The 56396-nt window shown below is 63.2% G+C and carries 53 protein-coding genes (1 of these 53 running past the window's edge); 31 read left to right on the forward strand and 22 right to left on the reverse strand.

Annotated features, from left to right (window positions below; translation table 11 throughout):
• Positions 1-241 precede the first annotated feature (241 nt).
• Entirely contained in the window at positions 242-1462 is a 1221-nt protein-coding gene (locus ACNFG0_RS10825) for a CaiB/BaiF CoA transferase family protein (protein ID WP_196146922.1), read from the reverse strand.
• A gap of 15 nt (positions 1463-1477) precedes the next feature.
• The gene (locus ACNFG0_RS10830) at positions 1478-2659 is read right to left on the reverse strand and encodes an acyl-CoA dehydrogenase (protein WP_196146921.1); all 1182 of its coding nucleotides are present in this window, start codon (positions 2657-2659) and stop codon (positions 1478-1480) included.
• Positions 2660-2823: 164 nt separating this feature from the next.
• Here ACNFG0_RS10830 and ACNFG0_RS10835 point away from each other — a divergent pair, with 164 nt between their 5' ends.
• From ACNFG0_RS10835 to ACNFG0_RS10880, 10 genes are all read left to right on the forward strand, one after another.
• Positions 2824-3741, forward strand: a complete 918-nt coding sequence (locus tag ACNFG0_RS10835; protein ID WP_416764781.1) for a LysR family transcriptional regulator — start codon at positions 2824-2826, stop codon at positions 3739-3741.
• Between the two features lie 422 nt (positions 3742-4163).
• A complete protein-coding gene (locus tag ACNFG0_RS10840; protein ID WP_196146919.1) occupies positions 4164-5285 on the forward strand; it encodes a Re/Si-specific NAD(P)(+) transhydrogenase subunit alpha in 1122 nt (373 codons plus the stop codon).
• 11 nt (positions 5286-5296) lie between these two features.
• Entirely contained in the window at positions 5297-5611 is a 315-nt protein-coding gene (locus ACNFG0_RS10845) for an NAD(P) transhydrogenase subunit alpha (RefSeq protein ID WP_008097413.1), read from the forward strand.
• A gap of 2 nt (positions 5612-5613) precedes the next feature.
• A complete protein-coding gene (locus ACNFG0_RS10850; protein ID WP_416764782.1) occupies positions 5614-7050 on the forward strand; it encodes an NAD(P)(+) transhydrogenase (Re/Si-specific) subunit beta in 1437 nt (478 codons plus the stop codon).
• Positions 7051-7302: 252 nt separating this feature from the next.
• Positions 7303-8796 (forward strand): acetyl-CoA hydrolase/transferase family protein, encoded by a 1494-nt coding sequence (locus tag ACNFG0_RS10855; RefSeq protein WP_416764785.1) that lies wholly within the window; start codon positions 7303-7305, stop codon positions 8794-8796.
• A gap of 545 nt (positions 8797-9341) precedes the next feature.
• Entirely contained in the window at positions 9342-9557 is a 216-nt protein-coding gene (locus ACNFG0_RS10860; RefSeq protein ID WP_084855152.1) for a DUF1127 domain-containing protein, read from the forward strand.
• 293 nt (positions 9558-9850) lie between these two features.
• Complete coding sequence (locus ACNFG0_RS10865; protein ID WP_196146918.1) at positions 9851-10168, forward strand: DUF2388 domain-containing protein; 318 nt, start codon at positions 9851-9853, stop codon at positions 10166-10168.
• Positions 10169-10257: 89 nt separating this feature from the next.
• Positions 10258-10551, forward strand: a complete 294-nt coding sequence (locus ACNFG0_RS10870; protein ID WP_196146917.1) for a DUF2388 domain-containing protein — start codon at positions 10258-10260, stop codon at positions 10549-10551.
• Between the two features lie 26 nt (positions 10552-10577).
• The gene (locus ACNFG0_RS10875; protein ID WP_416764788.1) at positions 10578-10898 is read left to right on the forward strand and encodes a DUF2388 domain-containing protein; all 321 of its coding nucleotides are present in this window, start codon (positions 10578-10580) and stop codon (positions 10896-10898) included.
• The gene (locus tag ACNFG0_RS10880; protein WP_416764790.1) at positions 10895-12853 is read left to right on the forward strand and encodes a DUF4105 domain-containing protein; all 1959 of its coding nucleotides are present in this window, start codon (positions 10895-10897) and stop codon (positions 12851-12853) included. Before ACNFG0_RS10875 ends, ACNFG0_RS10880 begins: the two co-directional genes overlap by 4 nt.
• A gap of 239 nt (positions 12854-13092) precedes the next feature.
• Here ACNFG0_RS10880 and ACNFG0_RS10885 read toward each other — a convergent pair whose 3' ends face one another.
• Positions 13093-13494, reverse strand: a complete 402-nt coding sequence (locus ACNFG0_RS10885; RefSeq protein WP_416764791.1) for a GFA family protein — start codon at positions 13492-13494, stop codon at positions 13093-13095.
• Between the two features lie 269 nt (positions 13495-13763).
• Between ACNFG0_RS10885 and ACNFG0_RS10890 the strand changes: the two genes are divergently transcribed.
• From ACNFG0_RS10890 to ACNFG0_RS10930, 9 genes are all read left to right on the forward strand, one after another.
• Complete coding sequence (locus tag ACNFG0_RS10890; protein ID WP_196146913.1) at positions 13764-15071, forward strand: CitMHS family transporter; 1308 nt, start codon at positions 13764-13766, stop codon at positions 15069-15071.
• A gap of 64 nt (positions 15072-15135) precedes the next feature.
• Complete coding sequence (locus tag ACNFG0_RS10895) at positions 15136-15906, forward strand: TerC family protein (RefSeq protein ID WP_196146912.1); 771 nt, start codon at positions 15136-15138, stop codon at positions 15904-15906.
• 236 nt (positions 15907-16142) lie between these two features.
• Positions 16143-17801 carry a Na/Pi cotransporter family protein gene (locus tag ACNFG0_RS10900; RefSeq protein ID WP_416764794.1) on the forward strand — a complete coding sequence of 553 codons (1659 nt, stop codon included), beginning with the start codon at positions 16143-16145 and terminating at the stop codon, positions 17799-17801.
• Positions 17802-17831: 30 nt separating this feature from the next.
• Positions 17832-19238, forward strand: coding sequence for a M16 family metallopeptidase (locus ACNFG0_RS10905; RefSeq protein ID WP_416764796.1), 1407 nt, complete (start codon positions 17832-17834; stop codon positions 19236-19238).
• 120 nt (positions 19239-19358) lie between these two features.
• Entirely contained in the window at positions 19359-20381 is a 1023-nt protein-coding gene (locus tag ACNFG0_RS10910) for a DUF5924 family protein (RefSeq protein WP_196166712.1), read from the forward strand.
• Between the two features lie 153 nt (positions 20382-20534).
• Positions 20535-21668 (forward strand): ABC transporter permease, encoded by a 1134-nt coding sequence (locus ACNFG0_RS10915; RefSeq protein WP_196154779.1) that lies wholly within the window; start codon positions 20535-20537, stop codon positions 21666-21668.
• The gene (locus ACNFG0_RS10920; protein ID WP_196145118.1) at positions 21665-22459 is read left to right on the forward strand and encodes an ABC transporter ATP-binding protein; all 795 of its coding nucleotides are present in this window, start codon (positions 21665-21667) and stop codon (positions 22457-22459) included. The genes ACNFG0_RS10915 and ACNFG0_RS10920 overlap by 4 nt, the downstream gene beginning before the upstream one ends.
• A gap of 3 nt (positions 22460-22462) precedes the next feature.
• Positions 22463-23401, forward strand: coding sequence for an MlaD family protein (locus tag ACNFG0_RS10925; protein WP_196145119.1), 939 nt, complete (start codon positions 22463-22465; stop codon positions 23399-23401).
• Positions 23398-24021 (forward strand): ABC-type transport auxiliary lipoprotein family protein, encoded by a 624-nt coding sequence (locus ACNFG0_RS10930; protein WP_196154778.1) that lies wholly within the window; start codon positions 23398-23400, stop codon positions 24019-24021. The genes ACNFG0_RS10925 and ACNFG0_RS10930 overlap by 4 nt, the downstream gene beginning before the upstream one ends.
• On the opposite strand, the gene ACNFG0_RS10935 is transcribed toward ACNFG0_RS10930, so the two are convergent.
• From ACNFG0_RS10935 to ACNFG0_RS10960, 6 genes are all read right to left on the reverse strand, one after another.
• Complete coding sequence (locus tag ACNFG0_RS10935; RefSeq protein ID WP_196145121.1) at positions 24003-25232, reverse strand: nucleoside recognition domain-containing protein; 1230 nt, start codon at positions 25230-25232, stop codon at positions 24003-24005. The two genes, ACNFG0_RS10930 and ACNFG0_RS10935, sit on opposite strands and share 19 nt — an antisense overlap.
• Positions 25233-25428: 196 nt before the next feature.
• The gene (gene gltP, locus ACNFG0_RS10940) at positions 25429-26781 is read right to left on the reverse strand and encodes a glutamate/aspartate:proton symporter GltP (RefSeq protein ID WP_196145122.1); all 1353 of its coding nucleotides are present in this window, start codon (positions 26779-26781) and stop codon (positions 25429-25431) included.
• A 724-nt stretch (positions 26782-27505) separates the two neighbouring features.
• The gene (locus ACNFG0_RS10945; RefSeq protein ID WP_196145123.1) at positions 27506-27976 is read right to left on the reverse strand and encodes an inhibitor of vertebrate lysozyme family protein; all 471 of its coding nucleotides are present in this window, start codon (positions 27974-27976) and stop codon (positions 27506-27508) included.
• 2 nt (positions 27977-27978) lie between these two features.
• Complete coding sequence (locus ACNFG0_RS10950; protein ID WP_003252966.1) at positions 27979-28140, reverse strand: DUF1328 domain-containing protein; 162 nt, start codon at positions 28138-28140, stop codon at positions 27979-27981.
• 35 nt (positions 28141-28175) lie between these two features.
• A complete protein-coding gene (locus ACNFG0_RS10955) occupies positions 28176-28460 on the reverse strand; it encodes a hypothetical protein (protein ID WP_196145124.1) in 285 nt (94 codons plus the stop codon).
• 173 nt (positions 28461-28633) lie between these two features.
• On the reverse strand, positions 28634-29455 hold the full coding sequence (locus ACNFG0_RS10960; protein WP_196154776.1) for a BON domain-containing protein: 822 nt from the start codon (positions 29453-29455) through the stop codon (positions 28634-28636).
• 211 nt (positions 29456-29666) lie between these two features.
• On the opposite strand from ACNFG0_RS10960, the gene algB reads away from it, so the two are divergent.
• Positions 29667-31013 carry a sigma-54-dependent response regulator transcription factor AlgB gene (algB, locus tag ACNFG0_RS10965; RefSeq protein ID WP_416764802.1) on the forward strand — a complete coding sequence of 449 codons (1347 nt, stop codon included), beginning with the start codon at positions 29667-29669 and terminating at the stop codon, positions 31011-31013.
• Positions 31010-32788, forward strand: coding sequence for a KinB sensor domain-containing domain (locus ACNFG0_RS10970; RefSeq protein ID WP_416764804.1), 1779 nt, complete (start codon positions 31010-31012; stop codon positions 32786-32788). The genes algB and ACNFG0_RS10970 overlap by 4 nt, the downstream gene beginning before the upstream one ends.
• A gap of 3 nt (positions 32789-32791) precedes the next feature.
• Here ACNFG0_RS10970 and ACNFG0_RS10975 read toward each other — a convergent pair whose 3' ends face one another.
• From ACNFG0_RS10975 to ACNFG0_RS11005, 7 genes are all read right to left on the reverse strand, one after another.
• Positions 32792-34390, reverse strand: a complete 1599-nt coding sequence (locus ACNFG0_RS10975; protein WP_196154773.1) for an EAL domain-containing protein — start codon at positions 34388-34390, stop codon at positions 32792-32794.
• Positions 34391-34487: 97 nt separating this feature from the next.
• Complete coding sequence (locus ACNFG0_RS10980; protein ID WP_196145129.1) at positions 34488-35264, reverse strand: N-acetylmuramoyl-L-alanine amidase; 777 nt, start codon at positions 35262-35264, stop codon at positions 34488-34490.
• A 56-nt stretch (positions 35265-35320) separates the two neighbouring features.
• On the reverse strand, positions 35321-37216 hold the full coding sequence (locus ACNFG0_RS10985) for a diguanylate cyclase (protein ID WP_416764807.1): 1896 nt from the start codon (positions 37214-37216) through the stop codon (positions 35321-35323).
• Positions 37217-37244: 28 nt separating this feature from the next.
• The gene (locus ACNFG0_RS10990; protein WP_196145131.1) at positions 37245-38099 is read right to left on the reverse strand and encodes an endonuclease/exonuclease/phosphatase family protein; all 855 of its coding nucleotides are present in this window, start codon (positions 38097-38099) and stop codon (positions 37245-37247) included.
• 13 nt (positions 38100-38112) lie between these two features.
• Positions 38113-38745, reverse strand: coding sequence for a thiol:disulfide interchange protein DsbA (gene dsbA, locus ACNFG0_RS10995; RefSeq protein ID WP_196154771.1), 633 nt, complete (start codon positions 38743-38745; stop codon positions 38113-38115).
• A gap of 352 nt (positions 38746-39097) precedes the next feature.
• Positions 39098-39715 (reverse strand): c-type cytochrome, encoded by a 618-nt coding sequence (locus ACNFG0_RS11000; protein ID WP_196145133.1) that lies wholly within the window; start codon positions 39713-39715, stop codon positions 39098-39100.
• 31 nt (positions 39716-39746) lie between these two features.
• On the reverse strand, positions 39747-40049 hold the full coding sequence (locus ACNFG0_RS11005) for a c-type cytochrome (protein ID WP_196145134.1): 303 nt from the start codon (positions 40047-40049) through the stop codon (positions 39747-39749).
• 208 nt (positions 40050-40257) lie between these two features.
• Here ACNFG0_RS11005 and yihA point away from each other — a divergent pair, with 208 nt between their 5' ends.
• A complete protein-coding gene (gene yihA, locus ACNFG0_RS11010) occupies positions 40258-40890 on the forward strand; it encodes a ribosome biogenesis GTP-binding protein YihA/YsxC (protein WP_196145135.1) in 633 nt (210 codons plus the stop codon).
• A gap of 413 nt (positions 40891-41303) precedes the next feature.
• Here the strand turns inward: yihA and polA are convergent, their stop codons facing one another.
• The gene (polA, locus tag ACNFG0_RS11015; RefSeq protein ID WP_416764812.1) at positions 41304-44069 is read right to left on the reverse strand and encodes a DNA polymerase I; all 2766 of its coding nucleotides are present in this window, start codon (positions 44067-44069) and stop codon (positions 41304-41306) included.
• A gap of 75 nt (positions 44070-44144) precedes the next feature.
• Between polA and ACNFG0_RS11020 the strand changes: the two genes are divergently transcribed.
• Together ACNFG0_RS11020 and ACNFG0_RS11025 are read left to right on the forward strand one after the other, a co-directional pair.
• Complete coding sequence (locus tag ACNFG0_RS11020; RefSeq protein WP_043207720.1) at positions 44145-44432, forward strand: DUF2782 domain-containing protein; 288 nt, start codon at positions 44145-44147, stop codon at positions 44430-44432.
• 69 nt (positions 44433-44501) lie between these two features.
• The gene (locus ACNFG0_RS11025) at positions 44502-45452 is read left to right on the forward strand and encodes a homoserine kinase (protein ID WP_196145137.1); all 951 of its coding nucleotides are present in this window, start codon (positions 44502-44504) and stop codon (positions 45450-45452) included.
• Between the two features lie 210 nt (positions 45453-45662).
• Here ACNFG0_RS11025 and ACNFG0_RS11030 read toward each other — a convergent pair whose 3' ends face one another.
• Positions 45663-46616, reverse strand: a complete 954-nt coding sequence (locus tag ACNFG0_RS11030; RefSeq protein WP_416764814.1) for a zinc ABC transporter substrate-binding protein — start codon at positions 46614-46616, stop codon at positions 45663-45665.
• Positions 46617-46634: 18 nt separating this feature from the next.
• Between ACNFG0_RS11030 and zur the strand changes: the two genes are divergently transcribed.
• From zur to ACNFG0_RS11050, 4 genes are all read left to right on the forward strand, one after another.
• Positions 46635-47120 carry a zinc uptake transcriptional repressor Zur gene (gene zur / locus ACNFG0_RS11035; RefSeq protein WP_196154766.1) on the forward strand — a complete coding sequence of 162 codons (486 nt, stop codon included), beginning with the start codon at positions 46635-46637 and terminating at the stop codon, positions 47118-47120.
• The gene (gene znuC, locus ACNFG0_RS11040; protein ID WP_196145211.1) at positions 47117-47890 is read left to right on the forward strand and encodes a zinc ABC transporter ATP-binding protein ZnuC; all 774 of its coding nucleotides are present in this window, start codon (positions 47117-47119) and stop codon (positions 47888-47890) included. Before zur ends, znuC begins: the two co-directional genes overlap by 4 nt.
• On the forward strand, positions 47883-48665 hold the full coding sequence (znuB, locus tag ACNFG0_RS11045; protein WP_084855186.1) for a zinc ABC transporter permease subunit ZnuB: 783 nt from the start codon (positions 47883-47885) through the stop codon (positions 48663-48665). Before znuC ends, znuB begins: the two co-directional genes overlap by 8 nt.
• A gap of 129 nt (positions 48666-48794) precedes the next feature.
• Positions 48795-49499 carry a PA5502 family lipoprotein gene (locus ACNFG0_RS11050; RefSeq protein ID WP_196166720.1) on the forward strand — a complete coding sequence of 235 codons (705 nt, stop codon included), beginning with the start codon at positions 48795-48797 and terminating at the stop codon, positions 49497-49499.
• Between the two features lie 259 nt (positions 49500-49758).
• Here ACNFG0_RS11050 and katE read toward each other — a convergent pair whose 3' ends face one another.
• Complete coding sequence (gene katE / locus ACNFG0_RS11055; RefSeq protein WP_416764816.1) at positions 49759-51903, reverse strand: catalase HPII; 2145 nt, start codon at positions 51901-51903, stop codon at positions 49759-49761.
• A gap of 221 nt (positions 51904-52124) precedes the next feature.
• Between katE and ACNFG0_RS11060 the strand changes: the two genes are divergently transcribed.
• The 3 genes from ACNFG0_RS11060 (at position 52125) to ACNFG0_RS11070 (ending at position 54638) form a co-directional block, all read left to right on the forward strand.
• On the forward strand, positions 52125-53132 hold the full coding sequence (locus ACNFG0_RS11060) for a methionine ABC transporter ATP-binding protein (RefSeq protein WP_196145143.1): 1008 nt from the start codon (positions 52125-52127) through the stop codon (positions 53130-53132).
• Positions 53132-53803: a methionine ABC transporter permease gene (locus ACNFG0_RS11065; RefSeq protein WP_084855190.1), complete on the forward strand. Its 672-nt coding sequence runs from the start codon at positions 53132-53134 to the stop codon at positions 53801-53803. Before ACNFG0_RS11060 ends, ACNFG0_RS11065 begins: the two co-directional genes overlap by 1 nt.
• 64 nt (positions 53804-53867) lie before the next feature.
• Positions 53868-54638 (forward strand): MetQ/NlpA family ABC transporter substrate-binding protein, encoded by a 771-nt coding sequence (locus ACNFG0_RS11070; protein WP_196145145.1) that lies wholly within the window; start codon positions 53868-53870, stop codon positions 54636-54638.
• A gap of 123 nt (positions 54639-54761) precedes the next feature.
• Here ACNFG0_RS11070 and ACNFG0_RS11075 read toward each other — a convergent pair whose 3' ends face one another.
• The 3 genes from ACNFG0_RS11075 to ACNFG0_RS11085 form a co-directional block, all read right to left on the reverse strand.
• Positions 54762-55199: a hypothetical protein gene (locus tag ACNFG0_RS11075; protein ID WP_416764819.1), complete on the reverse strand. Its 438-nt coding sequence runs from the start codon at positions 55197-55199 to the stop codon at positions 54762-54764.
• A complete protein-coding gene (locus ACNFG0_RS11080) occupies positions 55196-55945 on the reverse strand; it encodes a hypothetical protein (protein ID WP_416764820.1) in 750 nt (249 codons plus the stop codon). Before ACNFG0_RS11080 ends, ACNFG0_RS11075 begins: the two co-directional genes overlap by 4 nt.
• Positions 55946-56187: 242 nt before the next feature.
• Positions 56188-56396 carry the end of an SCO family protein gene (locus ACNFG0_RS11085; RefSeq protein ID WP_196154762.1) on the reverse strand. Its footprint extends 424 nt past the window's final position, so 209 of the gene's 633 nt are visible here — the last part of the coding sequence; its start codon lies beyond the right edge, outside the window; the stop codon is at positions 56188-56190.

The raw sequence follows: 56396 nt of genomic DNA on the forward strand, positions 1-56396 counted from the left end.
TGCTGTCAACTGCCTTTTTCACCGCTGCCGATCTGTGAGACCGAAGCCTTCCGATACTACCTGAAGCGTTCAACTCATTGAATCCCAAGGAGTTTTGCGTTTCGACTGCGTTGGAAGTGGGGCGCATTATAGGCCCCTGAAACGGCACGTCAACCGTTATTTTCAAAAAACTTCGATATTGCCGAAAAACAAAGCGGGGAGGCCTGCCGGCCTCCCCGCTGCTTATATAGCTACCAGCCACTCACAACACCCCAGCCCCTCGCAAGCGCTGTACCGCCTCGGCATTCATCCCCAACACCTGCTCCAGTACCGCATTGGTATGCTCGCCCAGCAAAGGCGGCGCCTGGCGGTACTCCACCGGGGTTTCGGACAACCGAATCGGGCTCGCCACCTGCGGCACACTTCCCGCCAGCGGGTGCGCGATATTCAGCGCCAAGCCACGGGCCAGCACCTGCGGGTCCTGGAACATTTGCGCCAGGTCGTTGATAGGCCCACAGGGCACGCCGGCCTTTTCCAGCTCGCTGACCCACTGGGCCGTGGTCTTGAACACCGTGGCCTGGCGAATCAGCGGAATCAATTCGGCACGATTGGCAACACGCTGTTTGTTGGTGGCAAAGCGCGGGTCATCCGCCCACTGCGGCTGCCCGGCCACTTCGGCGAACTTACGGAACTGCCCATCGTTACCCACGGTGAGGATGAAGTTGCCATCCGCCGTCGGGAAGTCCTGGTAAGGCACGATGTTCGGGTGGGCATTGCCCAGGCGCCGAGGCGGCGTGCCGGTGGTGAGGTAGTTCATCGCCTGGTTGGCCAGACAGGCCACCTGCACATCCAGCAGCGCCATATCGACATGCTGGCCAACGCCGGTCTGGTCGCGATAGGCGAGGGCAGCCAGGATCGCCACTGTCGAGTAGAGCCCGGTCAGAATATCGGTCAGGGCAACGCCAACTTTTATAGGGCCAGCGCCTTCTTCGCCTTCAGGTCGCCCGGTCAGGCTCATGAGCCCGCCCAACCCCTGGATCATGAAGTCGTAGCCCGCACGCTTGGCATAAGGCCCGGTCTGCCCGAACCCGGTGATAGAGCAATAGATGAGCTTGGGGTTGACCGCCTTCAGGCTCTCGTAGTCCAGCCCATAGGCGGCCAAACCACCCACCTTGAAGTTTTCGATGACGATATCCGACTTCGCCGCCAACTCGCGCACCAGGCGCTGGCCGTCCGGCTGGGTGAAGTCGATGGTCACCGAACGCTTGTTACGGTTGGCGGACAGATAATAAGCCGCCTCGCTGGTGTTCTCGCCCTGGGCATCCTTGAGGAAGGGTGGCCCCCAGGAGCGGGTGTCGTCACCCGTGCCAGGGCGCTCGACCTTGATCACGTCGGCCCCGAGGTCGGCGAGGATCTGGCCGGACCAAGGCCCCGCCAGCACGCGCGAAAGGTCCAGCACCCGCAAATGTGATAGCGCGCCCATGGCGGACTCCTCCGATCAATAGAACGCCTGGATACCGGTCTGGGCGCGACCCAGGATCAGCGCATGGACGTCATGGGTGCCTTCGTAGGTATTGACCACCTCGAGGTTGACCAGGTGACGGGCCACGCCGAACTCGTCGGAGATGCCATTGCCGCCGAGCATGTCGCGAGCCATGCGTGCGATATCCAGCGCCTTGCCGCAGGAATTGCGCTTCATGATCGAGGTGATTTCCACCGCCGCGGTGCCTTCATCCTTCATCCGGCCCAGGCGCAGGCAGCCCTGCAGGGCCAGAGTGATCTCGGTCTGCATGTCGGCCAGCTTCTTTTGGATCAGCTGGTTGGCAGCCAACGGGCGGCCGAACTGCTTGCGGTCCAGGGTGTACTGGCGGGCGGTATGCCAGCAGGCCTCGGCCGCACCCAGCGCGCCCCAGGAGATGCCATAGCGAGCCGAGTTCAGGCAGGTGAACGGGCCCTTGAGGCCACGCACCTCGGGGAAGATGTTCTCTTGTGGCACGAAGACGTTGTCCATGACGATCTCACCGGTGATCGACGCACGCAGGCCAACCTTGCCATGGATGGCTGGGGCGCTCAGGCCTTCCCAGCCTTTTTCGAGGATGAAGCCGCGGATATCGCCGGCATCGTCCTTGGCCCAGACCACGAATACATCGGCGATCGGGCTGTTGGTGATCCACATCTTGCTGCCGGTCAGGCGATAGCCGCCGTCGACCGTGCGCGCCCGGGTGATCATCGAGCCCGGGTCGGAACCATGGTTGGGTTCGGTCAGGCCGAAGCAGCCGATCCATTCACCGGTGGCCAGCTTGGGCAGGTATTTCTGTTTCTGTGCTTCGCTGCCGAATTCGTTGATCGGCACCATCACCAACGATGACTGCACGCTCATCATGGAGCGGTAACCGGAGTCGATGCGCTCCACCTCGCGGGCAATCAGGCCGTAGCACACATAGTTCAGGCCGCTGCCACCGTACTCGGCCGGAATAGTCGCGCCCAGCAGGCCGACTTCGCCCATTTCGCGGAAGATCGCAGGGTCGGTTTGCTCGTGGCGGAAGGCCTCCAGTACACGGGGCGCCAGCTTGTCCTGGGCGAACTGATAGGCGCTGTCACGGACCATGCGCTCTTCTTCAGTGAGCTGCTGGTCGAGCAGTAGCGGGTCGATCCAGTTGAAGCTTGCTTTACCGGCCATGAGCGAATTCCTCGAAATGTGGGAACGAAAATTTCTTGTGCCTTGATCCTAGGCCTGATCGGTCGCAGGGACAAACGAGGATTGCGCACGCTTTAGTGATATTTTGTCACTCCGAAATAGTGACAAAGCCTATATTCAACGCCTTAGAAGTGAGGTTCACGTACATGCGACGCAAGATCCCCAGCACCACGGCTCTGGTCTGCTTCGAAGCGGCCGCACGCCACGAGAGCTTCACCAAGGCGGCCCACGAACTGGCCCTGACGCAAGGGGCCGTCTGTCGGCAGATCGGCGGCCTTGAAGCCTTTCTCAATGTCGAGCTGTTCAGGCGCTCACGCCGCGGGGTGAAACTGACCGAGGCCGGGCTTTCCTACAGCCGCCAGGTGGCTGCGCAACTGGACGCGGTGGAGCGCGACACCTTGTCGGTGATGCGCCAGCAGGGCGCCAACGTGATCGAACTGGCCGTGGTGCCGACGTTCGGCACCCAATGGCTGCTGCCACGACTTAAGGACTTCCAGCAGCGTCATCCGGACGTCACGGTGAACCTCACCAACCGCACACGCCCATTCCTGTTCGCCGATACAACCTTCGATGCCGCCATCTATTTCGGCGACGCGGACTGGTCCGGCACCCACTCCCATCGGCTGATGGGAGAAAACCCAGTGCCCGTATGCAACCCGACATTACTGGATGGGCAGGCCAGCCTGGAGGCACAGCGCATCGCCGAGTTGCCGCTGCTGCAGCAAACCACCAGGCCCTATGCCTGGCGACAATGGTTCGGCAACCTGGGCATGACCGTGGAGCGCGACATGACAGGCCCGCGCTATGAGCTATTCTCCATGCTGGCCCAGGCGGCTATGCATGAAATGGGCGTTGCGCTGATTCCGCCGTTTCTCATCCAGCGCGAATTGGAGGAGGGCAGGCTGGTCATCGCCAACCGCCACGCCCTGACCAGCGCCAAGGCCTACTACCTGATGATTCCTGAGCGCAAGGTAGAGTCCGCCTCGCTTCGGGCTTTCCGCGACTGGCTGGTGGAACAGGCCGAACGCTATACCGCGACCCACCGGGATGACCTCAATTCCTGACCCTGTAGTCAATTATTTTAAACACCTACAGATATAAGGAATTGTCGCCAATAAACAAACTGTTCCTGCTTATCCGAAAAATGCACTCAAGCCTCCCAACCACGCGGCTTTCAGGGCTTATTTGCGACATCCACGAACGTATCCGCGCAACGCCTACAAAAAATTGCAAATTTTGCCGTAATCTCTGGATCGCCCGCATTTGACGGGCTGCTTTCGAATCGTTGCGACATACGGTCACAGGGTGACTTGTAGTTTTGGCTTCGTATCGCTCCAGAACCGGTTGAAGCCCCTTCGGTTCGTCTGCAAAATGCTCGGCCCGCCCGGGATTCAGGCGGGTTCGTTGCTGAACGGCCGCTCCAGATGCACCACCCGAAGTGCGCTGGTTTCAACAAAGACAAAAGGTCACCGCAGGAGACAAAGTCGTGCACATTGGTGTTCCTCTCGAGACGCAGACGGGCGAAACGCGGGTCGCCGCTACCCCGGAAACCATCAAGAAGCTGGTTGGCCAGGGGCATCAGGTCACCGTCCAACGGGGGGCAGGGCTCAATGCCAGCATTCCGGACAGTGCCTATGAAGCCGTTGGCGCCTCCCTGGGCAACGCCGCCGATGCATTCGGCGCGCAGTTGGTGCTCAAGGTAGTCGCACCCAACGACCAGGAGCTTGCCCAGATCAACAGCGGCAGCCTGCTTGTAGGCATGCTCAACCCGTTCAACAGCGAACTGATCGCCAAGATGGCCGAGCGCGGCATCACCGCCTTCGCCCTCGAAGCCGCGCCGCGTACATCGCGGGCCCAGAGCCTGGACGTACTGTCGTCCCAGGCCAACATCGCCGGTTACAAGGCCGTGTTGCTGGCCGCCCATCATTACCCGCGCTTCATGCCCATGCTGATGACCGCCGCAGGTACCGTGAAAGCCGCTCGCGTGCTGATTCTCGGCGCTGGCGTCGCCGGCCTGCAGGCCATCGCCACGGCCAAGCGCCTGGGGGCGGTGATCGAGGCCTCGGACGTACGCCCAGCGGTGAAGGAGCAGATCGAGTCGCTCGGCGCCAAGTTCATCGACGTGCCCTACGAAACCGATGAAGAACGCGAGTGCGCCGAAGGCGTCGGCGGTTACGCCCGCCCCATGCCGGCCAGCTGGATGCAGCGCCAGGCCCAGGCGGTCCACGAGCGCGCCAAGCAGTCCGACATCGTCATCACCACCGCACTGATCCCGGGGCGCAAGGCGCCAACGCTGCTCAGCGCGGAAACCGTTGCGCAGATGAAGCCCGGCGCAGTGGTCATCGACCTGGCCGCCGCCCAAGGTGGCAACTGCCCGCTGACCGTACCGGACCAGGTAGTGATGGAGCACGGCGTGACCATCGTCGGCCCGACCAACCTGCCGGCCCAGGTGGCTGCCGACGCCTCGGCGCTGTATGCACGCAACCTGCTGGACTTCATGAAGCTGCTGTTCGACAAGGACGGCGCGCTGGTCATCAACCTCGAAGACGACATCGTCGCCGCGTGCCTGATGTGCCGCGACGGCCAGGTCGTGCGCAAGAACGGCTAAGGAGCACGACAATGGAAGACATGCTGATTTCCCATGGCATCTACAACCTGATCATCTTCGTGCTGGCCATCTATGTGGGCTACCACGTGGTGTGGAACGTCACGCCAGCCCTGCACACGCCGTTGATGGCCGTCACCAACGCCATTTCCGCAATCGTCATCGTCGGCGCCATGCTGGCTGCCGCCCTGACTGTAACCCCCGCCGGCAAGGTGATGGGGACCCTGGCCGTGGCCCTGGCGGCGGTCAATGTCTTCGGTGGCTTCCTGGTCACCCGCCGCATGTTGGAAATGTTCAAGAAGAAAACCAAGAACGAGGCGCAGAAGTAAGCATGAGCATGAATCTGGTAACGCTTCTCTACCTGGTCGCCTCGGTCTGCTTCATCCAGGCGCTCAAGGGCCTGTCGCATCCGACGACGTCGCGCCGGGGTAACCTGTTCGGCATGATCGGCATGGGGATCGCGATCCTCACCACCGTCGGCCTCATCTATAAGCTCGGTGCCGAGCTGGCCACCGCCGGCATCGGCTACGTGATCGTCGGCCTGCTGATCGGTGGTACCGCCGGCTCGATCATGGCCAAGCGCGTGGAAATGACCAAGATGCCTGAACTGGTCGCCTTCATGCACAGCATGATCGGCCTGGCAGCGGTGTTCATTGCCATTGCCGCGGTGCTCGAGCCGCAATCGCTGGGCATCGTCGCCAGCATCAGCGACCCGATCCCCACCGGCAACCGCCTGGAGCTGTTCTTGGGTGCGGCGATCGGTGCCATCACCTTCTCCGGCTCGGTGATCGCCTTCGGCAAGCTGTCGGGCAAGTACAAGTTCCGCCTGTTCCAGGGCGCACCGGTACAGTTCGCCGGCCAGCACAAGCTGAACCTGATCCTGGGCCTGACCACCATCGCCCTGGGCCTGCTGTTCACCTTCACCGGCCATTACAGCGCCTTCACCCTGATGCTGGCCCTGGCCTTCATCATGGGCGTGCTGATCATCATCCCGATCGGCGGCGCCGACATGCCGGTGGTGGTGTCGATGCTCAATAGCTACTCGGGCTGGGCCGCGGCCGGTATCGGCTTCTCGCTGAACAACTCGATGCTGATCATCGCCGGCTCCCTGGTAGGCTCCAGCGGTGCGATCCTCTCCTACATCATGTGCAAGGCGATGAACCGCTCGTTCTTCAACGTCATCCTCGGTGGCTTCGGTGCCGATGTAGACGCGGGCGCATCTGCCGGTTCCAAGGAACAGCGCCCGGTGAAGTCCGGCTCGGCCGACGACGCTACCTTCCTGCTGAGCAACGCCGACAGCGTGATCATCGTCCCCGGCTACGGCCTTGCGGTGGCTCGCGCCCAGCATGCGCTCAAGGAGCTGACCGAGAAGCTGACCCACAACGGGGTGAACGTGAAGTACGCGATCCACCCGGTGGCGGGCCGTATGCCGGGGCACATGAACGTGCTGCTGGCCGAGGCCGAGGTGCCATACGACCAGGTGTTCGAGATGGAAGACATCAACGCCGACTTCGGCCAGGCTGACGTGGTGCTGGTGCTGGGCGCCAACGACGTGGTCAACCCTGCCGCGAAGAACGACCCCAAGTCGCCGATCGCCGGCATGCCGATCCTCGAGGCGTTCAAGGCCAAGACCATCATCGTCAACAAGCGCTCCATGGCCAGCGGCTATGCAGGCCTGGACAACGAACTGTTCTACCTGGACAAGACCATGATGGTGTTCGGCGATGCCAAGAAGGTGATCGAGGACATGGTCAAGGCGGTGGAGTAACGCGCCGCTTTCGGGGGGCAGTTTGTAGCCCATCGCCGGCAAGCCGGCTCCCACCTGTCCTGCGTTGGCCGTAGCTGTGGGAGCCACCTTGAACAACCCCCTGGAACAACCTTCCCGGGGGTTGTCGCATTCATGTGATCCAGATCAACGGCTCTATTTCCGCCCTTCGCATACGACCATGGTCGCGGGACGCCACCGGGTGAAATCTCTAGACTGCGCTGCAGTAGCTTCAGTAGCCCGAGATAACAATCCATGTACCGTGATCGTATCCGCTTGTCCTCCCTGCACAGCAAGGTAATGAGTGCGGCTGATGCCGCTGGCCTGATCCAGGACGGCATGACCGTCGGCATGAGCGGTTTCACCCGCGCCGGCGAAGCCAAGGCCGTGCCTCATGCCCTGGCCGAACGCGCCAGGCAATCGCCCCTGAAGATCAGCCTGATGACCGGCGCCAGCCTGGGCAACGACCTGGACAAGCAGCTTACCGAGGCCGGTGTCCTGGCCCGCCGCATGCCATTCCAGGTGGACAGCACCCTGCGCAAGGCCATCAACGACGGTCAGGTGATGTTCATCGACCAGCACCTGTCGGAAACCGTCGAGCAACTGCGCAACCAGCAGCTCAAACTGCCGGACATCGCAGTCATCGAAGCGGTGGCGATCACCGAACAAGGCCACATCGTGCCGACCACCTCGGTGGGCAACTCGGCCAGCTTCGCGATCTTCGCCAAGCAGGTCATCGTTGAGATCAACCTGTCGCACAATCCCAACCTCGAAGGCCTGCACGACATCTATATCCCCACTTACCGCCCGACCCGCACCCCGATTCCGTTGGTGAAGGTGGATGACCGTATCGGCAGCACCGCCATCCCGATCGACCCGGCGAAGATCGTCGGCATCGTCATCAGCGACCAGCCGGACTCGCCATCTACAGTGCTGCCACCGGATCACGAGACCCAGGCCATCGCCGACCACCTGATCGACTTCTTCAAGCGCGAAGTGGATGCAGGCCGCATGACCAACAAGCTCGGCCCACTGCAGGCTGGCATCGGCAGCATTGCCAACGCGGTGATGTGCGGCCTGATCGAGTCGCCGTTCGAAGACCTGACCATGTACTCCGAAGTCCTGCAGGACTCGACCTTCGACCTGATCGACGCCGGCAAGCTGCGCTTCGCCTCAGGCAGCTCGATTACCTTGTCGACGCGCCGCAATGCCGATGTGTTCGGCAACCTGGAGCGTTACAAGGACAAGCTGGTATTGCGTCCACAGGAAATTTCCAACCACCCGGAAGTGGTGCGCCGCCTGGGGATCATCGGCATCAACACTGCGCTTGAGTTCGACATCTATGGCAACGTCAACTCGACCCACGTCTGCGGCACCAAGATGATGAACGGCATCGGTGGCTCCGGCGACTTCGCCCGCAATGCCCATCTGGCGGTGTTCGTCACCAAGTCGATCGCCAAAGGCGGTGCGATTTCCAGCGTGGTTCCGATGGTCAGCCATGTCGACCACACCGAGCACGACGTGGACATCCTCGTTACCGAGCAAGGCCTGGCCGACCTGCGTGGCCTGGCGCCACGCGAACGTGCCCGGGCGATCATCGACAACTGCGTGCACCCGGACTACCGCGCTGCGCTCAACGACTACTTCGACCGCGCCTGCCAGCGTGGCGGCCACACCCCGCACATCCTGCGCGAAGCACTGAGCTGGCACGAGAACCTGGAAGAAAGCGGGCGCATGCTTGCCAGCTGATCCTCAACTGTTCTGATTGCCCCCCTCTAGGAGCGGGGCTTGCCCCGCGATACCAGGGCCCACCCAATCGCGGGACAGGCCCGCCCCACAAAACAGCCAATCCCCTTTTGGATATCGCACGCCGCTGTAGGAGCGGGCTTGCCCCGCGAACAAGGGCGAAGCCCTTGCCAGGCACCGCGCACCAGGGCCGCCCCAATCGCGGGACAAGCCCGCACCCACAAAACAGCCAGTCTGTTTTGGATATCTACAGAGGACCATCACAGTTTTTCAAATCAGCCCGAACATAAACCTTAAAAAACTGTACTACTGTACCGGCAAATAACCGACTTTCCCGCCTCGCAAAATTCTTCGCAGCTCAAAAATGCACCAAATAGGTGCTGACCAGTACAGTTGCGCCAAATTCAAGTGCAACAGTCGGGTTAAACAGTTAACTGAGCCATCGCAATACATATGAACTGTATCTACTGTTCTGGACGACAGAGGAGGATCATTGGCATCAGTTAAATCACTACCTAATGCCGCCACAAGCGGAAGGATGACACATCATGGAACGCACCCTCAGTTCCGACCTGGTTTTTGAAAACAACGCTCAAGCCTCCCACGCTTCGCTGCCTCTGCGCGCCCTGTCGACCCTGCTGCTGTGGCAGCGCCGCGTCTCCAGCCGCCGTCAGCTGGCTCGCCTGGACGCCCGCCTGCTGGCCGACGCCGGTATCAGCGAGTCGCAGCGTTACGAAGAGCTGAGCAAGCCGTTCTGGCGCTAAGCCCGGGCTCGCTGGCCTCGGCCAGCACCCAGAATTCCTGAAGCCCGTCGCGGGAAATCGCGACGGGCTTTTTGTTTTCCAGGCGTCTGGCATGGGACTTACAGCCATTACCAATACAGTTTTAAAATTAGTAAATACGCACCATAACAGTTACGCAAAAGCTGTCGCCGATGAGCTGCACTGCGCTGGCGCGTGATACGCTTCGTTTCAGCCGCTTGGCAAATACCGTGACGAGCCGAGCGACGTCCGATAACCAGAACTACTTCAAGACCCTTACGCAGGAGTCCACGACCATGTCCCGTAACCATTTCATCGGCGCCGCCCTGCTGCTGGCCCTGGCCGGCACTGCCAACGCCTCCAGCTTCGTCGTCACGACTGACGCGGTCGTGCGCGGCGTCGCCGCTTCCACCGACGCGACCTCCGACCTGTCCTCGTCCCTGAAAGACGACAAGATCGTCCAGGCCGCCCGTGACGATGCCGCCACCTTCGTCGGCAGCGAAGGCGCCATCCGCGGCGCCAAGCTGGAAAGCGCCTTCGTGCATATCCGCGAGCAGCAGCCAAGCCTGCAAGCCAGCGACGCGCAACTGGCCCAGGCAATCCTGGCGCTCTGATCCACGACGCGCTACCCCGCAAGTGCTGGCCTTGAGCGGCGCTTGCGGGGTAGCCTTCGCCACTCCCTGCCCAACGTCACTCGAAAGTCATGCGTTATCTGTTGCCATTGCTGTTCGCCTTCGTCGGCATGGGAAGCGCCCATGCGATGGATGTCACCACCCAGAGCCTGGTCGCCAGCGGTTATGTCACCAGCCAGGTGACCACCGCGCCGTTCGATCGCAAATTGGTCGACCAGGCCCGTGACGATGCCGCGGCCTTCATCGCCACAGACGGCCTGATCCGTGGTGCACGCCTGCAGGCGGCCCTCAGTTCGCTACGTCGTGCCCACCCGCATCATTCTGTCGGCGACCTTGAACTGGCCGAAGCGATTCTCGTCCAATGAATACCCGTATCTTCCGGAGATGCTCCATGCGTAAACCGCTGATCGCCGCCGCCCTCGGCATGCTGCTGCTGGCAGACCTGGCCCAGGCACAGACCCTGGTGGCCACCAGCAATATCATCGTCCGTGCCTTTGGCCGTTCGATCGATTTCACCTCTGATACCACCACCTCCATTCGCGATTCCAAGATCGTGCAGCAAGCCCACTACGACGCGGCCAGCTTCGTCGCCAGCCGCGGCGAGATCCGGGGTGCCCAGCTCGAAGCCGCTTTCAATACCCTTCGCCAGCGCGTCCCCGAAGCGCGCGACGCCAGCGATCAGGTACTGGCCGAAGCCATTCTCGCCCTGTGAAGCGCGTGCGTGCCTGGCTGCTGGGCTGCGCCCTGACGCTGCTCGGCACGCCCGCCCTGGCAGATCTGCAGCTCGAGCTGCAGACAGCCGGCCTCGACCCGAAACAGCAACAGGCCACCCAGGCCCTGCTCGACGAGGCCATGGCGAAACTTCCGCCACGCTTCAAGCAGCAATTGGACCGGCGTATTCAGGTCAGCTGGCGCGAGGGTATGCCTGCCGATGCCTACGGCCAGGCTTCCTTGGTCTCGACGCTCGACCTTAACCGTCGCCTGTTGCCCGGCCTGGTCGATGGCAGCGCCGCACGCGAGCAGACCGGCCGCCCCCACGGCACGGTGCGCCAAGAACTGCTGGCCACGGTGCTCCATGAGCTGACCCATATCTACGACCGCGCGCGCCTGTGGCCTGCCGCCGAGCGCCAGCTGATCACCCGTTGCAAGCGCCAGCAAGGCAGCCTGGGCAGGATTGGCCTGCCACAACCGTGCCGTGGCCAGGCAGAACGGCGCTTCACCTTGAGCGATGACCCACGCTTGCTCGACCTGGCCGGATGGCCGCAGTACGTCGGCAGGCGCGGCGAGCGCGAACAGCACAACGGCCAATTCGTACGCAGCCCCGACAGCTACGAGCTGAGCAGCCCCAAGGAATACATCGCGGTCAACATGGAGTATTTCCTGCTCGACCCGAGCTACGCCTGCCGCCGCCCGGCCTTGAACCAATACCTGAGCGAGCACTTCGGCTGGGCACCGCAACACACCCCATGCGCCAGTGGCCTGCCGTTCCTCAACGCGGGCAGCGACTTCGCCCGCCAACCCTTGGGCGAGATCGACCCCGAACGGGTCTACGAGGTCGACTATCTGTTGGCCGAGGCCAACCAGAACTGGGTCAGCCGCTGGGGCCACAGCATGCTGCGCCTGGTCATCTGCGCCCCAGGTCGGCCACGCGGCCCGGATTGCCGGCTGGACCTGGACCAGCACCTGGTGCTGTCCTACCGGGCCTTCGTCAATGACCTGCAGCTGTCCAGCTGGGATGGCCTGACCGGCGCCTACCCCTCACGGTTGTTCGTGCTGCCGTTGAGCCAGGTGATCGACGAGTACACCAAGACGGAGCTGCGCAGCCTGGCCTCGATCCCGCTCAAGCTCACCCGCCAGGAAGTGGAAAACGTGGTGCGTCAGGCGGCCGAGATGCACTGGAGCTACGACGGCAGCTACTTCTTCCTGTCCAACAACTGCGCGGTGGAGTCGTTGAAGCTGCTGCGCAGCGGCACCGGCAATCCGCGCTTCAACGACCTGGACAGCATCATGCCCAACGGCTTGCTGGAGGTTCTCAAGGGGCGCGGATTGGCCGATACCAGCGTGCTCGACGACCCACGCGAGGCCCTGCGCCTGGGCTATCGCTTCGACTCCTACCGCGAGCGCTACCAGGCCATGTTCGACGTCTTGAAGAAGCAGCTGCCGATCAAGCAGGACAAGGTCGAGGACTGGCTGGCCCTGGACGCCGAGGAGCGCCGCGCCTGGTTCCCACAAGCCGACCTGCGTACCAGCGCGGCCCTGCTGCTGCTCGAGCAGGCCAGCCTGCGCCGCCAGTTGCTGCTGGCCCAGGACGAAGTCAAGCAACGTTACCTCAATGCCGCGGCGCTCAAGGATGGCAGCATCGCCAAGGCCAACGAGACCTTGCAACAGATGCTCGCCAACAGTGGCTTCCTCAGCCGCCCGGCGGAGTTGCTGGAGGCCAAGGGCTATGGCCTGCCGCAGCCACAGGAACGCGAGCACCTGGAAAAGGTCAGCCGCGAAAGGCAGGCCCAATTGCTGCGCCTGAGCACCGACCTGGACAAGGAGGTGCGCGCGCTGTTGGAGCCTTCGCGAGCCAAGGAAATCGCCGCGGTCGAAGCCAACGTGAAGCAGATTGGCGAGCATCTGCGGGCGTTGCACAAGGCCGCCGGGGGGCTGCAACTGCCTTGAGCTTTCTGGGCCCCTTTCGCGGGGGGCGGCGCCGCCGCCCGGGGGGGGGGAGGGGGCGGCGGGGGGCGGGGGCCGGCGGGGGCGCCCCGCCCGGGAGCATCGGGAGCGGCCCCCCGGCCCCGGGGGGCCCCCACCCGGCGGGGGCCGTGGCGCGCCCCGCCGCCCCCCCCCCCCCCGACCCCCGGGGTCTTCGGGGGGCGCGCCCCCCCCCCGCGAAAGGGCTGCGCAGCAGCCCATGTTCAAAGATGCTCCTGCACCTCCCCCGGCAGATCCTCATCCAGATGCAGCCAAGGCAAACGGCTGCTGGTCCAGATATGCCGCTTGGCCCGCACCCGCTCCGGGTGGTCCAGGGTCGCCACCGTCACATCGATACTCTGCGGGCTGCGTGTGGTCACCAATGCCACATGCGCCCCACAGTTGCCACAGAAGTAACGGCTGCAACTGGCCGGGGCGCCATAACAGTCGGGCTTACCCGCCAACCACCGAAAACCTTCGCGGGGCAAGGTGAGCCAGGTCACCACCAGCCCGCCGCTGACCCGCCGGCAGATCGAGCAGTGGCAATGGGCGATATCCGTCAGCTCACCCTCCAGGCGATAGCGCAGGGCGCCGCAATGGCAGCCCCCCTCCAGTACGTTCGGCATCGACATGACCTCCGGTCGCCTTGTCCCAGGCGAAAGCTGGCTGAAAGGTTGCGCCCATAGGATAGCCCCACTACCGGCAGCAGACCGGTCAGCCAGGGCACCCGGAATATTTCCGCGCCCGGCCCAATCAACAACAACAATGGTGATACCGATGTTTTCCTGTGCCCGCCTTTTCGCCGTTCCGCCCCGATTGCTCCCCGCGCAGCGCCTGACGCGCTGATCCGCCCGAATCGACTTTCCTTTCGCCGCGCCACGCCTGGAGTACCGCCATGCTGACCTTCCTCGGCTTCGCCATGGTCATTTCGTTCATGTACCTGATCATGACCAAGCGCCTGTCGGCCTTGATCGCCCTGATCCTGGTACCGATCCTGTTCGCCCTGTTCGGTGGCTTCTACAGCCAAATCGGCCCGATGATGCTCGAAGGCATCAGCAAGCTTGCGCCCACCGGCGTAATGCTGATGTTCGCCATTCTCTACTTCGCCCTGATGATCGATTCCGGCCTGTTCGACCCGGCCGTGCGCAAGATCCTCAAGCTGGTCAAAGGCGACCCGCTGAAAGTCTCGGTCGGCACCGCGGTGCTGGCCTTGGTGGTGTCCCTCGACGGCGACGGCGCCACTACCTACATGATCTGCTGCGCTGCCATGCTGCCACTGTACAGCCGCCTGGGCATGAGCCCTCGGATCATGGCGGGCCTGATCATCCTGGCCGGCGGGGTGATGAACATGACCCCTTGGGGTGGCCCCACCGCCCGTGCCGCCAGCGCCCTGCACGTCGACCCTTCGGACATCTTCGTGCCGATGATCCCGGCCATGGTCTTCGGTGTGCTGGCGATCCTGGTCATCGCCTATATGTACGGCAAGCGCGAACGGGCCCGTCTGGGCGAACTCCATTTGCCTACCGACGACATCGACCACAGCGAAATCAGCGTCTCGCAGTTCCCTGAAGCACGTCGGCCGAAGCTGATCTGGTTCAACGGCGCCTTGACCGCAGCCCTGATGGTCGCCCTGATCGCCGGCGCGCTGCCGCTGCCGGTGCTGTTCATGATCGCTTTCAGCATCGCCATGATCGTCAACTACCCCTGCCTGCAGCAGCAAAAAGACCGCATTGCCGCCCATGCCGGCAGCGTGCTGGCGGTGACCGGCCTGATCTTCGCAGCGGGTATTTTCACCGGCATTCTGTCAGGTACCGGCATGGTCGAAGCCATGTCCAAAAGCCTGCTGGCTGTGATTCCAGACGCTCTGGGACCTTACCTGGCGGTGATCACGGCCATCGTCAGCATGCCGTTCACCTTCTTCATGTCCAACGACGCGTTCTACTACGGCGTGCTGCCCGTGCTCTCCGAAGCCGCCAGTCACTACGGCATCAGCCCGGTGGAAATGGCCCGTGCGTCGATCGTCGGGCAACCGGTACATCTGCTCAGCCCGCTGGTACCTTCTACGTACCTGCTGGTGGCCCTGGCGGGTATCGAATTCGGCGATCACCAGCGCTTCACACTGAAGTGGGCAGTGCTCGTGTGCATGTGCATAATGCTCGCCGCGTTGCTGATGGGAATCTTCCCGTTGTTCAGCAGCCTATAAGGCAAACCCCACATCGCGATGCGCCCGACCGGGCGCATTGCCTCTATCACTCGAAGGATTACACATGGAATGGCTGACCAGCCCGGAAATCTGGGTTGCCTTTTTCACCCTCACCGCGCTTGAGATCGTTCTCGGTATCGACAACATCATCATGATCTCGATTCTGGTCAGCCGCATGCCCAAGCACATGCAGCCGCGCACCCGGATCTTCGGCCTGGCCCTGGCCATGATCACCCGCATCATGCTGTTGCTGTCGATCACCTGGGTGATGCGCCTGACCGACGACCTGTTCGAGGTCTTCGGCCAAGGTATCTCGGGGCGCGACCTGATCCTGTTCTTCGGCGGCCTGTTCCTGCTGTGGAAGAGCTCCCAGGAGATCTACCACGGCCTGGAGGGCGAAGACGAAAGCCAGGACGAGCCCAAGGGCGCGGGCGGCAAGTTCTTCTACACCATCATCCAGATCGCCATCATCGACATCGTGTTCTCCCTCGATTCGGTGATCACTGCGGTCGGCATGGTTTCTCATGTACCGGTGATGATCGCCGCGATCATCGTCGCGGTCCTGGTGATGATGCTGTGCGCCGGCACCATCAGCGACTTCATCGACAAGCACCCGTCGCTGAAGATGCTCGCGCTGTCGTTCCTGATCGTGGTCGGTACCGTGCTGATCGCTGAATCCTTCGACGTGCATGTGCCAAAAGGCTACGTCTACTTCGCCATGGCGTTCTCCCTGGCAGTGGAAGCAATCAACATCCGCATGCGCACCGCCTTGGCGCGCAAGGAAGGCAAGGAGCACGATCCGGTGAAACTGCGCAAGGACATTCCGGGTCAATAAGATACGGAAGCGCAAACCAGAGGGCCCTTCGGGGCCCTTTGTCGTTTCCCGGTCATGACAACCCTTTCATGACAGAAATGTTTCAAATGCTTGCCGAGCATGCGAAGCTGGCGGCAGGTCCGCAAAACAACTAAAGCTTGAGTGAGCACTGGATAAAACGCCCACCCCCGGGCACCGGCTCACGGCTTCACCATTGGCCCCAGCCTGGGGCATCGGCAACAAGGGGGGCCTGGAACATGCTGACCCTGCTCAACCTGCTGTCCGCCGTGGCCCTGCTGGTATGGGGCACGCATATCGTGCGTACCGGCATCCTGCGGGTGTATGGCTCCAACCTGCGCCGCGTGCTCAGCCAGAACATGAGCAAACGCCCGCTGGCCTTCATCGCCGGTATCGTGGTGACGGCCCTGGTGCAAAGCAGCAACGCCACGGCGATGCTGGTCACCTCGTTCGTCGGCCAGGGCCTGATGGCCATGACCCCGGCGCTGGCGATCATGCTCGGTGCCGACGTGGGTACGGCCCTGATGGCGCGGGTGCTGACCTTCGATCTCTCGTGGCTGTCGCCGCTGCTCATCTTCCTCGGCGTGATCTTCTTCCTGTCGCGCAAGCAGACCCGTGCCGGCCAGCTGGGCCGCGTGGGCATTGGCCTGGGCCTGATCATCCTGGCGCTGCAACTGATCGTCCAGGCCGCCGCACCGATCACTCACGCCCAAGGCGTACGTGTGCTGTTCGCCTCCCTGACCGGCGACATCCTGTTGGACGCCCTGATCGGCGCCCTGTTCGCCCTGGTGTCCTATTCCAGCCTGGCCGCCGTGCTGCTCACCGCCACCCTGGCCGGGGCAGAAGTGATCAGCCTGCCGGTGGCCATCGGCCTGGTGGTCGGTGCCAACATCGGCAGCGGCCTGCTGGCGTTCCTCACCACCAGCATGCAGAACGCCGCCGGTCGGCGGGTGGCCCTGGGTAGCCTGCTGTACAAGCTGATCGGCCTGGTGTTGGTGATCCCGGTACTGCACCCACTGGTGGACTGGATGGACGCGTTGAGCTTCAGCCCCCAGGAACTGGTGATCGGCTTCCATTTGCTCTACAACACCCTGCGCTGCCTGATCATGCTGCCCACGGTCAAACCCATGGGTCGCCTGTGCAACTGGCTGCTGCCTGACCGGGACAACGGCAACGGGCAGATCCGCCCCCGACATCTGGACGCCACGGCCCTGGCCACGCCAAGTCTGGCCCTGGCCAACGCCGCACGCGAGACATTGCGCCTGGGCGACATCGTCGACAGCCTGCTCGAGGCGATGCTCGGCGCCCTGCGCGGTACACAGACCGCCGTACCGCAGCAGGTTCGTGCGCTCGGCGAGGATGCCGAGGCGCTGTACAGTGCCATCAAGCTGTACCTGGCGCAGATGAGCCGGGAGGACCTCAGCGAGCAGGACAACCGGCGCTGGGCCGAGATCATCGAACTTGCCATCAACCTCAAGCTCGCCAGCGACCTGATCGAGCGCATGCTGCGCAAGGTCCAGCAGCAGAAGACGTCCCAGCGCAGGGAGTTCTCCCAGGTCGGCCTGGAAGAGCTGACTGGCCTCCAGGAACAATTGCTGGCCAACCTGCGCTTGGGCCTGTCGGTGTTCCTCAGTGCCGACCCGGAAAGCGCCCGCCTGCTGCTGCGCGAGAAACGCCGTTTTCGCGCCCAGGAACGTCGCCTTGCCCACGCCCATGTCAGCCGTCTGCAACGTAAAGTGGTGCAAAGTATCGAGACCAGTTCGCTACACTTGGAGCTGATCGCCGACATGAAGCGATTGAACTCTTTGTTCTGCAGCAGTGCCTATGTGGTACTGGGCGGCGGGGATACGGGCGGGCTTCTGCTCGACAGCGTGCCGGACGAAGCCCGCCTGTCCTGAACTTGCACACCTGGAGACCCACGCCCGCCGATGCGTTGCCTGATGTTCATTTGCCTGCTGATCTGCAGCCTCCCTTCGCTTGCCCTCGATCGCTCACAGGTAGAGGGCTACCTGTTGCCCAACGGCTTGCAGGTGATCCTCAAATCCGGCTACGAGCGCGACCACGTGGCGATCCGCCTGGTGGTAGGCGTTGGCCTGGACGATTTCGATTGCGACCAGAAAGAGCTGCCGCACTTGCTCGAGCACCTGCTGTTCACCGGTATCGACGATACCGGTGAAGGCGGCCTGGAGGAGCGCATCCAAGCCCTGGGCGGGGAGTGGAACGCCTACACCAGCAGCGCCGACACCACCTTCGTGATCGAAGCCCCGGCGCATAACCAGCGCAAGGTGCTCGACCTGCTGTTGGCGGTGATCCGCGATACGCCCATCGACGCCAAGGCCCTGACCACGGCCAAGAAGATCATCGAACGCGAGGACGGCGGCCACTACGGCCACCTGCAACGCTGGCTCGACCGCCAGGACATCGGCCACCCCGGAAGCGACCAATTGGCCGTAGAGCTGGGCCTCAAGTGCCCGGAGCGCTCCAACGTCGATGCCATGACCCTGGAGCAGGTCAAGGCCCTGCGCGAGCACTGGTACGCCGCCAACAACATGACCTTGATCGTGGTCGGCGGCCTCGACCGCCTGCTGCCGGCCTACCTGGAGCGCACCTACGGCGAACTGCCGGCGAGCGAACCGGGTGAGCGGCGCAGCCTGGAATCCATCAGCCAGAAGGCCGAGCAACGCCGCGACCTGACGCGCGGCTGGTTGGGTGACAACGTCAAGCTGCACTGGCTGTTCATCGAGCCGGTGCTCGAAGATGGCCACGAGGCGACTCTGGACCTGCTTTCGCGCTACCTTGAATGGGCCCTGTACGACCAGCTGCGCCTGCGCCACGGCTTGTCCTACGGGCCATCGGTGCGCCGCGAAAGCTTCGGCGATACCGGCATGCTCGCGCTCAACGCGGACCTTGAGCGCCAGGATGTGGACACCGCCGTCAAGGTGCTGCAGCAACTGTTCGAGCACCTGCGCGAGCACGGCCTGGACCCGGACACCTTTGCCCGCATCAAGGACGCCGCCATCGCCCGTGAAAGCTGGAACACACAAGGCAACAGCGCCCTGGCCGACTACTACTGGAGCGCGCTCAACAACTACAGCGATGGGCGCTTCCTGGACCCGACACGCAAGCTGCGCCAGGTCAGCCTCGAGCAGGCGGACGCAGCCTTGCGCGAAATGCTCAAGGCCCAGGGCTACCTGCGCATCGAGAAACCGCTGCTAGGCTATGACGAGCTCTACGGGCTGGTCGCGCTGGTGCTGGGCCTGATCCTGGCCGGCGGCCTGCTGCGCCGCCGGCGCCATTCGGCGCCCACGCCTGGTGGCGCTACACGCGAGCCCTGATTTGGCAGTATCCTTGTGGCATCATCTCGCCAGCTCCGGCCCTATCACCCGTGCAGGAGCGGGCTCGTCCCGCGATAGGGCCAGTATGGCCCCCACATTCATGCCTTCTCTGTTGCCCCCATGCCTCCAATACCCCATTTCGTCATCCGCGTGATCGAGCTGCTCAAGCGCTACCCCGGCGTCATCGCGCTGGGCGGTTTCCTGTCCGGAGTCGGCAGCTTCATCCTGGTCGATCGCCAGGCCGGCCTGGCCAGCTGGATCGCCGTGCTGATGCTGGTCAGCTGGATCTGGCTGATGCTGGAGAACACCCTCACAGGTCTGTTCACCAAGGTCTTCAAGCGCGAGATCCCGCAGCCGCTGCTGCGCTATGCCACACAGATGATCCACCAGGAGAGCCTGTTCTTCGTCCTGCCGTTCTTCTTCATCACCACCACCTGGAACAGCAGCCAGGTGGTGTTCACCGGCCTGCTCGCCGCCGCCGGGCTGATCTCGATCATCGACCCGCTGTACTACAAATGGCTCGCGCCCAGGCGTTGGCTGTTCCTCGCGCTGCATACCCTGACCCTGTTCGCCGCGCTGCTTACTGCCCTGCCGATCATCCTGCACCTGACCACGGCGCAAAGCTTCAAGCTGGCCTTGATCATTGCCATGGCCTTATCGTTCCCCAGCCTTGCGAGCAGTTTCCCCATCAACAGCTGGCGTCGCGCGGTGGCCCTGGTGCTGGTCACCCTCACCGTGGGTGGTGGCGGCTGGCTGTTGCGCTCCTGGGTACCGCCGGCCACCCTGTGGATGACCGAGGTGGCGGTCAGCACCGAAGTGCAGAACCGCCAGCCTGGAGATTCGCTAGAAGAAGTCCCCGCCAGCCGCATCCGCAGCGGCGGCCTGTACGCCTACACCGCGATCAATGCCCCGCGCGGCCTGAACGAGCGCATCTACCATGTGTGGCAGTTGAACGGCAAAGAGGTGGACCGCATCGCCCTGGATATCCACGGTGGGCGCAAGGAGGGTTACCGGGCCTGGACCCACAAGCAGAACTTCCCGCCCAACCCCGTAGGCAAATGGCAGGTGAGGGTGCTGACCGAGGACGGGCAGGTGATCGGCGTGCTGCGCTTCAAGATCATCGATGATGCGCCGTCCCAATGAAATAGCGGCCCAGCCCCCATCGCCGGCAAGCCGGCTCCCACCGGTACTTCGCCAACCACATCCTGTGGGGCTTGCCGGCGATGGGCTGCAAAGCAGCCCCAGCAGCACCATTACGCTATGATCTGACTCGACGCCTCGCGCCCTGTCAGATGCATGGAGCCTATGACCACCCCCAGTGCCACCTTGGACACCAGCAGCCAACCGGCCTGCCTGCGCATTGCCGGTGACTGGACCCTGGCCCACTACGCCGACCTCAAGCGCGAGAGCGACCAGCTGCGCACGCAATACGGCGACGACGCCATTGCCGACCTGAGCCAATTGGGCCGCCTGGACACCGCCGGCGCCTCGCTGCTGGCCGAACTGCTCGGCTCCGAGCGCCTGTCGCGCTGCACCGGCGAGCTTCCCGAAGCCAGCCGTGCCCTGCTCAAGAACGTCTACTGCTCGGTGCAGGACTACTGCATCCCAACCAAGGAGCCCGAGCGCCACGTCCTGCTGCTGTTGCTCGAGCGTATAGGCTGCGCCGTCGCCACCCTCTGGCAGGATACCCGGCAACTGCTCGGCTTCATCGGCCTGATCCTGGAAACCTTGGCGCGCCGCGCCCTGCAGCCCCATCGCTGGCGCATCACGCCGGTGGTCTCGCACATCGAACAAACCGGCCTGGACGCCGCGCCCATCGTTGCCTTGCTCACCTTCCTGGTGGGTGCGGTGGTGGCCTTCCTCGGTGCCACGGTGCTGGCCGACTTCGGCGCCACCCTCTTCACTGTCGACCTGGTGGCGTTCTCCTTCCTGCGTGAGTTCGCCGTGCTGCTGACCGCGATTCTCATGGCCGGACGCACCGCCAGCGCCTTCACCGCGCAAATCGGCTCGATGAAGGCCAACGAAGAGATCGACGCCATTCGAACCCTCGGGCTGAACCCCATCGAGTTGCTGGTGGCCCCCCGGGTGCTGGCTTTGCTGATCACCCTGCCGTTGCTAACGTTCGTCGCGATGCTCTGCGGCATTGTCGGGGGCGCGGTGGTCTGTGCCTTGTCCCTGGACATCCCGCCGGCCATGTTCCTTTCGCTGCTGCAAAGCGACATCGGCGTGCAGCATTTCCTCGTCGGCCTGGTCAAGGCGCCGTTCTTCGCCTTTTTGATCGCGGCCATCGGCTGCCTGGAAGGCTTCAAGGTCACCGGCAGCGCCGAATCGGTGGGCGCGCACACGACCTCGAGCGTGGTCCAGTCGATTTTCGTGGTGATCGTGCTCGATGCCGTGGCGGCGCTGTTCTTCATGGAGATGGGCTGGTGAGTGGTATAGGCGAAGCCGTGATCGAGGCCCGGGGCATCTGCAACCGCTTCGGCAGCCAGAGCGTGCATGAAAACCTCGACCTGGACCTGTACCGGGGCGAGATCCTCGCCGTGGTCGGCGGCTCGGGCAGCGGCAAGTCGGTGCTGTTGCGCAGCATCATTGGCCTGCGCCGGCCCAACGAAGGGCAGGTCAAGGTCTTCGGCCAGGACCTGGCCACGCTGAACAACGAGCAGCGCTCGCACGTGGAGCGGCGTTTCGGCGTGCTGTTTCAGAAGGGCGCACTGTTTTCCTCGCTGACGGTGACCGAGAACGTGGCCCTGCCGCTGATCGAGCACGCCGGGCTGTCCCGTGCCGACGCCGAGCACCTGGCCGGGGTCAAGCTAGCCCTGGCCGGGCTGCCGATTTCCGCGGCCGACAAATACCCCTCGTCGCTGTCCGGCGGCATGATCAAGCGCGCCGCCCTGGCCCGGGCCCTGGCGCTGGACCCAGACATCCTGTTCCTCGATGAACCTACCGCCGGCCTGGATCCGATCGGCGCAGCGGCCTTCGACCAGCTGATCCTCACCCTGCGCGATGCCCTGGGCCTGTCGGTGTTCCTGATCACCCACGACCTGGATACCCTCTATACCATCACCGACCGGGTCGCAGTGCTGTCGCAGAAGAAAGTCCTGGTGGCCGGCCCCTTGGCCCAAGTCGAGCAGACCGACGACGCCTGGATCCACGAATACTTTCACGGCCCACGCGGGCGGGCGGCCGAGCATGCCGCCGCCAGTGCAGGGCAGGAGCGCTGAACAATGGAAACCCGAGCTCATCACGTCCTGATAGGCCTGGTCACCGTCCTGGTGGTGGCCGGCGCCATGCTGTTCGGCCTGTGGCTGACCAAGTCCAGCGTAGACGACACCTTCAAGGACTACGAAGTGGTGTTCAACGAAGCCGTTTCGGGCCTGTCCCGGGGTAGCCCGGTGCAATACAACGGCATCAAGGTCGGCGATGTCAGTACTCTGCGCCTGGACCCCAAGGACCCGCGCCGGGTACTCGCGCGCATTCGCCTGAGCGCCGATACCCCGGTCAAGGAAGATACCCAGGCCAAGCTGACCCTGGCCGGGGTGACCGGCAACGCGTTCATCCAGCTCACCGGCGGCACGCCGCAAAGCCCGGAGCTCAAGGGCAAGGACGGCAAGCTGCCGGTGATCGTGGCTTCGCCGTCGCCCATCTCGCGCCTGCTCAGCGACAGCAGCGACCTAGTGACCAACGTCAACCTGCTGCTGCACAACGCCAACCAGATGTTCTCAGAAGACAACATCGAGCGCCTGAGCAACACCCTGGCCAACCTGGAACAGACCACCGGTACCTTCGCCAACAACAAGGGCGGCATCAGCCAGGCCATCGAGCAACTGGCTGAAGTGGGCAAACAGGCCAACGCCACCCTGGCCGAAACCCAGGCCCTGATGCACAACGCCAACGGCCTGCTCGGCAGCGAGGGCAGGCAGGCCTTTGGCAGCGCCGAACAGGCCATGCAGTCGCTGGCCGAAAGCACCGCGACCATCAACAGCCTGCTCAAGGACAACCGCGAAGCCCTCGACGACGGCGCCCAAGGCCTCAACCAGCTGGCCCCGGCCATCCGCGAACTGCGCGAAACCTTGAACGCCCTCAAGGGCATCTCGCGGCGCCTGGAAGCGGACCCGAGCGGCTACCTGCTGGGCCGTGACAACAACAAGGAGTTCCAGCCATGAAACCGTCCCTGCGCCTTCTGGCGCTGGCCGCCACGCTGAGCCTGGCCACGGCCTGCTCGATCCTGCCGCAGAGCGAGCCGGTGGACATCTACCGCTTGCCGGTGAACCAAGCGGGTCGCACGGTCCCGCCGCTGGACTGGTCGCTGCGCCTGAACAAGCCATTGGCCAGCGAAACCCTGGCCGGGCCTCGCATCGCGGTGATCCCCCAGGGCGACGTGATCAGCAGCTACAAGGGCGCGCGCTGGAGCGACCCGGTGCCGCTGCTGGTACGCAACCGCCTGCTCGATGGGTTCCAGCGCGACGGCCGGGTGCAGCGCCTGAGCGCCGATGACAGCAACTTGCAAGCCGACTATGAGTTGGTCGGCGAGTTGCAGGCCTTCCAAAGCGAGTACCGTGCTGGCGGTGCCGTGGAGGTGGTGATCCGCTATGACGCGCGCCTGGTGCAAGGGCGCAGCCAACGCATCCTCGCCAGCCACCGCTTCGAAGTGCGCCAGCCGCTGGCCGACGAACAGGTCGCGGCGGTGGTCGCCGGCTTCGGCACGGCGAGCGACCAACTGGTGGCGCAATTAGTGGACTGGACCGTCGGCCAGGCCAGCCAGGCTCAGGCGAAGAACCAGTAGCAGACGCAGATCGCCGCGATCACCCCGGCAAGTTCGGCAAGCAGGGCGCAGCCCACGGCGTGGCGTACGCGCTGGATGCCGACTGCGCCGAAGTACACCGCCAGCACATAGAAGGTCGTCTCGGTACTGCCTTGTACGGTCGCCGCCACCAGCGCGGGGAAGCTATCGACGCCGTGGGTCTGCATGGTCTCGATCAACATGGCGCGCGCCGCGCTGCCGGAGAACGGCTTGACCAATGCTGTCGGCAGGCCTTCGACGAAGCGGGTATCCAAGCCCATCCACTCGACGGTGTGGCGAATACCGTCCAACGCCAACTCCAGCGCGCCGGAGGCACGCAGCACGCCAACCGCGCAAAGCATGGCGACGAGGTATGGCAGCAGGCCCTTGGCCACGTCGAAGCCTTCCTTGGCGCCTTCCACGAACGCTTCGTAGACCTTGACCCGCCGCAACGCACCAACCACCAGGAACAGCACGATCACGCCGAACAGCGTCAGGTTGCCGAGGATCGACGACAGGCTGGCCAGCGCCGTCGCCGAGAGGGTGCCGAGAAATGCCATGAAGGCCCCCAGCAACAATGCGCCAGGCACCAGGTAGGCCAGCACCACCGGGTCCCACAGGCGCAGGCGCTGCATCACCGCCACCGACAGCAGGCCCACCAAGGTCGAGGCGCTGGTGGCCAACAGGATCGGCAGGAACACCAGGGTAGGGTCCAGGGCACCTTGCTGGGCGCGGTACATGAAGATGGTCACCGGCAACAGGGTCAGCGACGAGGCGTTGAGCACCAGGAACAGGATCTGCGCATTGCTCGCCGTGGTACTGCTGGGGTTGAGGTCCTGCAGGGCACGCATGGCCTTCAGGCCGATGGGGGTGGCCGCGTTGTCCAGGCCCAGGCCATTGGCGGCGAAGTTCATGGTGATCAGGCCCAGGGCAGGGTGGCCGGGCGGCACTTCGGGCATCAGCCGGGCGAACAGCGGCCCCAGGACCTTGGCCAGCCATTCGACGATACCGGCCTGTTCGGCAATCTTGAGAAAGCCCAGCCAGAGGGTGAGGGTACCGAACAGCAGAACCATGACCTCCACCGAAAGCTTGGCCATGGCGAAGATGCTCTCGACCATCGCGGCGAAGATGCCGGCATTGCCACCCACCAGCCATTGGGCCAGGGCGGATACCGCCGCCACCAGGAAAAAGCCGAGCCAAAGGCCGTTGAGCATCCGTGTATTCCCCCTGAAAAATGCCCCGAATGATAGCGGAATTGCGCCGTGGCTGTACCGGCCCAATAGCCGGCAAGCCGGCTCCCACGTGAGGCGGCTTGCCGGCGATTGGGCCGGTACAACCAACACTCTGATTTCCTGCGGCCAACAAAAAGCCCCAACCAAGGTCGGGGCTTCTTGTTCAGCACAGAACGCTTTACTGGTTCTGCTGGGCCGCTTGGGCCGGCTTGCCAGCGGCAGCCACCACCGCCTCATGCTTGTTACCTGCCATCAGCGAGCTGTAGTAGCGCTCGCCCTTGGCGGCGTCGTACATGCCTTCCCACCGTGCGACAACCAGTGCCGCCAGGGCGTTGCCGATCACGTTCAGGGCGGTGCGGGCCATATCCATGATGCGGTCGACACCGGCGATGAAGGCCAGGCCTTCCAGCGGAATGCCCACGCTGCCCAGGGTCGCCAGCAGCACCACGAAGGAAACACCCGGTACACCGGCGATACCCTTGGAGGTGACCATCAGGGTCAGCACCAGCAGCAGCTGCTGGCTCCAGGACAGGTCGATACCGTACAGCTGGGCGATGAAGATAGCCGCGATGCTCTGGTACAGGGTCGAGCCGTCAAGGTTGAACGAGTAGCCGGTCGGAACCACGAAGCTGCAGATCGACTTCGGCGCACCGTAGGCCTCCATCTTCTCGATCACCCGCGGCAGCACGGTTTCCGAGCTGGAGGTGGAGTAGGCCAGGATCAGCTCGTCTTTCATGATGCGCATGATCTTGATGACCGAGAAGCCGAACACGCGCGCCACCAGGCCCAGCACCATGAAGGCGAAGAAGGCGATGGCGAAGTACACCAGCAACACCAGCTTGGCCAATGGCAGCAGCGAGGCGAAGCCGAAGTTGGCGACAGTCACGGCGATCAGGGCGAACACGCCGATCGGGGCGTAGTTCATGATCATGTGGGTGACCTTGAACATGGTCTCCGACACGCCCTGGAAGGTACGTACCAGCGGATCGCGCAGGTCGCCCGGCAGGCTCGACAGGCCCAGACCGAACATCACCGAGAAGAAGATGATCGGCAGCATCTCGCCACGGGCCACGGCCGCGAAGATGTTGGACGGGATCAGGTTCAGCAGGGTCTCGATGAACGCATGCTCATGCTGCACCTCGGCCGCGGTGGCCTGGTACTTGGAGATGTCGACGGTACCCAGGGTGCTCATGTCGATGCCGGCACCTGGGTGGAACAGGTTGGCCAACACCAGGCCAACGACGATGGCGATGGTGGTCACCACCTCGAAGTAGATGATGGTCTTCAGGCCAATGCTGCCCAGTTTCTTCGCGTCGCCAACCCCGGCGATGCCCACGATCAGCGACGAAATCACGATCGGGACGACGATCATCTTGATCAGGCGAATGAAGATGTCACCGGCTGGCTGCAGGACATTACTGATCCACCATGCCTTTTCTGCACTGAAATGGTTCAGCAGCGCGCCGATCGCAACGCCGAGGACGAGTCCGATGAGGATCTGCCAGGCGAGGCTCAGTTTTGCCTTCTTCATGTCATTACCCTTTCTTTTAGTGGTCATGGGTGCCAAGCGGAAAAACGCATCCCAGAGCCTTTGGCAGCGCATTGGGCAGCGTTGGGCTTCCGTCCGGCGACGCCATCGAAGGTCACCGCAAGCGAGCGTCTGGGCGCTCGGGCCAGCGAAAAAGGCGGCAACTATTGCGACGGGAAAGGGGGCAGTCTAATGCCGGAAACGATTACCCTATGCCGAATCGGCATGAGGCTTGGGAGCAAAAACGCGCATCAGAGAGGGTTGGGATTCTTGCGTTCGGATTTCCGAACAAGACCAAAGCGCCATTTTTCGGCAGATTTAACAGTGGTCATTTGGGTGTTTCGGCGCCTTGTTCGACAATCCGAATGGTGCCGAACAGGGCCGTGCGGCGGCGTACCTGTACGAAAAAAATTTCGATGTACGGTCGAGGCAAAATGTGCCTCCAACGAAAAAGCCAGAACGATAGGCCCTTTCCTATATAGGCGCCTCGGAAGTCCGGCCTGGCACTTGTGTCGCCTGACACGCCGGCCATGACTTCCGATGCCGCCTTGCCTGACCCGGCCCATGACGGAGGTACTCCCTGTACCCCTAGGCCACTCCGATCCTGAAGCAATCAGAACAGCCCGGCCCCCTGGTCATGCGCCACCCCTCCTCGGAGCGGCGCACCATAGAAGCCTGAAAGATAAAAAGGTTCAGCTTCTATCTGGTTACAAACCGCGACCTTCGGTCAGTACCACTTCGGGTCGCGCTTGAGCTGCTCGCGCAGCATGGCTTTCATGCCGTCGTCCGGGTCGCCCAGCCAACGATACTGCGCATGGCGGGTGGGCGATTTATCCGAAGGCAGGCCTTCGGGCACTTCAACGAGCATCCCGTAGGCATCCTCCTTGTCCCAACTGAACGCCACCACCAGGCGCTTGTAAGTGCAGTTGGTTTGGGATTCGCACAAAGGCCCGACCAAGTACTTGTCGCCATCCTCGGTAACGGCCGACATCTGCTCCTGCGAGCTGCCGCTGAGGTTGATCACCCAGTCGGGCAGGCGCTCCTCGCCTTTTATGGCGTCCTGCCAGGTTTCTCGATATTCGGGGTCCGAACCCAGCAGCTGGCTGACCCGGACCTGGCCGTCATTGGCCGCCATCGCTCCCGCGCTACCGCCCACAAGCAGGGCGGTAGCCAGGGCTTTGCAAAGCATCCGGCTCATGCTCAACCTCTACCGCGTCCGAAGAAGAAGGAAGCCACGAACAGGACCAGGAAGACGATGAACAGGATCTTCGCGATACCCGTGGCGGCGCCGGCAATACCACCGAAGCCCAGCACGGCGGCGACAATGGCAATGATCAGGAAGGTGATGGCCCAACTCAGCATGATGGTTCTCCTTTCTTTTTCGAAATCGGTCGTGGTCAGAACACCCAGCGTTCCTGGGTGACGACGTTCTCCAGGGTGTCGGATGAAACCTCTTGCGCTGGCAGCGGCGCTTGCGCTCTGACCAGAGTCTCGGCACGGGTCGCCTGCAATTGCGTCAACAGCGCGGTATGTGCCGCGACCTGCTCGGCGAGCCGCGCGGTCTGCCAGCTGTAGTAGAACTGGCCAGCGGCGAGCGTCAGCAGCAGGGCCAGGCCGAGGTAAAGGCACTGGCGCCAGGGCAGTTCGGCGGTCTGCGAGCGATTGACGGATTGGCGATTCATGCCGGCTCCTCCTGCTGTGTTTTTATTCGAACCTGACAGGGAAGTTGCAGCCTGCATGCCAGTCCGTGCAGTCTATTAAAATCCTTTAAATTCAATAAGTTATCTAAACTCAGAAACCCTCTTTGGCGTTTATCCTGCACGATGGCCTTTTCGAAGCCGTGCGTTTTGCACGATCAGCCTTCGACTTTACTGGCCACTTTCAACAGGTCTGCGTCCACGCCCCTTACGCCGATAATCTGCCGAGCCACCTCGACGGCAATGGTTTTCTGCTCGCTGCTGACCACCTCGCCGGAAAGGCGCACCAGGCCTTGCTCACTGGCCACCTTGAGGTTGAGGCCATCGAGATTGCGACTGAAGCGATAGCTCGCCTGGATCTTGTCGACGATCCAGTTATCGCTTGGCTGCGGCCCGCTCGGCGCATCCACGGGTTTTCCCCGAGCCTTGGCCATGGCCGCGCTGTCCAGGCTGACCAGGTTGTTGACCAGGTGCACCCCCTCGGTGGTGCGCGCCAGTACACCGGCAAGCTCTTTGGCCTCGGCGCTGTCGACCTTGCCGCGCAGGGTCACCACGCCCTCACGGCTCTCGACTTCGATCGGCGCCTTTTCGGTGACCGTGCTCCAGAGCAGCCGGGCCCGAATGACCGCCGCCAACGTCGCGTCCTCCAACCGCTGGGCGTAGGCACGCAACTCCAGCGGGCGCTCGACGAGCTGCGGGTTGACCCGCAACTGGTTGTCGACCTGTTCGATACCATGGGTCGCCAGGGCGACATGCTCTGCCAGCTGGCGCTCCACCTCGTTCTCCACCTCGCCGGATAGCGTGGCTTTGGGCCCCTCCACGCCGACTTCGATACGGAACGGGTTGAGCACACGGTTGAGCGACAACGCCGTTTGCAGGGCGCCTTCGAGGCGGGCGTTCTGCGCGGTATCGGCCAAGGCAGGCGAGAGCACAGGCAACAACAAGGCCGCCAGCAGGGCGGCTCGAGGGAATAAAGGCATGGGTTGCACCTCCTTTCGTGGCAAAAAATTGAAGATCGTCGCAACTGCCATGCCAGTCGAACGGTCTGTCAAAACGCCCGGTATGTTTCGTACCAGCGGAAGAACAGGCCAATGGCTAGCATGCAAACGACGGATTCTTTCAGAATGGACCATGCAACTTGCCCGATTTTTCCGACACTAATTGAGATCAATCCCGAAGGAGCGTAGGAACATGGAATCAGCCCAGGACACCCAAGGCCGCATTCTGCTGGTGGATGACGAATCCGCGATCCTGCGAACCTTCCGCTACTGCCTCGAAGACGAAGGCTATAGCGTGGCCACGGCCAGCAGCGCCGCCCAGGCCGATGCCTTGCTGCAACGCCAGGTATTCGACCTGTGCTTCCTCGATTTGCGCCTGGGCGAAGACAACGGCCTCGACGTGCTCGCCCAGATGCGCATCCAGGCCCCCTGGATGCGCGTGGTCATCGTGACGGCCCATTCCGCGGTAGACACTGCGGTGGATGCCATCCAGGCCGGCGCGGCCGATTACCTGGTCAAGCCATGCAGCCCCGACCAGTTGCGCCTGGCCACCGCCAAGCAGCTGGAGGTCCGCCAACTGTCGGCACGCCTGGAGGCCCTGGAAGGCGAAGTACGCAAACCCAAGGACGGCCTGGATTCCCACAGCCCGGCGATGATGGCGGTACTGGAAACCGCCCGGCAGGTAGCGACCACCGACGCCAACATTCTCATCCTCGGCGAGTCGGGCACCGGCAAGGGCGAACTGGCGCGCGCCATCCATGGCTGGAGCAAGCGAACGCGCAAGGCCTGCGTGACCATCAACTGCCCATCGCTGAATGCCGAACTGATGGAAAGCGAACTGTTCGGCCATACCCGCGGGGCCTTTACCGGCGCCAGCGAAAGCACCCTGGGGCGGGTCAACCAGGCCGACGGCGGTACCCTGTTCCTCGACGAGATCGGTGATTTCCCCCTGACTCTGCAACCCAAGCTGCTGCGCTTCATCCAGGACAAGGAGTACGAGCGGGTCGGCGACCCGGTCACCCGCCGCGCCGATGTCCGCATCCTGGCCGCGACCAACCTCAACCTTGAAGAAATGGTCCGCGACGGGCGCTTCCGTGAAGACCTCCTCTATCGCCTGAACGTCATCACCCTGCACCTGCCGCCGCTGCGTGAGCGCAGCGAAGACATCCTCACCCTGGCCGAGCGCTTCCTGGCCCGCTTCGTCAAGGAATACGCGCGCCCGGCCCGGGTGTTCAGCGACGAGGCGCGCACTGCGCTGCTCAATTACCGCTGGCCCGGCAATATCCGCGAGCTGCGCAACGTGGTGGAACGGGCGAGCATCATCTGCCCACAGGAACGGGTGGAGGTCGCCCACCTGGGCATGGCCGAAGCGCCCACCAGCAACGCACCGCGCATCGGCGCCGCCTTGAGCCTGGACGAGCTCGAGCGCGCGCATATCGGCGCGGTCCTGGCCGCCAGCGATACCTTGGACCAGGCGGCCAAAACCTTGGGTATCGATGCTTCGACCCTGTACCGCAAACGCAAGCAGTACAACTTATGAAATGGCCGATGAAGCTGCGTACGCGGCTTTTCCTGAGCATTTCGGCGCTGGTCAGCGTCGCCTTGCTTGGCCTGTTGCTCGGGCTGGTGAGCGTGGTGCAGATGGCCACCGTCCACCAGCGGCTGGTGGAAGAAACCACCCGAACGTTGGAAATCGGGCTGAAACTGCGGCAGAACCTTGGCGAGCAGTTGACCCTGATTCTCAACGAGAACACCGATTCGCGCAGCCTGCTGGCGTTGCAGGAAGATTTCCAGGCCCTGCTCAACCAAGACCTGGCCGGAGGCGGCGAACGTACAGCGTTCAGCAAGACCAGCAGCAACTACCAGGCGTTTCTCCAGGCCTACCGGGACAGTACGGCGCCCGCGCGGAACATGAGCCCCGACCTGCCGCTGGGTGCTGCCTTCAATCAAGTCCGCAACGACCTCATCGACTCCCACAAGCAGGCCCTCGAACACATCACCAGTGGTGAGGCCCATACTCGTGACCGCGCCTTGCTGGTCAGTGGGCTGCTCAGCCTGCTGGGCCTGGCGGTACTGGTACTGGGGTTCGCCACCGCGCACAACATTGCCCGCCGCTTCGGCCAGCCGATCGAGGCCTTGGCCAAGGCCGCCGACCAAGTCGGGCAAGGCAATTTCGACGTCACCCTGCCGGTCACCCAAGCCAGCGAGCTCAACCAGCTGACCCGGCGCTTCGGGCTGATGGCAGATGCCCTGCGCAAGCACCAGGCCACCAATGTCGATGAACTGCTGGCCGGCCAGCAACGTCTGCAGGCGGTGCTAGACAGCATCGACGACGGATTGCTGATCATTGACCGCCAAGGCTGCCTGGAGCACCTGAACCCAGTGGCACAGCGTCAGCTGGGTTGGGACACCAGCCGGGTCGGCAGCGGCCTGACCGAAGCGCTGCAACGCCCGGAGCTGGAGCAGCAGCTGCGCCAGGTCCTGCGCGGCGGCAGCCTGGACCGCCCGCCCGATGACCTGAGCATCGAGATAGACGAAGAAACCCGGCTGCTGACCTACAGCCTCACACCGGTCTGCCATCCTGAGGGGCCGATCCTGGGCGCCGTGATGGTGCTGCACGATGTCACCGAACAGCGTGCCTTCGAGCGGGTACGCAGCGAATTCGTCCTACGGGCCTCCCATGAGCTGCGCACGCCGGTCACCGGCATGCACATGGCATTCGGCCTGCTGCGCGAGCGCGTGGCGTTTCCACCCGACGCGCGGGAGAACGACCTGCTTGAGACCATCGGCGAGGAAATGCAGCGCCTGACCCAACTGATCAACGACCTGCTCAACTTTTCCCGCTACCAGAGCGGCCTGCAAAAGCTGGAGCTGGCCCCTTGCGCCATCGACCAGTTGCTCGAGCATGCCCAGGCGCGCTTCGCCGAACTGGCTGTGCAGAAAGAGATCGAGCTGTTCATCGACCTGGAGTCGCCCTTGCCACGCATTCAGGCGGACGTGGCCCAACTGGACCGGGTATTGGACAACCTGCTGCACAACGCCATCCGCCATACCGCCAGCGGCGGGCGCATCCGCCTGCATGCGCGGCGGCATGCCGAACGGGTGATCATCGGGGTGGAAGACAATGGCGAAGGCATCGCCTATGGCCAACAAGGCCGGATCTTCGAGCCGTTCGTCCAGGTCGGGCGCAAGAAGGGCGGTGCCGGGCTTGGCCTGGCCTTGTGCAAGGAAATCGTCCAGCTGCACGGGGGCCGCATGGGCGTGTACTCCCGGCCTGGGCAGGGTACCCAGTTCTATATGGCCTTGCCTGTCTAGCGGCTACCTGCGGTTACGCCGCTCGCGGGTGACCAATACGGTGAATTGGCGAGCCGTGAGCGGATGAGCGAACAGCCAGCCCTGGCCATAGTTGACCCCTTCGCTATTGAGCAGTACCGCCTGGTCTTCGCATTCGATGCCCTCGGCGATCACCCGCAGGTGCAGGGAATGGGCCATGCGGATGATATGGGGCGCCACGCCACTGCTGGCGGCATCGTGCCCCAGGGCATCGATGAACGCCTTGTCGATCTTCAGGCAGTCCACCGGCAAGGTTTGCAAGTAGGCGAGGCTGCAGTAGCCGGTGCCGAAGTCGTCGATCAGCACCTGGTGCCCCACGGCCCTCAAAGCCTGCAGATTGTTACGCGCCACCACTACATCGATCAGGCCACGCTCGGTCACTTCGAAGGCGATCTGGCTGGCAGCCACCCGGTGATGCGCCAACAGCCGGGCCGCCACCCGACCGATACGGGGGACCATGACATCGCACGCCGCGAGGTTCACCGAGATGTACAGCTCAGGGTTGGCCCGCAGCAACTGGCTCAGCTGCTCCAATACCCGTTGCAGGACGAAGTCGGTTATCTGGCGGATCTGCCCGGTATTTTCGGCCAAGGGGATGAACAGCTCCGGGCTGGTCAGGGTGCCATCCGGCCGCAGCCAGCGCACCAGCGCCTCGGCACCGACGCAGCGTCGGCTGTTCAACTCGAAGATCGGCTGGTAGAGCACCTGCAGCTCTCCCCGGCGCAGGGCGTTCTGCAGCTCCGAACTCATCGAGCGCCGCTGCAGGATCAACTGCAGCACCAGCCAACCGATGCAGCACGCCAGCACCAGGCTGCCGGGGAACAACAGCCAGAGCATGCCATTCATCTTCAAGGGCAGGCCTGCGCGTGGTGCGATCAGTACCAACTGATAGTCCGGAGACTTGGTCTGCATGTAATAAAGCAGCCGGTCATCCAGCTCCACCAGCGGCTGGCTCGACGGCGGCGGCCAATCAGCCGCCGGCGGCCAGCGCTGGGGAGGGCCAAGCACCGGGATGGCGCGAGTACCGTGGTCGAGGACCACCAGCACGCTGCTGCCCAGGGGCAGGTCGACCACGTCGGTGAGGTGCCCCCGCGAAGTGGAGACCAGGAATTGGCCCCGGCCAAGCATCAGCGCCGCCAGGTTCTCGTTGGGTTCGGTGGAGGTATTGAGCCAATAGCTGTAGGTCGGCCCTTGAATATCTGGGGCCCGGAAAGGCTCGATGGCCCGTTCGCCGCCGCGGTTGGAGCAGGCCTCGGTGCCATCCACGTAGGCCGCTTCGTAGATGAAGCGCGAGCTTAGCCCCACTTGCTGCAAAGCCGCGATCATCGCCGCATCGCAACCTCGCAAAGGTTGCGCCTGGAGCTGGTCGACACCTTCTCGCAGTTGCCCGAAGATCTGCTCCAGCCGCTCCAGAAAGCGCTCACCCCGAGCATTCATCTGCGCGCTTTCGTTCTGCTTCACCTGCTGGAACGCCACGCCGAGGCTTGCCGTGAGCAACAGTACTGCGCTGGAAAATGCGGCCAGCCCAGCCAGCATCCAGGGACGGTGGAAAAATTGACGCAGTGCCGCAAGGAACGCTGACATCGCAGACATCCAGTTGATTACCAAGAGGTATAGCAACTATGCGTGCAGTCAGCGTTGCCGTTGGGCGCAATCCCGGCCCGTTCGGGGAAGTAACCGATCAGCGTGTGCGGTTGAGCACCTGCAACATGGCGGCGGTCTGGGCGTCGGGCATGCCGTCGAAACGCTGCGCACGGAAGCGCATCTGGAAGGCCGCGATCACGTGACGGGTGGACACATCCAGCTCGCCGGTCTGGTCGATGGCATAGCCGAAGCGTGCCAGCTGCTGCTGGTACCAGGTGATCGTCGGTGGGTTGACGCTGAAGTAGGCCTGTTGCCGAGCCACCGCAGTGGCCTCCGGCCACACGCCCAGCCCAGCATCGGCCAGGCGTTTCCAGGGGAACATCGGCCCTGGGTCGAGCTTGCGCAACGGGGCGATGTCGCTGTGGCCGATGATGTGCCGGGGCTCGATATTGTTGCGTTTGACGATGTCCTTGAGCAGCGCGATCAGCGCCTGGACCTGCGCCTCGCTGTACGGGTGCCAGACCCGGCCGTTGGGCGTGTCGGTGTAGCCCGGGTTGACGATTTCGATGCCGATGGAGCTGGAGTTCAGCCAGGTGCGGCCTTGCCATTGACTATCGCCGGCATGCCAGGCCCGGCGGTTCTCGTCGACCAGCTGGTAGACCGTGGCCGGCCCGTCGCCGATCAGGTAATGGCTGCTGACTTCGCCATGGGTCAGCAAGGCCAGGGAGCGCTCCAACGACGCGTTGGTGTAGTGCAGGACCACGAACTGGATACGGCTGTCGTGATTGACCGAAGGGTGACTGCGGTCGATGCGCAGGCCGGTGGAGCAACCGGCCAGGACGATCGACAGCAGGACGGTGAACAACACTTTCATGTAAGGCGCCAGGGTGATGAGTCAGTAATGCAACAGCATAACGTATGCGCGCCGACTCAGCCTTGCTCCACACGGTTGCGCCCAAGCTCCTTGGCGCGATAGAGCGCGGTGTCGGCACGCTTGAGGACCTGGTCGGCGCGCTCGCCGAAGCGAAACGCGCTGAAACCGATGGAGGTGGTAATGACCACTCGTTCGCCCTTGAAGTGGAACGGGCAGGCCTCGACCGTCGCCCGCAGCACTTCTGCCAGCTTGGCGCCGACCTCAGGGGCGGTCTGCGGCAGCAACAGGACGAACTCCTCGCCACCGAAACGGGCGATGAAATCTTGCCCACGCAGGCGTTTGCGCAGCTGGCTGGCGACGATTTTCAACACCTTGTCGCCGGCCAGGTGGCCATAGCTGTCGTTGATGCGCTTGAAGTGGTCGAGGTCGAGGATCGCCATCAGCAAATTGCCACCCTGGGCCTGCCATTTCCTCACCTCCTGCTCCACACGCTCCGACCAGGCCGCGCGATTGGGCAAGCCGGTGAGCGGATCAAGCAAGGCCTTCTGGCGTTGTTCTTCCAGATGCTCGCGATAGCCGTGGGCTTCCTGCTCCATGTTCTGCACCCGCTCGGCCAGGCCTTGCAGGCGGCTCGCCAGCTCCTGCTCACGTCGGTCACGTTCGTGCTGGTGTTCGTCCATGGTGTTCAACAGGCCTTCCAGGCGGGTTTCCAGCACGCGCTTGAGGCTACCCAGGTCAGCCGCGTCCTGCACGCTGCTCTGCAGCCCGTCGACCTGCTCGCGCAGTTGGTGATCCAACTGGCGGACAGCGCTGCTGTTGTCGGCATGCCCCGCGCTCGCTTCCTGCAGGTGACTCTGGAAGGACGCCAGGCGCTCGTTGAGCTGTTGCAGGTAGGCCTCGAATTCATGCTGCCCGCTGTCGGTGATCGCCAGCATCAGCACAGCCAGGTCATCCAGCACCGGGATCAGCTCGTACCAGTTCAGCCCCCGCGACACTCGCTCGCGCATGGCCTGCGCCTGGGCCTTGTAGGGCTCGGGCAGGCTCAGGTCGTCGAGCAGCCCGATCAGGGTCTGCTCGATGTGCATGGCGACCATGCTGTAAGGCGGTTCGACGGCATCGGGCAGGGCGAAGGAACCCTCGCCAGGGCTGTCCGGGCTCACCCCAGACAATGCCTGCGGCGCGTCTGCCGCCTGCGGCTGCGGTTGCACCTCGTCCACCAGGGGCGGGGCCGTTGCTTGCGAGTGCGCAGTCGGGTCGAAGGGCCGCTCCTGCGCATCGGGCTCAGCCACCGGGGCGATTTGCTCCTCGGGCTCAGGCAACGGTTGCAGGGCATCCACATCGACCGGGGACGAAGGTTCGCTCGGTGGCTGGGCGGCGGCATCGACGTGGATCACGTCCGTGGGCGTGGCGGAGGGCTCGGCCTCGGCCTCGCGCCCACCGAACAGGCGCTGGAGAAAACCGGGCCGCATCTCTTCGTCCGGCCGTTGCAGTGCGTTCAGGGCCCGCCCCTGCAAACCACTGAGTTCGCCCAGCAGCGGCGGCAGTTCGCGGGATTGGCTGACGCCTGCCTCGAGCTTCTTGGACAGTTTCTTCAGGGGGCGGGCCACCTCGCCGGGCAACGACAGGCCCTGTAGCTGACTGACCAGTGCAGTCAGCGCTTCACTGACCTGGGTCATGCGCGTCTCGCGACGCTGCTCGGAATCGAGCACAGCCTTTTCCAGGCGTGGCAGCAGCCCGGCCAGACCGGCATCCATGTTGTCGCTGCGGATGACGTCGCGCAGCTCCTTCATGCATTGGTCGACAGTCTTGTCGCTACCTTCGGCAGCCAGGGTGCTGCGCACCAGGCCACGACGCAACAAGTCCAGGCGAGCCTCCCAGCGGCGCTCGAGCTGCTCCTGTCGTTCGATGCTCTTGAGGTACTTCTCTTTCCAGCGCTCGCCTTCGTCTGTCATGCCTGAATCCGCGAACCGGTGATGGCAACTAGCCCAAAACCGGCAGCGTATCCACAGTCAGTGCATCAGGCAAACGAATCTCGACGGCTACCGGAAGGTGATCGGAAATCGGCTGGGCCAACACCTCGACCCGCTCCAGGGTCAGGCTGGGGCTGAGCAGGATATGGTCCAGGCAACGTTGCGGGCGCCAGCTGGGAAACGTGGCCTCGACCTGAGGGGCGATCAGACCAAGGTCACGCAGCGGCGAATGCTCGAGCAGGTCGGTGGCGTGGGTATTCATGTCCCCCATCAGCACCTGGTGACGATAGCCGCCAATCAGCTCGCGCACGTAGGCCAGTTGCCGGGCGCGGGTCTTGGCGCCGAGGGCCAGGTGCATCATCACCACGATCAAGGCATCGTCGCCTTCGCCGAAACGCACCAGGATCGCACCGCGACCGGCAGGGCCGGGCAGGGGGTGGTCTTCGAGGTGCTGGGGCTTGAGCCGGCTGAGCACACCATTGCTGTGCTGCGCGAAACGGCCCAGGTTACGGTTCAGTTGCTGGTACCAATAGGGGAAGGCACCGAGCTGGGCCAGGTGCTCGACCTGGTTGATGTAGCCCGAGCGCAGGCTGCCGCCATCGGCTTCCTGCAAGGCCACCAGGTCGAAATCGGCAAGCAGGTCACCGATCTTCTGCAGGTTGCCGGCACGCCCGGTGTGCGGCAGCAGGTGCTGCCAGCTGCGGGTCAGGTAGTGCCGGTAGCGTTCGGTGCTGATGCCCACCTGGATATTGAAGCTGAGCAACCGCAGGCGCCCGTCCTCTGGCAGGCCGGGGGCCTGCAGGTGGTGCTCGTTGACCTGCGGTTGTCGCAGGCCAACCAGGCGGGTGGACCGAAAGCGGTTCATGGGGCAACGCCGCTTACTTGGCGGCGCGCTCCTTGGCGATCAGCTGGTCGGCGACGTTCAACACGCCTTCCGGCCCGCCAGCGGTACCCAGGTCGAAGCGGTACTTGCCGTTTACGACCATGCTCGGTACGCCGGTGATTTCGTACTTCTTCGCCAGCTCCTTGGCCTGCTGCACCTGGCCCTTGATGGCGAAGGAGTTGAAGGTGGCGAGGAACTTGTCCTTATCCACGCCCTGGGTAGCCAGGAAGTCGGCCATTTCTTCAGGCTTGGTCAGGCGCATGCGCTTGTTCTGGATGGCGTCGAAGACGGCGGCGTGGACCTTGTGCTCGACGCCCATGGCTTCGAGGGTCAGGAACATCTGGCCGTGGGCATCCCAAGGGCCGCCGAACATGGCCGGTACGCGCTTGAAATTGACATCGGCCGGCAGTTTCTCGGCCCATGGATTGACGGTCGGTTCGAAGTGGTAGCAGTGCGGGCAGCCGTACCAGAACAGCTCGACGACTTCGATCTTGCCCGGCACGGAAACCGGAACAGGGTTGCTCAGCTCGAAATACTGCTGGCCTTCGACAGGCTCCGCAGCCTGGACAGCGGTCATTCCGAATACGCTGGCGGCGACCAGCGCAGCGCTGAGAATCAGTTTACGCATGCTTTACTCCTGAGCAGTCATTGGTCGCCTCGACGCGACCGGTACTGTGACCGGCCGGGAAGGGCTCGAGTTCGCTAGTGTACGGCTACGGACGGAAAAAAGGGCGGTCCGGCCGCCCTTTAATCATTGGCCTACAACATTAACTGAAAGTTAATGTGCCGCCTGCAATGCCCCTATCGCTGGCAAGCCAGCTCCCACCTCGACCGCATCGACTCACGTCATGCGCGGTTCCTGGGGGAGATAACCCATCCCTCCCGGGCTGCGCTGTCGCACAAAGAACAAGCGGCTAGCGCTGCCTCCCCTGTGGGAGCCGGCTTGCCGGCGATAGGGCCGCTACAGGCTGCCGAAGGCCTCAGTGCAGGCCCTGGATGTAGCTGGCCAGCGCCTCGATATCCTTATTGCTCAACTTGCCTGCGATCGAACGCATGGTCATGGCATCACCGTCGTTGGTACGGTTGCCTTCACGGAAGTCGGTGAGCTGCTTGGCCACGTACTGGGCATGCTGGCCGCCCAGATGCGGGAAACCGGCCAGGGCGATGCCAGCACCGTTCGGCGAGTGGCAGCCCGTGCAAGCCGGCATGCCCTTTTCCAGGTCTCCGCCGTTGAACAGCGCTCTGCCACGCTCGACCAGGTTCGGATCGGCCGCACCAACGCTGCCTTTCTGGCTGGAGAAATAGGCGGCGATATCGGCCAGGTCCTGGTCGTTGAAGTTGGCCAGCATGCCGGTCATTTCCAGCACGGTACGCTTGCCGGACTTGATGTCGTGCAGTTGTTTTTCGAGGTAGCGCTGGCCTTGGCCGGCAAGTTTGGGGAAGTTCGGCGCCAGGCTGTTGCCATCGGGGTTGTGGCAGGCTCCACAGACAGCTGTCTTGGCCTGGCCGGCAGCAGCATCGCCTTTGATGGGTTGCGCAGCATTGGCCGCACCTGCGACACCCATGGTCAACAGCAGACTCACGAATAGTTTGTTCATCAGCTAATCCAACACGGCTAGGGGTGAAATGTTATGTATCGGGACTGCCGCTCATCCAAAGGATGAGGTTACGGTAGTCCTCGTTACTGCAATCCATGCACAATCCACGCGGCGGCATAGCCTTGAAACCCTGGGTAACGTGTGCCACCAGTGTCTCCATGCCTTGCGCCAGCCTGGGTTCCCATGCTGCCCGGTCTCCCAGCTTGGGAGCCTGAGGCAACTGGCCGGCGTGACAGGCCGCACAGGTGCGGTTGTACAACGCCTCGGGATCCTGTGTAGCCTGAGCGCTGAAAATCGGCAGGAACAAACCGACAGCAAGCAGCCATTTCGCCATGCGCAACGACCTTTCAGGGTTGGGGGCCGCGCTGCGTTCTAATGCGCGAGCTATTGTTCGACACCCCATGCACATCACCCTACGCCGGGATAATGCGCACACAAAAACTGGGGCATTATATACTTCCGCCATCCAAACGGAAACGACACTGCTTGCCGCGCCCATTGCCTGATTGGCGGGCCTTGGCAACACCCACATCGGATATCCCATGCAAGTCAAAAACCCCATCCTCGGCCTCTGCCAGAAAGCCAAATTCGCCCTTAGCGCCGCCAAGGTCGAACAATGCCCTCAAGACCAGGGTTACGAGGTGGCTTTCGCCGGCCGTTCCAACGCCGGCAAGTCCAGCGCCCTCAACACCCTGACCCATGCCAGCCTGGCGCGTACCTCCAAGACCCCGGGTCGCACTCAGTTGTTGAATTTCTTCAGTCTGGACGATGAACGGCGTTTGGTCGACCTGCCGGGTTACGGATATGCAAAAGTGCCGATCCCGCTCAAGCAGCACTGGCAGCATCACCTGGAAGCCTACCTGGGCAGCCGCGAGTGCCTGCGCGGGGTGATCCTGCTGATGGACGTGCGTCACCCGATGACCGATTTCGACAAGATGATGCTCGACTGGTCCAAAGCCAGCGCCATGCCCATGCACATCCTGCTGACCAAGGCCGACAAGCTCACCTTCGGCGCAGCCAAGAACACGCTGCTCAAGGTGCAATCGGAAATCCGCAAGGGTTGGGGTGAGGGCGTTACCATCCAGCTGTTCTCGGCGCCCAAGCGCTTGGGGCTGGAAGAAGCCTACGGCGTGCTGGCCGAGTGGATGGAGTTGGAAGACAAGCCCATGGCTTGAAACGTCTATAGGAGCGGCCTTGTGCCGCGACAGGCCGTAGAGCGGCCCCAGGAGTTTAGCGTTTCCATGGAGCGGGGCTGCTGCGCAGCCCTTCGCGGCACAAGGCCGCTCCTACAAAGGGCGAATTCCGGGCAAAAAAAACCCCGGACTTCGTATGGGGAGGGAGAAGTTCGGGGTTCAAGTCCGGACCGCTAGGGCGGGGTCCGGGTATCTGCCAACACTTAACACAACATAGGAGCATCGAAAGGCTTCACCAGCCATTCAGTTACTCTGAGTCCCGGTTCACCGATTTAGTTCCAAAGCCCTGGAAACTATTTGCGATAGTTTCATGAAGCTTGAGAACCCCTGGCACTGAGCCTTCAGCGGATCCACGACACCACGCCGCAGATCCTACCCTGCCTTCGGGCTCCGATTCAGTGAGCTTCGTCCCAATTCGAACCAACACCCACTTCCACCAGCAACGGAACGTCCAGTTGCGCGGCATTGCTCATGTACGGGCGGATCTGCTCCTTCACCTGCTCGACCAGGTCCTCGCGCACCTCCAATACCAGTTCGTCGTGCACCTGCAGGATCACCCGCGCATCCAGGCCGCTGTCGGTCAGCCAACTGTCCACCGCCACCATGGCGCGTTTGATGATGTCCGCCGCGGTGCCCTGCATCGGCGCGTTGATCGCCGTGCGCTCGGCGCCCTTGCGCAGCGCCGGGTTCTTCGCGTTGATGTCTGGCAGGTACAGGCGTCGGCCGAAGAGAGTTTCGACGAAGCCCTGCTCGGCGGCCTGGGTACGGGTACGTTCCATGTAGGCCAGCACGCCTGGGTAGCGGGCGAAATAGCGATCGATGTAGTCCTGGGACTGCTTGCGGTCCACACCGATCTGCTTGGCCAGGCCGAAGGCACTCATGCCGTAGATCAGCCCGAAGTTGATCGCCTTGGCGCTGCGGCGCTGGTCGGTAGTCACCTGCTCCAGCGGCACGCCGAAGACTTCGGCGGCAGTGGCGCGGTGTACGTCCAGGTCGTTACGGAAGGCGTGCAGCAAGCCTTCGTCCTTGGCCAAGTGGGCCATGATGCGCAGCTCGATCTGCGAATAGTCGGCAGCCAGCAGTTTGTAGCCAGGACTGGCGACGAATGCCTGGCGGATGCGCCGGCCTTCGGCGGTGCGCACCGGGATGTTCTGCAGGTTCGGGTCGCTGGAGGACAGGCGCCCGGTGGCGGCCACGGCCTGTTGGTAGGAGGTGTGGATCCGCCCGGTGCGTGGGTTGATCTGTTCCGGCAGCTTGTCGGTGTAGGTGCTCTTGAGCTTGCTCAGCGAGCGGTACTCCATCAGCACCGTCGGCAGCGGGTAGTCCTGTTCGGCCAGCTCCGCGAGCACGGCTTCGGCGGTGGAAGGCTGGCCCTTGGCGGTCTTGCTCAGCACCGGCATGCCTAGCTTGTCGTAGAGGATCACGCCAAGCTGCTTGGGCGACCCCAGGTTGAATTCCTCGCCCGCCAGGGCGAAGGCCGTACGCTCGAGTTCTGCCATCTTCACGCCCAGCTCGGCGCTTTGCACCTTGAGCAGCGCGGCATCGACCAGTGCGCCCTGGCGCTCGATCTTCGCCAGCACCGGCACCAGCGGCATCTCGATGTCCATCAGCACCGGCTGCACGCTGGGCGTCTTGGCCAGGCGTGCCTGCAGGGCATGGTGCAGGCGCAGGGTGATGTCGGCGTCCTCGGCAGCATAGGGGCCGGCCTTGTCCAACGGGATCTGGTTGAAGGTCAATTGCTTGGCACCCTTGCCGGCGATGTCCTCGAAGGCGATGGTGCTGTGGTCCAGGTATTTGAGCGCCAGGCTGTCCATGTCGTGACGGGTGGCGGTGGAGTCGAGCACGTAGGATTCGAGCATGGTGTCGTAGGCCACGCCACGCATCTGGATGCCCTGGGTCGGGTCGCCACCGATGGCGCAGTTGGCCAGGATGTTGATGTCGTACTTGGCGTTCTGGCCGATCTTGCCTTTGGCAGGGTCTTCCAGCAGCGGCTTGAGCGCCAGCAGCACGCTGTCGCGGTCCAGCTGGGCAGGCGCGCCTTCATAGTCATGGGCCAACGGCACGTAGGCGGCTTCGTGGGGCTCGACCGCGAACGACAGGCCCACCAGCTTCGCCTGTTGGGCATCCAGGCTGGTGGTTTCGGTGTCGAAGGCGAACAGCGGCGCCTGGCGCAACTTGGCCAGCCAGGCCTCGAAGCGCGCCTGGTCGAGGATCGTCTCGTACTTCGGTTCGAGCTTGGCTTGCGGCGCTTCCAGCGGAGCAATGGCTTCGCCCGCCTGGGCGGCGTCGCGCTGCACCTCGGCGATCCAGCTCTTGAACTCCATCTCGGTGTACAGCGCCAGCAAGGCCTCGCGGTCAGGTTCGCCGCATACCAGCGCCTCGACCTCGATCTCCAACGGCACGTCGACCTTGATGGTCGCCAACTCATAGGACAGGAACGCCGCGTCACGGTGCTCCTCGAGCTTGGCCGGCAGGCCCTTGGCGCCGCGAATCGGCAGGGCCGGCACCTTGTCCAGGTTGGCGTACAGCTCGCTCAGGCCGCCGCCGATACCGGTCAACAGGCCGACCGCGGTCTTCTCGCCAACGCCGGGCACACCGGGAATGTTGTCGACCTTGTCGCCCATCAGGGCCAGGAAGTCGATGATGTGTTCCGGGCCGACGCCAAATTTCTCGTGCACGCCAGCCACGTCGAGCACGCTACCGGTCATGGTGTTGACCAGGGTAATGTGCCCGTCCACCAGTTGCGCCATGTCCTTGTCGCCGGTGGAAATGATCACCGGCCGACCCAGGGCCGCGCTGCTGCGCGCCAGGGTACCGATGACGTCGTCGGCCTCGACCCCTTCGACGCACAGCAACGGGTAGCCCAGTGCCTTGACGCTGGCGTGCAACGGCTCGATCTGCACCCGCAGGTCGTCGGGCATGCTGGGGCGGTTGGCCTTGTATTCGGCGAACATGGCGTCGCGGAAGGTGCCACCCTTGGCGTCGAAGACCACCGCGAACAGGCTGTCCGGGTACTGCTTGCGCAGGCTCTTGAGCATGTTCAGCACGCCCTTGACCGCACCGGTGGGCATGCCCTTGGACGTGGTCAGCGGCGGCAGCGCGTGGAAGGCGCGGTAGAGGTAGGAGGAACCGTCCACCAGGACGAGGGGCGCTTGGCTCATGAGGAGAATCAACCTTTTCGGCAGGTCCGGCGCTAGAATAGCGGGAACAATTGACGACAAAGGGACAAGGTTATCATGCGTACACTCAATCGCCTGTTACTGCTCGGTCTGTTGGCCACCATGCCAGTCGTCACCCTGGCGGCGGAAGACGCCCCATCGGCTGATCCCGATGTGACCATTCGCACGGAAGGCGACAAAACCATCCAGGAGTACCGGCAGAACGGCTTCCTGTATGCGATCAAGGTGACGCCCAAGCACGGCAAGCCTTATTTCCTGGTACGCGCCGATGGCTCCGAAGGTAATTTCATTCGTTCCGACCAGCCGGACATGCTGATTCCGTCCTGGAAGATCTTCGAGTGGTAATCTGAGGCGTATCGTTCTTATCAACCAGGCACTTCCGGGTGGGAGTGCCCGCATGGGCTTCTTTTCATCATGTCAGTCTTCACCCCCGTGACCCGGCCTGAGCTGGAAACCTTTCTGGCGCCGTACGAGCTGGGCCGCCTGCTCGATTTCCAGGGCATCGCCGCCGGTACCGAGAACAGCAATTTCTTCGTCAGCCTGGAGCAAGGGGAGTTCGTCCTCACGCTGATCGAGCGCGGGCCGGCCGAAGACATGCCGTTCTTCATCGAACTGCTCGACGTGCTGCACGATGCCGACATGCCGGTGCCCTACGCCGTGCGCGACCGCAACGGCCATGGCCTGCGCGAGCTGTGCGGCAAACCTGCACTGCTGCAGCCGCGGTTGTCGGGCAAGCACGTCAAGGCACCGAACAACCAGCATTGCGCCCAGGTGGGTGAGTTGCTGGCGCACATTCACCTGGCCACCCGCGAGCGCATCATCGAGCGCCGCACCGACCGCGGCCTGGACTGGATGCTCGCCTCGGGTGCGCAGTTGCTTCCAGGCCTGAGCCAGGAGCAGGCGGCACTGTTGACCCCAGCACTGGATGAAATCACCGCGCACAAGGCGCAGATCCTGGCGTTGCCACGGGCCAACCTGCACGCCGACCTGTTCCGCGACAACGTGATGTTCGAAGGCACACACCTGACGGGCCTGATCGACTTCTACAACGCCTGTTCGGGCCCGATGCTGTATGACATTGCCATCACCGTGAACGACTGGTGCCTGGACGAGGCCGGCGGCATCGACGTGCCCCGCGCCCAGGCGCTGCTGGCGGCCTATGCGGCGCTGCGCCCGTTCACCGCTGCCGAGGCCGAGCTATGGCCGGTCATGCTGCGCGTAGGTTGCGTACGGTTCTGGTTGTCGCGGTTGATCGCGGCCCAGGCATTCGCCGGGATGGACGTGATGATTCATGACCCGAGCGAGTTCGAGGTGCGTCTGGCGCAGCGCCAGCAGGTGGCGCTGAACCTGCCGTTCGCCTTGTAACCGAGGCAGCCCCGCAATCAGGCCGGGCCCGATATCACCGTCGCCTGGCAAGGGCTTCGCCCTTGATCGCGGGCAAGCCCGCTCCCACAGGGGGGCGGCGCTAGCCGCTTGTTCTCTGCGCGACAGCGCAGCCTGAAGGGCCGGGTGGTCTGCCGAGCCTCTGTGGGAGCTGGCTTGTCCCGCGATAGTGTCAGCGGCGACACCACCGCTTCAAAGCTGTTCCAGGCACCCCGCCAGGTCATTGCCCAGCTTTTCCAGCAACCGTTCATACCCCTTGGCATCCGCAGGGTCGTTCCCGCCCAGGGCATCGAGCTCGGCCAACCGCACCGGCAAGCCGGCGGTCAGCGTTTCGGCCAGACGCGGACGCAGTGGCGGCTCGCTGAACACACAGGTCTTGCCCACTTCCTGCAGACGTTTGCGCATGGCCGCGACATGTTGCGCGCCCGGCTGCACTTCCGAGGCCACGCTGAACACCCCGGCATGCTTGAGGCCATAGGCCGCCTCGAAGTAGTCGAACGCCTCGTGGAACACGAAGTAGGGTTTGCCCTTGATACCTGCAACGCGGGCCTGCAGACGCTGGTCGAGGGCGCCCAGGCGCGCGACGAAGGCCTTGAGGTTGGCCTGGTAGCGGGCGGCATTGGCCGGGTCGGCGGCAGCCATGTCGCTGGCCATTTTGGCCGCGATTACCCGCGCATTGGCCGATGACAACCACAGGTGTGCATCGAGGCTGCCAGGGCGATGGTCATGGTCGTGGTCATCATGGTCTTCCTCATGGGCCTCACCGCTTTCGCCGAAGTGTCGCAAGTGCATGCCCTCGAGCGACTGCACCGCCACGCTCGGCTTGCTGCGGCCCTTGAGCACGCGGGGCAGGAAGCCTTCCATGTCCGGGCCGATCCAGTACAGCAGGTCGGCATCGGCCACCCGTCGCACGTCAGAAGGACGCAAGGCATAGTGATGCGGCGAGGCACCAGGCGGCAGCAGGACTTCCGGGCTGCCCATCCCGTCCTGGACCGCCGCGGCGATCTGCTGCAAGGGCTTGATGCTGGTCAGGACGCGCACATCGGCATGGGCCGAGAAGGCGATGAAAGCGACAAAAAGAGCTAGCAATCGGGACACGATGAATACTCGGCGGGCCAGAAAGGAGTAACATAATAACGTCTCCATCCAGAACCGTCGCTGCCCATGTCCATCACGCCGCTGGCCAACCGTCCCCACGATCATTCCCACTGCGTCCACAGTGCGCTGGCCGAAGCCGACACCCTGTGCAACCGCCAGGGGCTGCGCCTGACCGCCTTGCGTCGGCGTGTGCTGGAGCTGGTCTGGCAGAGCCATAAGCCGCTGGGCGCCTACGACATCCTCGCGGTATTGAGCGAGCAGGACGGCCGTCGCGCCGCGCCGCCGACCGTGTACCGCGCCCTGGACTTCCTGCTGGAGAACGGCCTGGTACACCGCATCGCCTCGCTCAATGCCTTCATCGGCTGCAGCCACCCCGAGCACGCGCATCAGGGCCAGTTCCTGATCTGCCGCCACTGCCACGTAGCCATCGAGCTGGAGCAGGACAGCATCAGCGACGCCATCGTCAACAGCGCCAAGGGCGTAGGCTTCACCGTCGAGACGCAAACCGTCGAGGTGGTCGGCCTATGTGGCAACTGCCGGGGGCAGGCATGAGCGATGCGCTGATCCGCCTCGAGCAGGTCGGAGTCACCTTCGCCGGCGAGGCGGTGCTCGACAGCATCGACCTCTCGGTCGCCCCGCGCCAGATCGTGACCCTGATCGGCCCCAACGGCGCCGGCAAGACTACCCTGGTGCGCGCCGTGCTCGGCCTGCTCAAGCCGCACCGTGGCAAGGTCTGGCGCAAGCCCCGGCTGCGCATCGGCTACATGCCGCAGAAAATCCAGGTGGATGCCACCCTGCCGCTGTCCGTGCTGCGCTTCCTGCGCCTGGTACCGGGCGTCGACCGCGCCGCGGCGCTGGCCGCGTTGCAGGAAGTGGGCGCCGAACACGTCATCGACAGCCCCATCCAGACCATCTCCGGCGGCGAGATGCAGCGCGTGCTGCTGGCCCGTGCATTGCTGCGCGAACCGGAGCTGCTGGTGCTCGACGAACCCGTGCAGGGCGTCGATGTCGCCGGCCAGGCCGAACTGTACAGCCTGATCACCCGCCTGCGCGATCGCCATGGCTGCGGCGTGCTGATGGTGTCCCATGACCTGCACTTGGTGATGAGCACCACCGACCAGGTGGTCTGCCTGAACCGCCATGTGTGCTGTTCGGGCCACCCGGAGCAGGTCAGCGGCGACCCGGCCTTCGTCGAGCTGTTCGGCCAGAATGCCCCGAGCCTGGCCGTCTACCACCATCACCACGATCACCGCCACGACCTGCACGGCGCGGTGATCGCCCCTGGCGCCCATGTTCACGGAGAGCACTGCAAGCATGGCTGATTTTCTTCTCTACGCCTTGCTTGCGGGCCTGGCCCTGGCGCTGGTGGCTGGCCCCCTGGGCTCGTTCGTGGTGTGGCGGCGCATGGCCTATTTCGGCGATACCCTGTCCCACGCCGCGCTGCTCGGCGTGGCCCTGGGCCTGGCGCTGGACATCAGCCCGGCCCTGGCAGTCACCGTCGGCTGCCTGCTGTTGGCCATCCTCCTGGTCACCCTGCAGCAACGCCAGCCCTTGGCCTCAGATACCCTGCTCGGCATCCTCGCGCCCAGTACCCTGTCGCTGGGCCTGGTGGCCCTGAGCTTCATGCGCGATGTCCGCATAGACCTGATGGCCTACCTGTTCGGCGACCTGCTCGCCATCAGCCCCACGGACCTGGCCTGGATCCTGGGCGGTAGTGCCTTGGTCCTGCTGCTGCTCGCCGCCCTGTGGCGGCCGTTGCTGGCGGTGACCGTGCACGAGGAACTGGCGATGGTCGAGGGCCTGCCGGTGACCGGCCTGCGCCTGGCGCTGATGCTGCTGATCGCCGTGGTGATCGCCGTGGCCATGAAGATCGTCGGCGTGCTGCTGATCACCTCGCTGCTGATCATCCCAGCCGCCGCGGCACAACGTCACGCCCGCTCACCCGAACAGATGGCCCTGGGGGCCAGCCTGCTGGGCGTCGTCGCGGTCTGCGGCGGCCTGGCCATGTCCTGGTTCAAGGACACCCCGGCCGGCCCGTCGATCGTGGTCTGCGCCGCAGTGCTATTCTTGCTGAGCCTGGCGTTGCCCAAACGCTGAAAATTTCAGGGTGCATGCGGATGTACCCTGCAACCTTTTCCTAGGTAAAAGGTCTGTAAGACTTATTTTCGAGCGTGCGCACCTGGGTGTAGACTTGCTCGCTTTTTGCGCAAATAGAGAGTCGCAGGAATGAAGCCGTTCGCCTCCCGTTTTCTGCTTGTTGCCGCGTTTTCCCTGTTCCTGGCGGCCTGTTCCAGCACCCCGACCGAACCGGCCGCACCGGCCCAGGTCGATGCCTGGCAGGCGTTGCAACAGAGCATCACCAGCAACGAGCTGGCCACCGCCGAAGACCAATTGGCCGCCCTGCAGGCCGAGTCGCCGGATGATGCGCGCCTGGAGCCTTACCAGCGCCAACTGGCCGAGGCCTACCTACAACGCAGCCAGATCGTGCTGCAGAAAGGCGACGTCAATGCCGCCGCCACCGCCCTGGCCCGCGCACGTGCGCTGATGCCCCAGGCCCCGGCGGTCACCGGTGGCGATGCCGTGGCCCAGGCGCGCAGGGCCGAGCTGGAAAAAGCCGAAGCTGCGCTGAAGGCAGCCGAGGCCAAGCCCAAGGCCCGCGTGCTCGACCCGAGCGCGCCCAGCACCGTGGTGGCCTTGAAGACCACCGATATCCGTGCCATGCGCCGCCAGCTGGATGACATCGCCGCCGACGTGGTGAATTACCAGTGCGAGGTGGTGTTCCAGGTACCGCGCAAGGACGACGCGCCGTGGCTCAAGACCTTGCTGCACAAGCGGGTGCACAAGCTCGACAGCGGGTTCGAGCTCGAGCAGCGGCATGAAATCCAGCGTGCGCTACCGGCGCAGGTGGTGCTGGTTCCACATCGCTCCTGAGCAAGCCAGGGGCGCCTTGTGGGAGCCAACTGTCTTGAGTTGCTTGCCCCGGTCCTATCGCTGGCAAGCCAGCTCCCACAGGTACGGCGGTATCTCTGAAGACAGCACAGGCCTGGTGGGAGCGGGCTTGTCCCGCGATTGGGGCAGTCCTGCCATCACGGTGTATGGCAAGGGCTTCGCCCTTGATCGCGGGGCAAGTCGGACCGCCGCTCCCACAAGGGCTGGGTGATCGCCTATGGAAAGCGGGTTGCCCTGACCTTTACGCGGGGATCGCCTCGGCCATCGCCTCCCGCGCCCACACCCGGTGCTGCTCCAACGCCTTCACGAAGGCATCCACCGCCGCCTGGTCATCGCCCAGCAGCAGGCCGGCATCCTCCTTGAGCCCCAGCGCGTCCAGCAGCCCCTTGCCGTCACTGGCCAACCCCATGGGCTTGAGGTGCTTGTAGGCCTCGAGCAGGTAATGCTTGGCCAGGCCGCTCTTGCCCAACGCCTCAAGCGCCGCCTTGCCAGCCGGCACCCACAGGCCGTCCACCATCACCGACGGCATGCCTTCCATCGACGCATCCACCGGCAACGCCTGGCCCTGGGCGGTAGTGACCGATGCCGAGGTCGGCCCCAATACCAGGATGCGTGCACTCTCGGCCTCGAATGCCTTGACCAGCCGATCGACCTGGGCACCATCGACACCATCGGCCACCAGTAGGGCGATCTTGCGCCCCTTGATACCGACGCTGCCAGGGTGGTTCATCTGACTCAGGGCGGGCGATTGTGCCGGCGTCGCCCCTTTGACCTGCACGGTACCGGCCGTGGGCGCGGGCAAGCCCAGGTTGGCCGCCACCGCCGCAGCAAGCTTCAGGTCGATATTGGCCAGGATCTCGTTGACTTCCCGGGCGCGGATGGCCTCGCGCTCCACCTTGCCCAATTCGAAGCTGTAGGCCTTGATGATGTGCTGCTGCTCGGTAGGGCTCATGCTCTGGAAAAACAGCCGCGCCTGGGAGAAATGGTCACTGAACGAGTCGCTGCGCTGGCGAATCTTGTGCGCATCGATGCGCTCCTGGTAGCTCTCGAAACCGCCATCTTGTGCTGCCGGTGGCGTTTCCTTGGGCCAACCGCCATCGATGGAGTTGGGCTCGTAGGAGGTGCGGCCCTTGTCGATGGTCATGCGATGCATGGCATCGCGCTGGCCGCTGTGGTTCGGCACGATCGGCCGGTTGATCGGGATTTCGTGGAAGTTCGGCCCACCAAGGCGGCTGAGCTGGGTGTCGGTGTAGGAGAACAACCGGCCCTGCAGCAGCGGGTCGTTGGTGAAGTCGATGCCCGGCACGATGTGGCCCGGGCAGAACGCAACCTGTTCGACCTCGGCAAAGAAGTTGTCCGGGTTACGGTTGAGCACCATCTTGCCCAGTGGTGTTACCGGCACCAGTTCCTCGGGGATGATCTTGGTCGGGTCGAGCAGGTCGAAGTCGAATGCGTGCTCGTCCGCTTCTGGGACGATCTGCACGCCCAGTTCCCATTCTGGGTAGTCACCCGTCTCGATGGCTTCCCACAGGTCGCGGCGGTGGAAGTCGGGGTCCTTGCCACCAAGCTTCTGGGCTTCGTCCCAGAGCACCGAATGCACGCCCTGGCGCGGCTTCCAGTGGAACTTGACGAAGGTCGCCACACCCTGGGCATTGACCAGACGGAAGGTGTGCACGCCAAAGCCTTCCATCATCCGCAGACTACGCGGAATGGCGCGGTCGGACATCGCCCACATGACCATGTGCGCCGATTCCGGCACCAGCGAGACGAAATCCCAGAAGGTGTCATGAGCCGAAGCGCCGGTAGGGACCTCATTGTGCGGCTCGGGCTTCACCGCATGGACGAAATCGGGAAACTTGATCGCGTCCTGGATGAAGAACACCGGCATGTTGTTGCCCACCAAGTCGAAATTACCCTCGTCGGTGTAGAACTTCACCGCGAACCCGCGCACGTCGCGCACCGTATCGCCCGAGCCGCGCGGCCCCTGTACGGTGGAGAAGCGCACGAAGACCGGGGTGATCTTCTCGGGGTCCTGCAGGAAGCCGGCCTTGGTCAGTTCGGCATGGCAGCCATAGCTCTGGAAGTAGCCGTGAGCGCCGGTCCCGCGGGCATGGACGATGCGCTCGGGAATGCGCTCATGGTCGAAGTGGGTGATCTTCTCGCGCATGATGAAGTCTTCGAGCAGCGAAGGCCCGCGCGCGCCGGCTTTCAGAGTGTTCTGGTTGTCGGCGATCTTCACCCCCTGGTTGGTGCGCAAGGCCTGGCCAGTGGCGTCGCGGCGTACATCTTCCAGGCTTTGCAACTTGGCATTGGTATTGACGCGATCGGGGGTGTGGGTGCCCGCGAGCTGGCTTTCCTTGGGCGAATCCGGGGTCTTGCTGGACATATCGGCTCTCCTCAGCAGTCTTCAGGCGGCCCATTCGGGCTCGTTCAAGTAGTGACTGGAAGCGGTTGATGAGCGTTCAATCGGATTACCGGTTGTCGCGTTATGCCCAACGGATTGGTTGAAGTCGAAATAAATGCTAAGAACAACTATGGGAACAGGCTAAAATGCGCGGCCCGGCTAACCGCTGACCCAAATTCCATGCGCCCCACAAGGTTCGCTCAGTGATCGAGTTTCAAAATGTCCACAAGACCTACCGCGTCGGCGGTAGGGATATTCCCGCCCTCAATCCGACCAGCCTGACCATTGAAAATGGCCAAGTGTTCGGCCTGATCGGGCACTCCGGCGCCGGCAAGAGCACCTTGCTGCGTCTGATCAACCGCCTGGAAGCACCCAGCGGCGGCAAGATCATCGTCGACGGCGAGGACGTCACCGCCTTCGATTCCAATCAGCTGCGCCGCTTCCGCCAGCAGGTCGGGATGATCTTCCAGCACTTCAACCTGCTGGCTTCCAAGACCGTGGCCGACAACGTGGCCCTACCGCTGACCCTGGCTGGCGAGCTGTCGCGCGCCGAGATCGACAAGCGCGTGGTCGAGCTGCTGGCCCGCGTGGGCCTTTCGGACCACGCGAAAAAGTACCCGGCCCAACTTTCTGGCGGCCAGAAGCAACGCGTCGGCATCGCCCGCGCGCTGTCCACCAACCCCAAGATCCTGCTGTGCGACGAGGCCACCAGCGCCCTCGACCCGCAGACGACCGGGCAGGTCCTGCAACTGCTGGCCGAGATCAATCGCGAGCTGAAGCTGACCATCGTGCTGATCACCCATGAGATGGATGTGATCCGCCGGGTCTGCGACCGCGTGGCGGTGATGGATGCCGGGCAGATCGTCGAGCAAGGCCCGGTGGCCGATGTGTTCCTGCACCCGCAGCACCCGACCACCAAGCGTTTCGTCCAGGAAGACGAACAGATCGACGAGAGCGAGCAGCGCGACGACTTCGCCCATGTACCGGGCCGCATCGTGCGCCTGACCTTCCAGGGCGACGCCACCTATGCGCCGCTGCTGGGCACTGTGGCCCGCGAAACGGGTGTGGACTACAGCATCCTGGCCGGGCGTATCGACCGCATCAAGGACGTCCCCTATGGGCAGCTCACGCTCGCCGTCACCGGCGGCGACATGGAAGCGGCGTTCGCGCGCTTCAAGGCAGCTGATGTTCATATGGAGGTACTGCGTTGATGGACGCCCTGAATTTCTTCGCCAACGTCGACTGGGCCGAAATCTGGCTGGCCACCATCGACACCATGATCATGCTGTTCGGCTCGCTGTTCTTCACCGTGCTGCTGGGCCTGCCCCTGGGCGTGCTGCTGTTCCTCTGCGGCCCGCGGCAGATGTTCGAGCAGAAGGGCGTGTACGCGCTGCTGTCGCTGGTGGTGAACATCCTGCGCTCGCTGCCGTTCATCATCCTGCTGATCGTCATGATCCCGATCACCGTGCTGATCACCGGCACCTCGCTGGGTGTCGCCGGTGCCATCCCGCCGTTGGTGGTGGGGGCCACGCCATTCTTCGCGCGCTTGGTGGAAACCGCCCTGCGTGAAGTGGACCGCGGCATCATCGAGGCCACCCAGTCGATGGGTGCCACCACTCGCCAGATCATCATGAGTGCTCTGCTGCCAGAAGCCCGACCGGGCATTTTCGCGGCCATCACGGTCACCGCCATCACCTTGGTGTCCTACACCGCCATGGCCGGTGTGGTCGGTGCCGGCGGCCTGGGCGACCTGGCAATCCGCTTCGGCTACCAGCGTTTCCAGACCGACGTGATGGTGGTCACCGTGGTGCTGCTGCTGATTCTGGTTCAAGTTCTGCAGAGCGTCGGCGACAAACTGGTGGTGCATTTTTCCCGTAAGTAACCCCAATGGGGTCGGCCTGGCCGACCCGTTCGGGGGCCGTCGCGGCCCTCACAAGGAGTGATCAATGAAGAAGCTGCTTGCTGTTGTCGCCGCTGTCGCGGCCTTCTCGGCCAACGCCGAGCCCCTGACCGTCGCCGCCACCCCGGTGCCCCACGCCGAGATCCTCAACTTCGTGAAGCCGCAACTGGCCAAGGAAGGCGTGGAACTGAAGGTCAAGGAATTCACCGACTACATCCAGCCCAACGTGCAGGTTGCGGAAAAACGCCTGGACGCCAACTTCTTCCAGCACCAGCCGTACCTGGATGAGTTCAACAAGGCCAAGGGCACCGAGCTGGTCAGCGTCACCGGCGTGCACTTGGAGCCGCTGGGCGCCTACTCCAGCAAGATCAAGAAGCTCGACGAACTGCCGTCCGGCGCCACCGTGGTCATCCCCAACGACGCCACAAATGGCGGTCGCGCCCTGCTGTTGCTGGACAAGGCCGGCGTGATCAAGCTCAAGGACAACAAGAACATCCTGTCGACCGTGAAAGACATCACCGGCAACGACAAGAACCTGAAATTCCGTGAGCTGGAAGCGGCCACCATTCCGCGTGTGCTGACCCAGGTAGACCTGGCGCTGATCAACACCAACTATGCGCTGGAAGCCAAGCTGAATCCGGAAAAAGACGCCCTGGTCATCGAAGGCAGCGACTCGCCGTACGTGAACATCCTGGTGGCCCGCCCGGACAACAAGGACTCCGCCGCCATGAAGAAACTGGCCGATGCCCTGCATTCGCCGGAAGTGAAGCAGTTCATCACCGAGAAATACAAAGGCGCTGTGATTCCGGCGTTCTAAGCCTGTCTCCAGAGGGGCCGCCTTGCGGCCCTTTCGCGGCACAAGGCCGCTCCTACAGGTTGGCGCTGTCCCGCGATGCTTTGGGTCTCAATCCCGGCAACTGCGCCACCCGCATCTGATTGTTCAATGGCGCATACGCGAGCCTGAAAACCGCCAAAGGCTCCAACATTTCAGCACTTCGGACACAATAACCAGCATGATCGCGAAGACTGCACTATTGCCGGGAAACAGTCCCAGGACGCCTGGAAGGAGCGAAACAGATGGAACCATCAACAACAGCCTGAACGGTGTCTGCATGAATCCTAGCCATCTCGCTGCTCGCCGCTGAGTGACGAAAAGGTAGCAACTCAGGAAAATGGATAATTCGAGCACTGCGCTGGTGGCCATGAATACTCTGGCGCCTTCCCCATAGACTTCCAGTGTCTCGAGCGCCAAACGTATGTCTGTAAAAAATGGAAGTCTTCCGCGGCTCACGCTGTACACAATGTACGAAACTATATGAAATGCATCGAGCCCACCCCATAGTCGCCAGGTGAGCTTCGCTTTCTGCTCCTGGTTCATTTCCTGTCACCGCAACGCTCATAGATAATGTCTTGAATCGCAGGCTCCCAATGCCAAGAGCTGCCGGTAATGGCCCAATGATCTTGTGCTTGGAGAAAGGTTTGTTTGCTGTGGCGTACCGAGCCATACCAGTGTTCTGCTGAGTTTGCAGCATAGGAACGCTCATGTGCTTCGAGCCTTACCCATTCATGGGTAAATGTTCGTGTGGTATTTGCGAGATCCGCAGGATCCGAAAGAATCCATTGCCCTTCATTTGCAATGCTTCTAGATCGATTAATCAATATATGCAGCGCATTAACGGACTTATGATACCTGATATTGCGCTTCACCCATTTGCCTGGCCCATACTTCGGAGCAATCAGAGCAGTATGGGCTGGAGCCGCCGCAGTGAATTCGTCGTTTGATTTTTCATAGCGTGCGCCGCTTCCCATATAGTATTGATGTAGCCGAAATTTAAGATGCCAACACTTATGGTCTCGATTCCGACTGAGCGGGCTAAATGGCTCATCGGTCACCAACACCCACTGTCCACTTTTGACCTTTTCGAGGATACGCTCCATATGGCTAGGTAATTGGCATTCAGGCTCGGACGAACCGCACGCATGAATAAGATCGATCAACCCAGAGAGCGACGACGGATAGAATAAAGACCCTCGTACTTCCGACACCGCAAAAAAAGGGTTTTCGATGTTAGCCAGACTATGTTTTTCGGGCCGCAGCTCGCCGCAGTGGATAAGCCTTTTCATTTATATTGCCTCAAAGAGAATCGTATCCGGAGTCATGCCCAGACGTTCTTGATAAGGCTTTTTCCACGCGATGTAAGTCGGCCGCCTCTCACGAGACGTACGAAATTTCTTATCTATTCCATTAAGAATTTCGGGGCCGCCTTGCGGCCCTTTCGCGGCACAAGGCCGCTCCTACAGAGACGGTGCATGACCTGTAGGAGCGGCCTTGTGCCGCGATGGCCTGCGCAGCAGGCCCAACGGTCTCAATCCCGCTTGACCAGCCCCGGCAGCTGCGCCACCAGCTTCTGGTTGTTCAACGGCGCGCGAATGAAGCCGCGTTGGCGCCCATCCGGGCCGACGATCGCCAGGTTGCCGCTGTGGTCCACGGTATATCCAGGTTTGCTGGTGTCGGCGGGGATGAACGGAATGCTCAAGGCATTGGCCAGGGCCTGGGTATCCTCGATCGAGCCGG

Source organism: Pseudomonas sp. NY15372 (genome assembly GCF_048068215.1).
Taxonomy (GTDB): Bacteria; Pseudomonadota; Gammaproteobacteria; order Pseudomonadales; family Pseudomonadaceae; genus Aquipseudomonas; species Aquipseudomonas guariconensis_A.

Bases quoted from the DNA above. Each gene is read 5' to 3' on its own strand.
- ACNFG0_RS10960 (WP_196154776.1), bottom strand. From the start codon at position 29,455: ATGCCTTTATTCCCTCGAGCCGCCCTGCTGGCGGCCTTGTTGTTGCCT.
- ACNFG0_RS10955 (WP_196145124.1), bottom strand. From the start codon at position 28,460: ATGAATCGCCAATCCGTCAATCGCTCGCAGACCGCCGAACTGCCCTGG.
- ACNFG0_RS10875 (WP_416764788.1), top strand. From the start codon at position 10,578: ATGCGTAAACCGCTGATCGCCGCCGCCCTCGGCATGCTGCTGCTGGCA.
- yihA (WP_196145135.1), top strand. From the start codon at position 40,258: ATGCAAGTCAAAAACCCCATCCTCGGCCTCTGCCAGAAAGCCAAATTC.
- gltP (WP_196145122.1), bottom strand. From the start codon at position 26,781: ATGAAGAAGGCAAAACTGAGCCTCGCCTGGCAGATCCTCATCGGACTC.
- ACNFG0_RS10865 (WP_196146918.1), top strand. From the start codon at position 9,851: ATGTCCCGTAACCATTTCATCGGCGCCGCCCTGCTGCTGGCCCTGGCC.
- ACNFG0_RS10985 (WP_416764807.1), bottom strand. From the start codon at position 37,216: ATGACAGACGAAGGCGAGCGCTGGAAAGAGAAGTACCTCAAGAGCATC.
- ACNFG0_RS11075 (WP_416764819.1), bottom strand. From the start codon at position 55,199: ATGAACCAGGAGCAGAAAGCGAAGCTCACCTGGCGACTATGGGGTGGG.
- ACNFG0_RS10830 (WP_196146921.1), bottom strand. From the start codon at position 2,659: ATGGCCGGTAAAGCAAGCTTCAACTGGATCGACCCGCTACTGCTCGAC.
- ACNFG0_RS11080 (WP_416764820.1), bottom strand. From the start codon at position 55,945: ATGAAAAGGCTTATCCACTGCGGCGAGCTGCGGCCCGAAAAACATAGT.
- ACNFG0_RS10860 (WP_084855152.1), top strand. From the start codon at position 9,342: ATGGAACGCACCCTCAGTTCCGACCTGGTTTTTGAAAACAACGCTCAA.
- ACNFG0_RS11065 (WP_084855190.1), top strand. From the start codon at position 53,132: ATGGACGCCCTGAATTTCTTCGCCAACGTCGACTGGGCCGAAATCTGG.
- ACNFG0_RS10870 (WP_196146917.1), top strand. From the start codon at position 10,258: ATGCGTTATCTGTTGCCATTGCTGTTCGCCTTCGTCGGCATGGGAAGC.
- ACNFG0_RS11070 (WP_196145145.1), top strand. From the start codon at position 53,868: ATGAAGAAGCTGCTTGCTGTTGTCGCCGCTGTCGCGGCCTTCTCGGCC.
- ACNFG0_RS10980 (WP_196145129.1), bottom strand. From the start codon at position 35,264: ATGAAAGTGTTGTTCACCGTCCTGCTGTCGATCGTCCTGGCCGGTTGC.
- ACNFG0_RS10905 (WP_416764796.1), top strand. From the start codon at position 17,832: ATGCGTTGCCTGATGTTCATTTGCCTGCTGATCTGCAGCCTCCCTTCG.
- ACNFG0_RS10850 (WP_416764782.1), top strand. From the start codon at position 5,614: ATGAGCATGAATCTGGTAACGCTTCTCTACCTGGTCGCCTCGGTCTGC.
- ACNFG0_RS10885 (WP_416764791.1), bottom strand. From the start codon at position 13,494: ATGCCGAACGTACTGGAGGGGGGCTGCCATTGCGGCGCCCTGCGCTAT.
- ACNFG0_RS10930 (WP_196154778.1), top strand. From the start codon at position 23,398: ATGAAACCGTCCCTGCGCCTTCTGGCGCTGGCCGCCACGCTGAGCCTG.
- ACNFG0_RS10975 (WP_196154773.1), bottom strand. From the start codon at position 34,390: ATGTCAGCGTTCCTTGCGGCACTGCGTCAATTTTTCCACCGTCCCTGG.
- dsbA (WP_196154771.1), bottom strand. From the start codon at position 38,745: ATGCGTAAACTGATTCTCAGCGCTGCGCTGGTCGCCGCCAGCGTATTC.
- ACNFG0_RS11020 (WP_043207720.1), top strand. From the start codon at position 44,145: ATGCGTACACTCAATCGCCTGTTACTGCTCGGTCTGTTGGCCACCATG.
- algB (WP_416764802.1), top strand. From the start codon at position 29,667: ATGGAATCAGCCCAGGACACCCAAGGCCGCATTCTGCTGGTGGATGAC.
- ACNFG0_RS10910 (WP_196166712.1), top strand. From the start codon at position 19,359: ATGCCTCCAATACCCCATTTCGTCATCCGCGTGATCGAGCTGCTCAAG.
- ACNFG0_RS10990 (WP_196145131.1), bottom strand. From the start codon at position 38,099: ATGAACCGCTTTCGGTCCACCCGCCTGGTTGGCCTGCGACAACCGCAG.
- katE (WP_416764816.1), bottom strand. From the start codon at position 51,903: ATGTCCAGCAAGACCCCGGATTCGCCCAAGGAAAGCCAGCTCGCGGGC.
- ACNFG0_RS10855 (WP_416764785.1), top strand. From the start codon at position 7,303: ATGTACCGTGATCGTATCCGCTTGTCCTCCCTGCACAGCAAGGTAATG.
- ACNFG0_RS10945 (WP_196145123.1), bottom strand. From the start codon at position 27,976: ATGAGCCGGATGCTTTGCAAAGCCCTGGCTACCGCCCTGCTTGTGGGC.
- ACNFG0_RS10890 (WP_196146913.1), top strand. From the start codon at position 13,764: ATGCTGACCTTCCTCGGCTTCGCCATGGTCATTTCGTTCATGTACCTG.
- ACNFG0_RS10935 (WP_196145121.1), bottom strand. From the start codon at position 25,232: ATGCTCAACGGCCTTTGGCTCGGCTTTTTCCTGGTGGCGGCGGTATCC.
- ACNFG0_RS11005 (WP_196145134.1), bottom strand. From the start codon at position 40,049: ATGGCGAAATGGCTGCTTGCTGTCGGTTTGTTCCTGCCGATTTTCAGC.
- ACNFG0_RS10925 (WP_196145119.1), top strand. From the start codon at position 22,463: ATGGAAACCCGAGCTCATCACGTCCTGATAGGCCTGGTCACCGTCCTG.
- ACNFG0_RS11030 (WP_416764814.1), bottom strand. From the start codon at position 46,616: ATGGAGACGTTATTATGTTACTCCTTTCTGGCCCGCCGAGTATTCATC.
- ACNFG0_RS10895 (WP_196146912.1), top strand. From the start codon at position 15,136: ATGGAATGGCTGACCAGCCCGGAAATCTGGGTTGCCTTTTTCACCCTC.
- ACNFG0_RS11050 (WP_196166720.1), top strand. From the start codon at position 48,795: ATGAAGCCGTTCGCCTCCCGTTTTCTGCTTGTTGCCGCGTTTTCCCTG.
- znuC (WP_196145211.1), top strand. From the start codon at position 47,117: ATGAGCGATGCGCTGATCCGCCTCGAGCAGGTCGGAGTCACCTTCGCC.
- ACNFG0_RS11025 (WP_196145137.1), top strand. From the start codon at position 44,502: ATGTCAGTCTTCACCCCCGTGACCCGGCCTGAGCTGGAAACCTTTCTG.
- polA (WP_416764812.1), bottom strand. From the start codon at position 44,069: ATGAGCCAAGCGCCCCTCGTCCTGGTGGACGGTTCCTCCTACCTCTAC.
- ACNFG0_RS10950 (WP_003252966.1), bottom strand. From the start codon at position 28,140: ATGCTGAGTTGGGCCATCACCTTCCTGATCATTGCCATTGTCGCCGCC.
- ACNFG0_RS10835 (WP_416764781.1), top strand. From the start codon at position 2,824: ATGCGACGCAAGATCCCCAGCACCACGGCTCTGGTCTGCTTCGAAGCG.
- ACNFG0_RS11000 (WP_196145133.1), bottom strand. From the start codon at position 39,715: ATGAACAAACTATTCGTGAGTCTGCTGTTGACCATGGGTGTCGCAGGT.
- ACNFG0_RS10915 (WP_196154779.1), top strand. From the start codon at position 20,535: ATGGAGCCTATGACCACCCCCAGTGCCACCTTGGACACCAGCAGCCAA.
- ACNFG0_RS10845 (WP_008097413.1), top strand. From the start codon at position 5,297: ATGGAAGACATGCTGATTTCCCATGGCATCTACAACCTGATCATCTTC.
- ACNFG0_RS10900 (WP_416764794.1), top strand. From the start codon at position 16,143: ATGCTGACCCTGCTCAACCTGCTGTCCGCCGTGGCCCTGCTGGTATGG.
- ACNFG0_RS10825 (WP_196146922.1), bottom strand. From the start codon at position 1,462: ATGGGCGCGCTATCACATTTGCGGGTGCTGGACCTTTCGCGCGTGCTG.
- zur (WP_196154766.1), top strand. From the start codon at position 46,635: ATGTCCATCACGCCGCTGGCCAACCGTCCCCACGATCATTCCCACTGC.
- znuB (WP_084855186.1), top strand. From the start codon at position 47,883: ATGGCTGATTTTCTTCTCTACGCCTTGCTTGCGGGCCTGGCCCTGGCG.
- ACNFG0_RS10970 (WP_416764804.1), top strand. From the start codon at position 31,010: ATGAAATGGCCGATGAAGCTGCGTACGCGGCTTTTCCTGAGCATTTCG.